This is a genomic window from Rhodococcus sp. 14-2470-1a, assembly GCF_002259425.1.
Classification (GTDB): domain Bacteria; phylum Actinomycetota; class Actinomycetes; order Mycobacteriales; family Mycobacteriaceae; genus Rhodococcoides; species Rhodococcoides fascians_E.
This window is the reverse complement of sequence record NZ_NPFZ01000004.1, coordinates 170,328-227,497: the sequence shown is the minus strand read 5'-3', so window position 1 is coordinate 227,497 and position 57,170 is coordinate 170,328. Positions and strand designations below refer to the sequence as shown.

The window sequence follows — 57,170 nt, the reverse complement described above, 5'->3', positions numbered from 1 at the left end:
ATGTGCAGTTCGAGATCCTTCGACAGCCGTTCGAACACGGCCACTCCGCGCACACTGTTGCCGTGCTCGTTCAGGTTCGGTGACACGACAGCGATGCCGACCTGCCCGGGCAGCACTCCGATGATCGCGCCCGCCACTCCGCTCTTCGCCGGAATCCCGACCGTGGAGATCCAACTTCCGGTGCCGTCGTACATTCCACACGTCGCCATCACCGACAGCACGTGCCGGTTGTGCTGGGTGTCGAGCAGTCGTTCTCCGGTCTCCGGGCTGATACCGCCGTTTGCCATGACCGCCGCGATGGTCGCGAGGTCGCGGCAGTTCACGGAGATCGCGCACTGGCGGGCGTAACCGTCGACGACCTCGGCGGGGTCGGCCCCGAGGACTCCCACTGCCTTCAACAGGTGTGCGATACCGGTGTTGCGGTCGTCGGCCTCCAGCTCGGCTTCGTGGACCGCGGCGTCGATGGACAGCTCGCGGCCGGCAAGCCGACTGTGCAGCAACCGGACTCGTTCGGCGCGATTTTCGGAGGACGCACCCTCGATCATCGAATGAACCGCTAGCGCGCCCGCATTGATCAACGCATTGCGCGGCCTGCCCGTCTCGGGTTCCAGCGAGATCTCGTTGAACGAATCACCGGACGGTTCGGTGTCCACGACCTCGGCCATCGCGTCGCGGCCACGGTCGTCGAGGGCCAACGCGTATGCGAGGGTCTTGGCGATGGACTGAACCGAGAACTCGTACTCGGCGTCGCCCGCGGTGTAGACCGAGCCGCCGACGGTGGCGAGCGCGATACCGAACAAATCTGTGTCCGCCCGTGCCAGTTCCGCATTGCCCTGCGGAATGGATCCGCCGTCGGACCCGCGACACTCGTCGAGCACAGTGCGGAGATAGTTCGAGATCGGAGATTCCACACCTAACCGTAGACGACCCATCACTGTGCCTGTTCTCGGCTATTCACCATGTTCGTCTACGATTCCGAGCGGAATTCGAACACATGACGGAAGGCGTCAGAAGCGTGATCACCGGCAGCGTCGTTGCAATTGTCACCCCGATGAAGACCTCGGGCGAAGTCGACTTCTCCGCGCTCGACGCACTGGTGGAACGGCAGGTGGCGGAAGGCACGTCCGCGATCGTGTCCGTCGGCACCAGCGGCGAGGCATCGACGCTGTCGGTGTCCGAGCACACCGAGGTGATCAGGCGGACCATCGGCGTCGTGGCAGGCCGGGTGCCCGTCATCGCCGGTACCGGCGCGAACTCGACGTCCGAGGCCATCCACCTGACCAAGTCCGCGCTCGCCGCGGGTGCCGACGGTGCCCTGCTGGTGACGCCTTACTACGTCAAGCCGCCGCAGGAGGGCCTGTACCGGCACTTCCGCGCGATCGCCGAGGCCGTGGACATCCCGCAGTACCTCTACAACGTGCCGTCTCGTACGGGGTGCGACATGCTGCCGTCCACCGTCGCGCGACTTGCCGAGATTCCGAACATCGTGGGTTTGAAGGAAGCCGCCGGTGACCTGGACCGGGTCCGCGATCTCGTCGCGCTCGAGTTGGACGATTTCGCGCTGTACTCCGGCGACGACGGCACCGCCCGCGCCAGCATGCTCGCAGGATTCCACGGCAACATCTCCGTGACCGCCAACGTCGCACCGGCGGCGATGGCCCGGATGTGTGCTGCCGCGATCGCAGGTGACGCCGAGTCGGCGTCGGAGATCGACGCGACGCTCGCGGGTCTGCACAGCGCCCTGTTCGCCGAGCCCAACCCGATCCCGGTCAAATGGGCGCTGGCGGAGATGGGTCTGATGGCCGGCGGTATTCGCCTCCCGCTCGTCGAACTCGACGAGTGGCATCACGAGGACGTGCGCGCGGCGCTGCGCACCGCCGAGCTGCTGGACTGAGCGCTCATCCCTCGGGTCGATCGGTGACCGAACCGGTCGACTGCTCGGTGGACTTACGTGCCCGGATCTTCTTCGTCACGAACCATCCGACGAGGAGGACTGCGGCGCCGATTGCGACGTACTGGAAGATCGACGCGTAGGTCTCGACATAGTGCCAGTTCTCACCGAGGAAGAATCCGGCGAGGACGAAGATCGAGTTCCAGAGCAGGCTTCCGAGTGTCGTGTACAGGGTGAACTGGGCCAGCGGCATTCTTGACACGCCAGCCGGTATGGAGATGCCGGATCTGACGACGGGGATCATCCGGCCGAAGAACACCGCCGAGCGGCCGTGCCGAGTGAACCAGTCCTCGGCCTTGGCGAGGTCGCCGGTGTCGACGAACGGGATTCGGTCGACGATCGCGTACATCCGATCCCGGCCCAGTTTCATACCGAGCCAGTACAGGACCAGTGCGCCGACGACGGATCCCGCGGTGGTCCAGAACAAGGCTTCGGCGAGCGACATTCCGCCGCGCGACGCGGTGAAGCCGGCCAGCGGAAGAATGATCTCACTGGGCAACGGTGGAAAGAAGTTCTCGGCGGCGACGGCGATGCCTGCCCCCGGTCCGCCGATGGTCTCCATCAGGCCGACTGCCCACCCGGCGATTCCGCCGAGTTCGGTGCTGGTTGCGGCAAGGTACGCGTCGTTCATTGCATCGACTGTATCGAATCGGACAAAAGGAAGACGGTGACCACGAGGGCAGCGTCCGATTCGAGTGGGCGTCGGGTACTCCGCAATAATGGCCGCATGTCGAAGATCGCATACGTCATCGCAGGCTCGGAAGCGACCGGAGGTGCCGGCTTGCAGGCCGACCTCAAGACGTTCGAGAAACTGGGTGTCTACGGCGTCGGCACCATCACATGCATCGTGTCGTTCGACCCCAAGTCGGGCTGGGGTCACCGATTCGTCCCGATCGCCGGCCAGGTCATCGCCGACCAGATCGAGGCAGCCACGTCCGCGCACGCTCTCGACGTCGTCAAGATCGGGATGCTCGGAACTCCGGAAACCGTGGAGACCGTCGCGACCTCGCTCAGGCAGCAGCCGTGGCGGCACGTCGTCGTCGACCCGGTTCTGATCTGCAAGGGGCAGGAGCCTGGCGCCGCCCTGGACACCGACAATGCGCTGCGCAGCGACATACTTCCACTCGCGACCGTCGTCACCCCCAACCTCTTCGAAGCGCAGACGCTGTCCGGCATGGAGTCGCTCGAGACGGTCGACGACCTCGCGGAGGCAGCCCGGCGCATCGCCGATCTCGGCCCGCGCTACGTCGCGGTCAAGGGCGGCGCCGGTCTGCCCGGTGACGAAGCCGTCGACGTGTTCTTCGACGGAACCGACGTCACGGTGCTACGCGCCCCGAAGATCGGTAACGAGCGGGTGTCCGGCGCGGGATGTGTGTTCGCCGCCGCGATCACCGCGGAACTCGCCAAGGGCACCGACGTCGCCGACGCAGTGTCCGTGGCCAAGGAGTTCGCTCACGCGGGCATCGCAGGCCGAATCACCACCGAGGCGCCGTTCACCGCTGTGGACTGGCACAGCTGAGGGGCGCGCTCTCACGCTTCGGTGCGTAGGTCCTCGATCGCCGCGATGTGCGCATCGAGGTTGATGCGGACTCGGCCCGAGCTCGGTGGGTTTCCGAGGCCGAAGGATCGGACGACGGCCGCGACGGATGCTCCACCGAGCGCGACGTCGCTGCCGAGCTGAGGCCACGTCGACAACGTCTTGCCGATCTCCGGCACCGATGCGAGCATCCGCGGAGTGAGCTTGGCGGGATCGAGAATTCGTGCCGCCAGCGGCGCCTTCTGTGCCGGTGTGATGTCGCGGAGCGCCGAGGCGTCGAGGTCGCCCAGCAGCCCGTGCAGCAGGGGACGATCCGGCTCCACGTCGAACCTCTCGACGTCGAGTATTCCGCCGTCGCTGGTCTCCATGATCACCGGTATGCCCCGGCGGCGTGCGTTCTCGCGAAGCGTCAATTTCGCGTCGAGAGAATCGCATTCGTCGATGACGATGTCGAGACCGTCCAGAAACGAGTCGATCGTCTCGGGCGTCAACCCGTCCTGGAACTCGACCACCGACAGGTACGGGTCGAGCTCTGCAATTCGACGGGATGCGACGACACTCTTGTTGACGTCCAGATCGAAGAGCGACGCCGGGACTCGGTTGAGGTTGGACAGGTCGAGCTCGTCGAAGTCCGCGAGACGTAGTTCACCGCACAGGCCTTCGATGGCCAGGGTGTGCGCGACGGCGTGTCCGACGCTCAGTCCGACCACGCCTACGCGCAGATCGGACAGGGCGTTCTGCTCCGACGCGGTGATCTTGTTTCGGTTCCGATCCAACCGGAGCAACCGAAATGCAGCGGGACCGAGGACCCGAACCAGCGCGTGGCGCCACGGGTAGTGCACCCACCGCAGAGGTTCCTCGAGCACGTCCGCCGCCGGTGCCGGACGAAGCTCGCGGAGCGATTCACGTTGTGTGCCAGTGGTGTCGAAGACACGGATTCCGCTTCGCGCGGCAATCTCGTCGTACAGTTCGCGGTCGTCCGTCTCGGCCACATTCAACACAACGTGCTCTGCCACGTCACCCTCGTTCTTCGCTGCTTCGTCCGATGCGGCCGGAAGTCGTGCCGCTGCCGACAAGGTAGCGGAACACTGCCCCGGACGCTGTGGCGAGCGGCATCGATGGTGGTCGTGACCTGACACAAAGATTCAACCGCAAATCTGGAAAGCGGCCTGCTCGCGTGTGTGCGATCTCATCACCTGCGGGCTTTCTGCAGGTCATCGGAGTGGCTAGCTGGGCAAACGACCCCAACTACCAGGAAGAATGAGTGGACTGCCGTCCGGCAGTGCCCTCGTCCGGTTCCATTCGGGGATCTGGACCGTTCTCAAGGAGTTAAGACGTGGTTGCACACACGACAGGATCTGCACGCACATCGGCCGTCCACCACTCGGCCGTCCACCACTCGGCCGTTCAGTACAAGGGCCGAGACATCCGCGGCATCAGGCCGCGCCTGACAACGGCAAACACCATGCTCGGGTCGTCCTTCGGACCGCGATCGAGCGTGACGAGCGACGGCACGATGGAACTGGTGGTCGCAACTCCTGCGGCCGCGCCCGAACTGTGGGACCGATACGTCGACGGCGCCTGGTCGTCGTACTCGCGGCACGGGGTGACCCGGGCGCTGGACATCGATGAGGTTGCGTCCGGCGCGACGACCACACTCTTCTACGTCGTCCTCGACTCGTCCGGTGAGATGCTCGGCGGAGTGCGCGCGCAAGGACCGTACACCCTCATCGAACAGTCGCACGTGCTCGTCGAATGGGAGAACTCGCCCGGACTCGACGTTGTCGCCGGGCAACTCCGGACTCGGCTGCCCTACGGAATCGTCGAGATGAAAAGCGCCTGGGTGGGCAAGGGCAGTCCGGGGCGAGAGGTCTCTGCCTTGCTCGCGCGCACGGCACTGCCGACCATCGAGTTGACCGGAAGTCGCTACTTGTTCGCCAGCGCGGCCGACCATGTTCTTCGTCAGTGGGAGTCGTCGGGTGGCCGCATCGACGTCGACGTGCCTGCGGCGGCGTACCCGAGCGAGCAGTACCGGACCCGCCTGATGTGGTGGGACCGCGAGACGTTCTCGCGTGAAGCTCAGCCGGCGGTGTGGGAGGACATGGTCCGGGACGCGCACGCTCTGTGCGGCCCGCTCGAGTCGTCGGCTGTGGCCTGAATACTCGCTTCTTGTCACGGCATCGCGCGTCGTGCGACCTCGGCTGCCAGGTCACTTCGTTGCTCGGGAGTGTGCGCTTCCCAGGTGACCAGGACAGCACCTGCATGCGCGGACTGGTCACGCCCGCTGGACTTCGCGTCGTACAGCGCGTTGTCCGCGGCGTGCATGATGGTGTCGACGACGTGCTCGACGTGCGAACTCTCACTCGCGGCACCGAAGTTGAGCCGGGGATCGAGCGCAGCTCGGACGTCCACCGTCACCGAGCCCACGCTGACGGTGACCTCGCACTCCGCGCGAACACTGTCCAGGATTGCGTTCTCGAGTGGAGTGCGTGGCTGGAGTTCGGTGAGGATCAGAAATTCTTCGCCGCCGATGCGCGAGACGATGGCTTCCTGCGATCCGGTTCGAGCGGTTGCGTGGCGCAGCGCTTCGGCGATGGTGACGAGCACTCGGTCTCCGGCCGCATGACCGAGCGTGTCGTTGACGGACTTGAAGTGGTCGATGTCCACGACGTACGCCCACAACCTGCCGCGGCTGATGCACGCCTTGTCCAGGAGGGCCTCGACCTGGGACAACATTCCCCGTCGGTTCAGCAAGCGGGTGAGCGGATCGGTGTTGGCCAGCACGCTCAGCCGTCCGTTCACCGCGAGAAGCGAGCGACGCAACGCGGCGATCAGTACGACGGGCACCAGGACGGTGGTCGCCGCTGCACCGACCGCGACGACGGTGACGGCCAGTCCGGAATCGGACAGTGTGATCGACGACAGCCACGTCGCGAGAATTACGGATCCAGCGGTGACGGCGGCGGTGATCTTCGGCGGCGACCCAGCAGCGGCGATGGCGGGAACGACTGCCAGCATCGACGTGACTGCGCGTGTGCCCGACGGATCGGCGATGAGATAGGCGGAGATCGCGACTCCGACCATGCCGCCACTGCCGAGTATCGCGAATTGCAGGTCGGTCAGGCGGCCGATCTTCAGTGCGAACACCACGGTGAGTGCCGTGAAGCCCACGATCGCGCACAGAAGAGGGAACGCTCCGGGCTTGAGGAACGTGGGCGAGATCATCGCGATGGCGAGCAGAGGCAGCGCGCCGGTAGCGCTGGCGATCACCATCGCCGTGCGCGTGTCGAACCGCGCAGTCGAGCGCTGCGGCTCCACACCGGATCGACGCGTCAACACGCTCATAGGTCAGTGCCTCGGGTCGAGTAGGGACAGGTCCCGGCCAGCATAGCGCCCATGATGGTCGAAGTTGGCGATCCAGAGTCCAACTGGAACCGACCTTCCGGTCGGAAAGTTGGTGGTCGGGGCGTCTTTCGATAGTTCGGGTCCGTTTGCCAGGAGGTTGCTGTGGTCAGGTCAGTCCGATCGACCGTAGGTATCGGAGGCTGTCCATTCGGTCGGTGGGGTCGTGCAGTTCGATGCCGATCAATCCGTCGTATCCGGCTCGGCCGAGGACGTCGAATGTAGCCGCGACATCCAGGGTTCCTCGTCCGAGCGCCAGGTGATCGTCCACGACCCCGTCGTTGTCGGTGAGTTGTACATAGGCGATGCGTGGTCCGAGCACCTCGACGAACTCGGACACTCCACCCGGGAGCAGATGGGCGTGGCCCACATCGAGGCACGCCTCGAGTGCCGGTGAATCGACGGAATCGAGAATTGCCAGAACCTCCGCGGCCGTGCATCCGAGGTAGCGAATCTCGGCTTCGACGGGAAGAACGTTCATGTTCTCGAGAACCATCGTGATACCACGGTCGTGCGCCCGGACCGCGACCTCACCGAGAGTTCGCGCGAGGGCGTCGAGCGGTTCGTCGAGACCGAGTCCGAAGTGGTAGCCCGCATGAACGATCAGAGTGTCGAGGCCGAGGCGATCGGTGAGATCGACGTACTCGAGCAGATGCGCGACGACGGCGGGCCGGACCGTCGGATCGGTCTCCGCGCAGTTGACCGCGGACGCGGAGTGCACCACGCACGTCATTCCGAAGCGCTCGACGAGTCCGCGGACGGTCGCGATACGTGTGTCGTCGAACGAGCCCGGCCTGTTCTCCGGCTCTTGGCACGCGAGTTCCAAAGCCGAGACACCCGCGGCGGCCGCGAACTCGAAACCTGGTTCGAGCCGTCCGCGTCCGGTGGACAGTGCAATCATCGGTCAACCTCCGGGCTATTGTAGACAACGAGAGGTTAACCTAATTACTTGAGCAGAACGGCGTCGCGTCGTGTGGGCGGTACCGTAACGGCTGATATGAGCAAACCACTCCCACGTGCAGGCAGACTCGTCACGGACCCGCCCAGCCTCACCGCTCTGGCTGCGGACGCACTGCGGTCGAAAATTCTCCGCGGCGAGCTGCGTCCGGGCGATCGCGTCGTCGAGAACAGGTTGACGGGCGAGCTCGGAGTCAGTCGGCCACCGCTCAGGGAAGCAATGCGCATCCTCGAGCAAGAGGGGTTGCTGGTCCAGACTCCGCGCGTGGGTGCGGTGGTGACTCCCCTCACGATGCAGGACGTCTACGAAATCGTCACTCTGCGAGAGAATTTGGAGGCGATGGCTGTACGTCTGGGTGTACCGGTGAAGTCGGAGTCCGCACTCGCGGCGTTGCGCGAGACGCTCGAACTCATGACGTCGCACGCGGCCTCGGGTCGAGAAGACGTGGCCGTCGAGGATTCCTACCGGTTCCACGCCGCGCTGGTGGCGCTCGCAGATCATCGTCGACTGGAAGAGTCCTATCGTTCGTTGTCCATCCAGCTGCAGTTGTGCATGAGCATGAACCGCTCGGCCCGGGCAGCCGAGGAGACTCTCGTCGAACGAGCGGAACGGCACCGACGGTTGTTCGATCTCGTTGTCGCCGGCGATCCGGACGCTGTCCTGCGCGCGATGCACGACGAGAACTCGCGCAGCTTCGTGCGAACGATCGAGACCGAACTCGCCGACGGGTCGCCGTCTGCGCAGGCATGGGCGGCGGAGTTTCGGGGTCCCGCGTAGCGGGGTAGCACCCGAATGTGTCGGGTACAGCAATTTTCCGTTCCATAGGGCGGCCGTGGATCGTCGCGGCCACGAAGTCGACGATTGCAGCGATGGCCGCGTGGTGGTTGGCCGATCGCGTCATCGGTAGTCCGCAGAGCTTCCTCGCGCCGTACACCGCGCTGTTCATGATCGGTGTGACCGTGCGTGCGAGTGGCACTGCGGCCCTTCGTCAAGTCGCCGTCGTCACCGTCGGTGTCGCGATTGCAGCCCTAGCGGGCAGCGTAGCGCCGGTGGTGCCGGCTCTGGCTGCGGCGGTTGCCGTCGGGACTGTCGTCGGCAGAATGAAAGTGTTTGCGCCGGATGGTATGTGGGTGGCCATCACCGCGCTCCTGGTGCTGCTGTACGGAACTGCGACCGACGAGGTGATGGTGCTCTACCGCATCGGTGACGTCGCGCTCGGTGCCGTCGTCGGGCTTGCTGTCAACGCCGTCGTGGTGCCCCCCGAATTCCTCTCCGAGGCACGTGACCTCATCGTCGTACGATCCAGAGGCCAGGCCGAGCTGCTGCGTAACCTGGCCCGCGCGGTGCGGGACGGGACTCAGGTGCATCGGGAACGTCGGACCGAGCTGTGGGAGTTGTTCAAAGCCTCCGGTGTCACAGCAGCCCTGGATCGAGGCAGAGACAGCTTGCGGGGCAATGTGCGACGCCGTGCGTGGAGCCGGGTCGGCGGCGATCGTATCTATCGGCCCGCGGCGAGCACACTCGACCGAACGCTGATTTCGCTGGCAGCCGTGGTTGTCGGAGTGGAAGGCCTGTCCAGCAGGTCCGAGGACTCGAGTGACGGACTGCGAGACGATGTCGCGGACCTACTCGACACCGTCGCCGACGCGTTGGACGAACTGGGCCACGACCCGGCGCGTCACCACAGTCCTTACTCGCGCATGCTCGGCAAACACCTGCCGGAAGCCATGCGATTGAGCGAAGTTGTGCACGAGGGACTTTCCGACGCAGGCGCCGACGCGGCCGCGATATCCACCATCGTCGTCGCCGTGGACGCCATCGACGCCACGTTGTATCGACTCGGTGAGCAGTGAGGGGCTCCCGACGCCGATGATCCGGGGCGTTCGATCTGTCCTGGGTGAAGCCTGAAGACGCTACGCTTCTCGGCGGTATCGGCAGCGGTTCCTACGCCGCGGTGTGGTCGACGACGGAGGTGCGCGGTGGCGGGCAACACGAGAAATCCGGGGCAGTCGGTGTCCGCTCGACTCCTCGCGGTTCTCGCAGCCTTCGAAGGAGATCGAACAGCCCTCACGCTCACCGACATCGCCGCCGCGGCAGGGCTGGCGCCTGCGACAGCGCACCGCCTCGTCGGCGAGCTGGTCGACTGGGGTGCGCTGGTGCGTACCGAGACGGGTGAGTACGTCGTCGGGCAGCGCTTGTGGAAGTTGGGCATGCGCGCGCCCGTGCAGGCTGATCTTCGTGAGATCGCGTCGCCGTTCTTGCACGACATCTACGGCGCAACGTTGGCGACGGTCCACCTCGCCGTCCGCGACGGTGATCAGGTGCTGTATCTCGATCGGCTCGCCGGGCACGCGTCGGTGCCGGCAGTGAGTCGGATCGGCGCCCGACTTCCATTGCATGCCACAGGCGTGGGGAAAGTGCTTCTCGCGTACGCACCGAAAGATGTTCACGATCGTGTGCTGAGCGACTTGCCTCGACTCACCCGGTACACCGTCGTTCACCCCGGCAAACTGGAGGCCGAACTTCGTCGCGTACACCGCGAGGGATTCGCGCAGACCGTCGAGGAAATGGCACTCGGCGCGTGTTCGGTCGCGGTTCCGGTGCGCGGTGCCGACGACGACGTGGTCGCGGCGCTGGGAATCGTGGTGCCGAACTTCAATCGGGACCGATCGAAATTGGTTGCGTCCCTTCAGGTGGCAGCCCAGGGTATTAGTCGATCCTTTCACTGAGTGGAAGAACCCGCTAGGAGTGGCGCCGGTCAAGGTGTCTACTGGGTGTCATGCGTACAGAGGTAGCCATCATCGGAGCAGGGCCTGCCGGCTTACTGCTGTCTCACCTGCTCGCCGAACAGGGCGTCGACTCGATTCTGATCGAAACGCGGAGTCAGGAGTACGTGCTCTCGCGCATCCGCGCAGGCATTCTCGAGCACTCGACCGTCCAGCTGCTCGACGACATTGGCCTCGGAACGCGATTGCGCAGTGAGGGTCAGGAACATCGCGGCATCTACCTTCAGTGGCCGGAGGAGCGGCACCATATCGACTTCACTGATCTCGTCGGCCGCAGCGTGTGGGTCTACGGACAGACCGAGGTGACCAAGGACTTAGTTGCCGCACGCGAAGCGGCGGGTCAACAGATCTACTACGAGGTATCCGATACCGCGCTGCACGACGTCGAAACCGATTCTCCCTACGTCACATTCACCGATTCCGACGGGCACGAAGTGCGCGTCGACGCGGCGGTGATCGCCGGATGCGACGGGTCGTTCGGCCCGAGTAGGGCGACGATGCCCGACCGGGTTCGGCAGACCTGGGAACGGACGTACCCCTACTCGTGGCTCGGCGTCCTGGCGGACGTGGCCCCGTCGACCGACGAACTGATCTACGCCTGGCACCAGGACGGCTTCGCGATGCACTCGATGCGCTCCGACACCGTCAGCCGGTTGTACCTGCAGGTTCCCAATGGAACCGATGTGAACACCTGGTCCGACGACAGGATATGGGATTCATTGGCCGCCAGGCTCGGTCACGGCCAGAACGGGTGGGAGCTGACGCCGGGTCCGATCACGGAGAAGAGCGTCCTGCCGATGCGTAGCTACGTTCAGACTCCGATGCGGCACGGCAACCTCTTCCTCGCCGGCGATGCGGCGCACATCGTCCCACCGACCGGTGCCAAGGGGCTCAATCTAGCAGTCGCCGACGTGGCACTTCTTGCTCCTGCGCTCGTCGCGTTGGTGCGCAAGGGCGACGGCGAGCTGGCTGAGTCCTACAGCGACAACGCACTTCGGCGAGTCTGGCGATGCACTCACTTCTCGTGGTGGATGACGACGATGCTGCACACCAGCGCAGATCCGTTCGACGCTCAACTTCAGCTGTCCCAGCTGCGCTGGGTGGCGTCGAGCGAAGCAGGCGCCACCGGCTTGGCAGAGAACTACGCCGGACTGCCCATCGGGTTCTGATTCGCGGCGACAACGAATGCCGATCAGCGAGAACTCTTCATGTCGATTTTGTAGTAGGCAATTTTGCGATACAGAGTTGCCCTGCTCATTCCGAGGCGTTCGGCGGCGTGCTGCATCGTCATCGGGCCGGTGGAGAGAAGGCGCACGATTTCGCCGCGCTCGAAGGCCTCGATGCTGGACAGTCGACGGGTGGGGCCGGCCAGGATTTCGGTGGGTAGTACGTGCGTGTCGACAACATCGGAACGCCCGACCGCTCGAGTGATCGTCGACTTCAGTTCGGCGACGTCGTGCGGCCAGTCGTAGTTGCGTAATGCGCGTTCCGCTGAGCCCGTGAACTGGACGTCGCGGCCGCGCATCTCGCGGGCGAAGTGCCGGGCGAGGGGGAGGACGTCGTCGGGACGGTCCTGAAGGGCCGCGACGGACACGACCGATCGGACGCGCCTGCGGAGAGCCGTCGGCACCGACTCGAGCCGTTCGGCCGTCATCGAAACAGGCATGCGCGGTACGTCGGATGCGAACAGCAGGCCGTCGAGATGCTCGGCGGCGTATGCGGGCAGGGCGTCGACGTCCCGGACGACGATTGCGGTGTCCGGTCGCCCGGCTTCGAACGACCACAGGTCGAGCCAGGTCTGCAGATCGTTCGGTTCCGGCGCAGATGCGACGAGGATGCGGTGCCGAGGAAACGCTGCTCGAGCGGATTGTTCGAGCAGCGTCGAACGTCCGCTGCTCGCCCGGCCGATCGCGGCGACGGCCATGCCGTCGTCCATCGCGGATCGTGCCTCGGCCACTGCCGTCGTCCACTCGGAACCGAGGTCTGCGACGGCGCGGCCCGCGGCGTGCACGATCCTGAAGAGGCCACGCCGCGTCGTCGGACGCGGCGTGTTCCCCGAACCGCGTGCCAGCATCGACGTGCGGATGGTGCTGGCCGCCGACCTGGCGAGCGTCAGCAGCAGATCACTCGACGTTCGCGCCCACGTCGTCAGGTTCACTGCGCCTTCCAGCCTGCCCGTGGCAGGGTCGACGACCGGTGCCGCGGCACAGGTGAAACCGGTCAGACTGTGCGAGTAGTGCTGCTCGGCTCTGACGAGGGTGGGTGCGATGTCCGCGAGCGCCAGACCGAGACCGTTGGTGCCCACCTCCCGCTCGGAGTAACCGAAGCCGGGAGCAAGATGCACCGCGTCGAGTGCACGCAGCAGAGAGTGGTCGCCGCTGACCCTGCTCAGGACAACACCGTCGGCGTCCGTCAGCATCATGCCGACGGGTTCGCTGGACAACGTTCGGTGCAGATCGGCGAGCACCTCGTTGCCGCACTCGTGGAACAGGGACTCCGGCGGTTCGGTGCCCGCGAACACCGGCTCCACGGCGTCGATCGAGATGCCGTACCGCTCACTACGCAACCACGACGCACGTAGACGACCGGGCACCAGGGTGCCTGGTACGTCGTCGCGGCGGTTCAGGGCGGGGTGGTCGTCGATCACCGAAGTCCTCGTGGTCGGGAGTGCGCACCGTCTCCGATGCATGTGATCCAGATTACATAACAGAATGACGATGCGACGTCTCAGATTGAGACAGCCAGGGCCTCGGCAGCCGGGGCGAGCGGACCTACCGTCGAACTACGAACTGTGGCGCCAGTCACACGACGGAAGGGATCGACATGTACAAAAAGGGTGACGACAGCTTCTTCATCGTCGACGCGCACGTGGCGTTGTGGGATGCGCGCAAGGAGAACCAGCGCAACATCCACGGCAAGCAGTTCATCGACTGCTTCTACGACTACCACCGCAACCTGTCACCGGAATCCGAGCTCTGGACGTACGACGAGTACCTCTACCAGGGCGGTGAACGCCTGATCAAAGACCTGTTCATCGACGGTTACGTCGACCACGCGATCTTTCAGCCGGCTCATCTGGGCGAGTTCTACGTGAACGGATTCGGCCAGACCGAGGAAGCGTGGGCGCTGACCCAGAAGCATTCCGACATCTTGACGTACAACCACAATTTCGATCCTCGCAACGGCGAGGCGGGTCTCGATCAGCTACGGGCCGATGCCGAGCGATTCGGCCTGAAAGGCGTGAAGCTCTACACCGCCGAGTGGAACGGTGATTCCCGCGGATACAAGCTCGACGACGACTGGACGCGCCGCTACCTCGAGGTGTGCCGTGAACTCGGAATCACCAACATCCACGTCCACAAAGGTCCGACGATCAGGCCGCTCGACCGCGACGCCTTCGATGTCGCCGATGTCGACCACATCGCGACCGACTTCACCGATCTGAACTTCGTCGTCGAACACTGCGGGCTTCCGCGGCTGGAGGACTTCTGCTGGATCGCGACCCAGGAACCGAACGTGCATGCCGGACTCGCCGTCGCCATGCCCTTCATGCACACCAGGCCGAAGTACTTCGCTCAGATCATCGGAGAACTTCTGTACTGGCTCGGCGAAGATCGCATCCAGTTCTCCTCCGACTACGCCTTGTGGACCCCGAGGTGGCTGATCGAGGCATTCGTCGAATTCCAGATCCCCGACGAGTTGAGCGAGTATCCGCAGATCACCCTGGACCAGAAGAAGAAGATCCTCGGCCTGAACGCCGCGAAGATGTACGACATTCCGGTCCCGGAGGATCTCCGTCTAGCCGACGCCGATGAGACGGAGACCGGACCCCGCGGCGCAGAACAAGCCGCCGACGAGCATCTGGTGGGTGCGTAGTCGTGCCGGACATCAGAGAAGCTGCGGCGCTGGAGGCACTCGGGGCGGTCGTCGATCCCGAGCTCGACCAGCCCATCACCGATCTCGATTTCGTACAGTCCGTCACCGTGTCGGGCGAGGGTGACGTAGTGGTGCACTTGCGGCTTCCGACGTCGTTCTGCGCGCCCAACTTCGCGTATCTGATGGCCTCGGATGCGAAAGACGTTCTGACGACGCTCGAGTGGACCGCGCAGGTCACCGTCGAACTCGACGATCACCATGATTCGGCGATCATCAACGCCGGTCTCGCCGCCGATGCGGGCTATCGCGGTACGTTCGCCCACGAAGCCGAGGACGATCTGGAAGAGCTCCGGACGACCTTTCAGCGGAAGGCCCACGTCGCGGCGATGGAGCGGTGCCTGACGGCGCTTCTGCGGAGGGATCCGTCACGCGACATGCGTGAGATGGGCACTGTTCTGCTGGGTGAGCTGCCCGAAGACGAGACGACACATGCATTGCTGCGGCGACGAAGCACCATCGGATTGCCGACGACTCCGGACAGCCTGGTGATGGTCGATCACGAGGGAAACGACTATGCCCAGATCGACGTACCGCTTGCCTTGCGACGTGCACGGTCGACGCGCATCTCGATCGACGGCAATGCGCACTTCTGCCGAGGGTTGCTTCGGACCCGCTACGACGACCCCGATCGCACCACTGTCAACGCTTGAAACCCCGTTAAGGACGAGAACATGAGCACGATGAGAGCTGTACAGGTTGTGGGATACCACGACAAACTGCAGATGACGGAGCTCCCGATTCCAACGCCCACAGGACCTTTCGACGTCATCGTGAAGATCGGCGGCGCCGGGGTGTGCCGAACCGACCTGCACATCCTCGAAGGGCAGTGGGCAGAGAAATCGAACGTACAGCTGCCGTACACGATCGGTCACGAGAACGCGGGATGGGTGCACGCGGTCGGGTCCGCCGTCACCAACGTCGCCGAAGGCGACAAGGTGATCGTCCACCCGCTGATCACGTGCGGACTGTGCCGCGCCTGCCGATCCGGGGACGACGTGCACTGCGAATTCAATCAGTTCCCCGGAATCGACACCAACGGTGGATACGCCGAGTACCTGAAGACGTCCGCGCGAAGCGTCGTCAAGATCGACGACTCTCTCGAACCCGCCGACGTCGCGGCCCTCGCCGACGCAGGCCTGACGGCATATCACGCGGCAGCCAAGGCGTCGAAGCACCTGACGCCACGTGACAAGGTGGTCGTCATCGGTGCAGGAGGCCTGGGGCACATCGGTATTCAGGTACTGAAATCGCTGACGGCCGCGGAGATCGTCGTCGTCGACCGCAACCAGGCGGCAGTCGAACTGGCCACATCTATCGGGGCCGATCACGGCATCGTCGCCGACGGCACCCACATCGAGCAGGTGCTGGACCTGACGAACGGCAACGGCGGCGAAGCCGTCATCGACTTCGTCGGCGAAGGCGGCGCGACGAAGGAAGGCGTGGCGATGCTGCGCGGCGCCGGCAACTACTACGTCGTCGGATACGGCGAGAACATCGACGTCCCCACCATCGACATCGTGTCCTCCGAGATCAACATCATCGGTAACCTGGTGGGGTCCTACAACGACCTGTGCGACCTGATGGCCTTGGCTGCTCGGGGATCGGTGGTGTTGCACACCGCGAAGTACACGCTCGACGACTTCCAAAGTGCCATCGACGATCTCGATGCCGGTGCCATCCGCGGCCGTGCGATCCTCACCCCCTGATCTCGTCAACGCATAGGAGCTTTCATGATCTTCATCGTCGTCAAGTTCGAGACCAAGCCCGATTGGACCGAGCGCTGGCCGGAGCACGTGGCCGAGTTCACCGCAGCAACACGCGCCGAGGAAGGCAATCTGTGGTTCGAATGGTCACGCAGCCTGGAAGAGCCGAACGTCTACGTCCTCGTCGAGGCATTCCGCGACGGTGACGCAGGTGGAGCGCACGTGAACAGCGATCACTTCAAGAAGGCCGTCGAAGAACTGCCGAAGGGACTCGCCTCCACTCCGAAGATCATCAGCGAAACTATCGGCGCCACCGGCTGGGGCGAGATGGGTGAAATGAAGGTCGGCTGACCGAGACCCTCGGTGGTGCACACGGTCGTGCATCACCGAGGGGTGGTCGTACCGGATCAGCGCAGCGCGTGAAACGCGGAGCGGTAGAACACCAACGGCGAGCGATCACCGACCGCTGCGTCGAGCTGGTGAACCTCTCCGACCACCAGATCATGATCGCCCAGCCGCTGCACCGATGTGATCGTGCAGTCGATCCATCCGTGCACCCCGTCGAGAACGGGACTTCCACTCGGCGACGGTTCCCATGCGACTCCGTCGAACTTGTCGCCTCCGGAACGGGAGAACGCCCGGCACACATCGACTTGATCGTGGGACAGGATGTTCGCGCAGAATCGTCCTGTAGCAGCGATTCTCGGGAATGTCGTGGAGGTGTGCGCGACGAAGAACGCCACCAGTGGTGGGTCCAGCGACACCGAAGCGAACGATCCGACGGCCAGCCCGATGGGAGTGTTCTCGGACTCGAGCGAGGTCACGACCACCACCCCGGTGCTGAATTCGCCGAGCACCGTGCGGAAGTGGGTGGGGTCGACAGCGGTGTCGTTCATGAGAGTCCCTGGCTGGTAGAGGAATATGCGACGACGGTGAGGCCCGCCGGCGTGGTCAACGGAAGGCGCGCCTCGTGCCCGCCGACCGTGGGTTCGCCGACCGCCCACCCCAGACGTGCCGCCTCCCGTGCGACGGCGTCGAGATCGCCGGTCTTGGCGAGCAGGGACCACGAAGGCCCCTGCTCGTCGGACAGACTGAGTCCGGGAAACACCGCCCACGCAGCGCCGTCGGAGAACGAGGCCGGGCCGAAGATGTCGGTCAGGTCGCGGTGAGCAGCCGCCCAGTGATCGGCCGAGTGCATCACCGTGACCTTCTCGAACAAATTCGTCAACGATTTGCTCACGGTGCGGCCACGCGAGCGACTTCGTCGAGTGCGCCCTGGTAGATCTCGCCGATTCCGGTCTCGAGCTGCGATTCGACGGCAGCCGGATCGTCACCGGCAGCGGTGAACTCGGCGTCCCACGAGACGACGGATCCGTTCGCGGTGGCGTCGACGCGGATGGTGGAGGTGTACTTCGCGAGCGGAAGTGGCCCGTCGATGTATTCGTAAGTGTACGTACGGGAGTCGTCGTCGTCGTGGGACACGATCCGCTCCCGGGCGGGATTACCGTCGGTGAAGACGACGTGTCGTACCTCGCCGTCGAGCCTCGACGTGTCCAGTGACGGAATCCAGTTCGCGGCGCCGGCCGGGTCACCGACCACGGCCCACACCGATTCCGCGGACTGCGAGTACTCCTGGCGCACAGACACCGATGCCATGTCCGATCACCGCCCGAGTTCTGCGTTGTACTTCTTGGTCATGTGGTCGACGGCCTTGCGGTGCTCGTCGGCCTGCCCTTCTCGGACGGCCTGCGCACGCTCGGCGGCGTCGAGCATCGGCTGCGCCTGGCCCTGGAAATACGGCATGACGTCCTGGGCGAACAGTTCGTAGGAACGCTTGGTGGCCTGTGGATTCGCCCAGTCGTGGCCCTGGACCAGCAGAGTCCCGAAACCGCCCGACTGATCGACAAGGCGCTGTACCTGAGCGCGGGCCTGCTCGGCGGTACCGATGACGCCGATGCCGGAGGTGTTGATGAAGTCGATCATTTCCTTCTTGTTGGTACCGCGAACATCCATCTGCGGGAACGCAGCAACATGCTGAAGGTAGTTGAACCAGTATTCGATTCCGTGTTCGACGTCCTCGTAGGCCTGCTCGACGGTCTCGGCGATGTGGAACGGTCCGACGAGACGCCACGTCGAACGATCCACCTCGTCGGCGCGGCCTGCCTGCTCGGCGAATTCTTCGAGCATCCCCCAGTGATGCTGCAGCGCGCTGAACCCGTCGGGCGTGAGAGTCGCTGCGATGGAGAGTAATCCGATGCCGTGCTTCCCGGCCAGACGAGCGCCGGTGGGCGACGCGATGGCCGCCACGACGACGTCGAACAGTGGGTCGGAGTACGGCGCCATCTGGATCTTGGCGTCGAACAGTTCATGGGTGCGAGTCTTGGCGGTGACGGTCTCTCCGCGCAGCAGACGCATGATGATGTCGGCGTTCTCGGCGAGCAGTTCCCTCGTGTCGATCTGGGACAGGCCGAGCATCGCGGCGTCGGTGGGAAGCGAGCCCGGTCCGAGCCCGAACAGGACGCGGCCGTGCGTGAGGTGATCGAGCATCACCATCCGCTCGGCCGCCCACAGTGGGTTGTGGTAGCTCACGGACGTGACGCCGGTGCCCAGCTTGATGCGGCTCGTACGCTCACCCGCCGCTGCGATCATGATCTCGGGAGAGGCATAGATCTCGGCGCCCGCCGAGTGGTGCTCGCCGAACCATGCCTCGTCGTACCCCAGTTTCTCCAAGTACTCCACGAGTTCGAGATCGCGCTGCAGAAGCAGCGTCGGATTCTGGCCGGGGGTGTGGATCGGGGCGAGGAACGTTCCGAACTTCAGGCGCGTCTTCATGTGACCTCCAGGTGTGACGGGCAACATTGTCACGATCACCGTATGACCCACGCCACAGCGTGAAACAGTCCTCGAAAGAGGACAGTTACAGGCTGACCCGCCGAGACACCGACGCCGCGAGAGCAGCGCGATTGCGGAAACCGGTCGTGTCGAAGATGCGGCTGACGTACTTCTTGACCGTCATCTCCGTCAGGTTCAGCTCGACCGCGATCTCTGCATTGGTCAGACCGTCGCCGATCAGCTCCGCGACATCCCACTGCCGCGGACTGAGCCCGACGAACGGATCCGCCTCGGGGGGCGCTTCTCCGATGGCGACGGACCTCGCACTCGCACGCAGATGACCGGCCAGGAACTTCATCGCGGTGATGTCGCTCCGATCCCAGTACCGTTCACGGTCGAACATGCCCACCAACGCCTCACCGTCGGCGAACCGCAGATGAATCGCCGACGCCGTGCCCATCCCGTGCGGCGCGAGATAATCCTCGACGTAGGAACGTTGAGGCACGGGTAGTCTCGCCAGATCGTCGAGCGTCGCGAAGCCGTCGTCGGTGAGTACGCGTCGTGCCCGGGGGAGCGCGAACACGTCCTTGTCCCGCCACCTTTCCTGATATTCACGCAGCAACGGCTCGGCGGCACCGGTGAGCAGAGGAGCGGGATCGGCGAACACCGTCGGATAGGTCGTTCCGAAGAAGAACGTCACGTCGCGGACGTCGAACACTGTCGCGATGGCATCCACCAAGGCTTCCTTGTATCGAGTCCCACCTGCCGACGACCGCGCCACTTCCAGGACTTCGAGAATTCGACGCATGTGCTCGGCGGACAACACGTCCTGCCACGACCGCGTGTGCTCCACCTGCGACTGCATGACCGAAATGCTATCGATATTCCCCCTGGTCCCGGTCGGGTTCTCGCAAGCACGTAGTGGATCACGTAGTTCTGCGCGTCCGTCCGGGGGCTGCGCCGAGCATTGTGATGTGAGTCATACCGAAGCCGTGCTCGAACGAAAGGTCGTACAGCACATGACCAGCACCATCGACGCTCCCGTCACCACCAGCTTGTCGCCTGATTACGCCGAACGGGCACGAACGGTTGCCCGTGTCGTCGAACGCGAAGCGAACACCATCGAATCCGACGCCACCATCACGTCGGCCGTCTACGAAGCTCTCGTCGAGCAGGAGCTCTTCTGGCTGCTCGTCCCTGCCGAATTCGGCGGCGGCGGAAAGGGAATCGTCGAAGCTTTGAAGGTGATCGAGGAGATCTCACGCGCCGACGGGTCGACCGGCTGGGCGCTGATGGCCAATGCGTTCTCCACCGGAGTCGCAGTCGGGTTCATGAACGATGTCGGAGCCCGCGAAATGTTCGACGGCCCGGCCCGCGGCATCACCGCAGGCATGATCATGCCCACCGGTAAGGCAGTGCGCGTCGACGGCGGATATCGGGTCACCGGCAAGTTTCAGTTCGGCAGCGGATCGGCGCACGCATCGTGGATCGGTGCAGGATTCGTCGTACACGACGACGCGGGCAACCCCGTGCTCGACGCCAACGGCGGCCCGGACTGCCGAATCGGCTTCCTGCCCCGTACCGACGTGGAGTTTCTCGGAAACTGGGACGTGATGGGCATGGTCGGAACCGGAAGCTACGACTATCTCGTCGACGACGTCTTCGTCCCGGACAGGTTCACGATGGAAACCTTCTCCACGGTGCCCGTCCGACCTGAACCCGTCTACAAATTAGGTCTTCTCGGCATCGGCGTAGGGGGTCACGCCCCGGTCGCCCTCGGAATCGCCACGCGCGCACTCGAAGAGGTAGTGCAGATCGCGTCGAAGAAGAACCGACCAGGTTACGACGGTCCCGTCGGGGAATCGCAGCTCTTCCTTCGCGACTTCGCGAAGAACGAGGCTCTGCTTCAGGCCGCTCGCGCGTACGTCTACCAGGCGCACGGCGACGCCGAGGACACCGCGCGCCGCGGTGAGGACATCACCGACGAGCAGCGCGCGCGATTGCGTCAGGTTACCACCTGGGTGCAGGAAGTGGCCGGTGAGATCGTGCAGTTCGCGCACCGATGGGCAGGAAGCCAGGCGATCCGCAACCCCAGTGCGCTCGGTCGTTGCAGCCGCGATATCGCGGTTGCCACACAGCACATGCTGGTCGATCAGATCAGTCTGGTCGAGGCCGCCAAGGCGATCGTGCCCGGCTACGACCACCAGTCCTGAAACCCGTCGACAGAGAAGGAAGAACGCAGTGGGACAGCTCGAAGGAAAAGTAGCCCTCGTCACCGGAGCCGCGCGCGGACAGGGACGTTCGCACGCAGTTCGGCTCGCGGAAGAAGGTGCCGACGTCATCGTCGTCGATCTCTGCAGCAAGCCGGAGACGACCAAGTACAAGGGATCCTCCCGTGAGGATCTGGACCAGACGGTTCGCGAGATCGAGAAGTTCGACCGTCGTGCACACGCCGTCGTCGCCGACGTGCGCGAGCTCGGACAGCTCGAAGCGGCTGTGTCCGAGGGTATTGTGGAGCTCGGGCGTCTGGACACCGTCGTCGCCAACGCCGGCATCTTTTCCTCCGCCCCACTGCACGAGCTGAGCGAAGAGCAGTGGGACGAGATGATCGACATCAATCTCTCGGGCGTCTGGAAGACGATGCGCGCCACGGTGCCGCACCTGATCTCCCAGGGTGAGGGCGGCTCGATCATTCTGATCTCGTCCACCGGCGGGATTCAAGGATTCCCGAACTTCGCGCACTACGTCGCTGCGAAACACGGTGTCACCGGGCTCGCACGTACTGCGTCGAACGAGCTGGGTCAGTACAGCATTCGTTGCAACTCGATTCATCCGACGTCGGTGCTGACCGACATGATCGACAACGAGCCGATGTACAAGCTGTTCCGTCCCGATCTGGAACATCCGACCCAGGACGACTTCCGTGAAGCATGTCAGGGCGCGATGAACACGTTGCCAGTTCCGTGGGTCGACGCGGTGGACATCAGCAACGGCGTCGTATGGCTCGCCTCGGACGCAGCACGCTATGTCACGGGCATCGCATTGCCGATCGATGCCGGCGCCCTGAGCAAGGTCTAGTTCTCACGGCGCGGCCCGGGTCGTCGGGTCGCGCCGCTAGACCGTCTGGAAGTACCCCGCGACTTCCTGTCTGCGGCTCATCCCCAATTTCTGCAGAACGCGTTCGACGTGGCCTTCGATAGTGCGTGGTGACAGCACCAGTGTGGCGGCAATGTCTTTGTTGGACATGCCCTGCGCGAGCATCTCGGCGACCTCACGCTCGCGGGGCGAGAGCGCGACGACGGGTACGGCCGCAGTGGACGTATTCTTGGACGGACTCGTCAGAGCAGTCTCGCCGAGTGCGTATCGGGTGAGTTCGGAGACCGACATGGTCGAACCCGACGCGCGGTGTTCCTCGAACTCTGTCGCACCCAAAGCAGTGCGCGCTCGTTGCTCGAACGTCTCTCGTTTGTCGATCCAGTGCTCGGAACCGTAGAGCTGTTCGCCGAACGAACCCCACATCGCCGACGCCGCACCGAGCAGTACCGCTGCGCGGTCGGCAGATCCGGATTCTGCCTCGGCCCACGCGAGCAGGTCGGTCATCAGCGTAGTTCCTACGACGTCGTCGAACGCCCGGTGCAGATCGAGCGCGGTCACCGCGAAGTCGGCTGCGTCGGAAAATCGTTCGGCCACCAGCGCGACCAGCCCTAGGCCGTAGACGGCGTACGAACGAAGCCAGGTCTCACCGCTGTCCTCCGCGAGAACCCTGACCCATTCGAACGCGGCGTGGGCCTCGTCGAGCTTGCCGGTGAAGCTGTACACCATTCCCAGATGAATCTTCATGGTGCACAGCAGGTCCACACGCTCGGGGATATGGCGGTAGAGCTCGCGTGAGGTGGTCAAGAAGTCGACAGCCGAGTCGAATCGGCCGTCGAAGAACTCGTTGAGACCCAGCACATGCGTCGAGAACGCGCGCACGAGCGGATCGTCGCCACCCGATTCGATCGCACGTCGCAACACCTCGTCGGCGGCGACACGGTCTCCCTGGAGCGTCATCACCAGACCGGCCGTGGCCGAAGCCCTGTCTCGGATGTCGGCGAACTCGGGTTGCCCGATCACCCGGTCCAGCCAGAGCCGATGCTCGGGGACGGAGATCCCACACGCCCAGAGGAACCAGACGTCGGCGATCAGGTTCGCACCGCGACGCGCCTGCTCGGAATCGGGGGAGCGCAGTGCACGCTCTAGCGCGTACCTGATGTCCGCGCGGTTGTCGTGCACACACGAGCTGGTGGTTAGCTGGTCCGGGCCGAACCAACTGTCTGCGGCGCGGTGCAACACATCGGCGCACCATGCGAAATGACGGTTGCGCAGCGCCTCGGCCTCCTCCGACGTCAACTGTGCGAATCCGTATTCGCGCAGGGTCTCGAGCATTCGGAAGCGGACCTGACCGTTCTCCTCGATCCGCTGCAGAATCGACTTGGCCACCAACGCGAACACGCCGTCGAGAATGCCGTGACTGGAGATGCCGCTACCTGCACACACCTGCTCGGCCATGTCCAGGTCGAATCCGCCGACGAATACCGATGTTCGTGCCCAGAGCAATTGCTGCTCCCTGGTGCACAGCTCGTAACTCCAGTCCACGGTGGCCTGAAGGCTTCGGTGCCTGGTCGGCCCGGTTCGATTGCCTTCGGTGAGGAGGTCGAGGCGATGATCGAGCCGAGCGGCGAGCTGATCGATCGACAGAACACTCAATCTCGAGCACGCAAGTTCGATCGCCAGTGGCATTCCGTCGAGGCGAGCGCAGACCCGCTCGACCGCGTCTCGGTTGGACGGAGTGATCGAGAACGTCGGAAGGATCGCCGACGCCCTGGATTCGAAGAGTTCCACTGCACCGGGTGCGGCACGCTGCATGCCTGAAGTGGTGTGCATGGGCTGCAACGCCAACCGATGCTCCTCCGGGATGCCGAGAACCTCACGAGAAGTCGCGATGATGTGCACCTGGGTCGTGCCGCGCAGAAGAGCGGAGATCAGTCCCGCGCTGGCATCGAGGAGATGCTCACAGTTGTCCATTACCAACAACATTCGACGGCTACCGAGGTAGTCGATCAACGTGTTCTGGGTCGCCGTGCTCTGCAGACCGCGATTCGACATGCCGAGCGCGTCGGCAACGGCCTGCGGCAGCAGCTCAGGCATGTGCAGGGACGCCAGTTCGACGACACGGACGCCGTCGGCGAATGCTCGACGGAAACGACTGGCGGCGTGGACGGCCAACCGCGTCTTGCCCATGCCGCCGGGACCGTTGATCGTGATGAGGCGCTCGGTGCCGATGAGCAATTGCAGTGTGCGCAGTTCGGAATCCCTACCGACGAACGGTGTCGCGTAATTCGGCAGCGACGGTGTGTATTCGCACTCGGGCGGCGCCTCGGCGAGCTCGGACAACTGCCTGCGTGCCGTGTCGACTCGGCGCACCAGCGTCGTCCGCGCCCCGTCCCACCCGACACGCCGTCCGATCTCGCCGACTCCGAGCTCCGGTGCGCCGGCGATGACGTCACGAATCGAGGCATCGACGTGGTCGTCGGCGGATCGACGAACGCTGCGGTGGTCGTCCGGGGGCGCGTCCAAGGACAGTGCGCGTCGAACGGTGTTGCGAGACATCGACAATCTCTGCGCGATGCCTTTGATGGGAACTCCCGACGAACGAAGCGTATGGATCTCGCGCCACTCGTCGGCATTCATTCGGCCTCCTCGGCACGTCATCGGAACGAGATGTGGATCACTCTCGTTCACCGGGTGCTGCGTTGTCAATGTGCGGGGGTCAACTTCGGTCACGCATGGTGATCGGACGTAAGTTTCAGGCCGTGGACCAGCGTGAACCTCCGCCAGTAACGGACCACGTAGTAGGACGGTTCTCGGAGTGGGGCGGCGCGGGCAGAGTGATTCAGGACACAGGACCCGTCAGGGGTCTCATCATCACGACACGGAGGTTCGACACCCATGAGTCAGCAGAATGCAGAAGCATTGAAGGCAGCATTCGCGGCGGCGGACGCGGGCGACCCCGGCCCCCTCGTCGCGCTGTACTCCGACGACCTGACGTGGGCGGGATTCACCCTCGAAGGCACCCTGCGGCTCTACACCAAGGGCGAGTTCCTCGAGGCGTTCGGTGTGCTCGCCAAGCTGGATGCGTCCGCCAACGAGGTCATCAGCGTCGAGGTCGTCGGCGACGAACTGGTGACCGCCAACATTCGTGCGTATCGCAAGCTCGGCGGCGACGAACTCGACATCACGATGGTCATGACGCACCGCTTCGTCGACGGCAAGGTCGTGCGCGGCACCGACATGGTGCCGTCCAGCTTCGAGGCGTTCTGGTCGCGTGTCGGGATCACGGTCTGAGATGACCACCGCAACGCGGCATTACGTACCCGCCCGTTCCTGGTCCGCACGCCGACGTGCCCGAATTGCGCTGTCGCAGGGTGCACCTGTTGTGGTGGTCGACGATCTTCGTGGAACCGGATGTGATCTGGTTGTCGCAGCGCAGGGCGTCGACGTTTCCGTGATGGCGCATCTGATTCGCTTCGGATCGGGATTCGTCTGCATCACCGTCGACGACGAGACGTGTGAGCGACTCGATCTCCCACCGGTCGCCTGGTCCCAGCGCAACTCGTTCTACCTGGGCTCACCCAGGGTGTCGGTGGATGTAGTCGACGGCACCACTACAGGTATTTCAGGAGCCGACCGTGCCGCGACTGCTCGCGCGCTCGCGCACTGCGATGCACTGGCGTGCGAGTTCACCCGACCAGGGCACCTCGTTCCCGTGCTTGCGTCGGGTGAGCGTCCCACCAGACCAGACCTGATCGCGGAACTGGTCGAAGGATCGGCGGTCTTCACCGCGTTGGAAACGTCCATCCGTGACGACACGACAGCGTTGCGGCAGGGCAGCCGGGTAGTGCCGGTCATCCGAATGTCGAAGTACGCCTACTTCTGACCGCTGGACCCCCGGCGCAGTTCGGACTTCGCGATGGTGCGCACGTGGACTTCGTCCGGGCCGTCGAAGATGCGCATGGCCCGATGCCAGCCGTACATCGCGGCGAGTGGCACGTCGTCGCTGACGCCTGCGCCGCCGTGAACCTGGATGGCGCGGTCGATGACGTCGAGCGCCACCCGGGGGACCGACACCTTGGCGGCCGAGACGTACGGTGCCGCGGCTTTGTTGCCGTGCACGTCGGTGATCTTCGATGCGTACTGACACAGCAGGCGTGCTTGATCGATCGCGATGCGCGACTCGGCGATCTGGGCCTGCACCACACCCTGTTCCGCGAGCGGCTTGCCGAACGCGACGCGGGACTGCGCCCGCGACACCATCAACGACAGTGCTCGCTCGGAAGCACCGAGTGCGCGCATGCAGTGGTGGATACGGCCGGGGCCCAGGCGTGCCTGCGCGATCGCGAAGCCGGCGCCCTCCTCGCCGAGGATGTTGGTGACGGGTACTCGGACGTCGTCGTAGACCACCTCGCAGTGCCCGTGTTGATCCAGCCGGCCGAACACCGGAACATCGCGTACGACGGTCACACCCGGAGTATCGATCGGTACGAGCACCATCGACTGTTGACGATGCGTCGGAGCGTCGGGGTCGGTCTTGCCCATGACGATGAGCAACCGGCACCGCGGGTCGGCTGCACCGCTGGTCCACCACTTCCGGCCGTTGATCACGTAGTGGTCGCCGTCGCGGACGATTCGGGTCTGGATATTGGTGGCGTCGGAGCTTGCAACCTCGACCTCGGTCATGGAGAACGCGGACCGAATCTCACCTTCCTTCAACGGCTCCAGCCACGTCCGCTGCTGCTCCTCCGTGCCGAACAGATGAAGCAATTCCATGTTGCCGGTGTCCGGCGCCTGGCCGTTGGTGGCCTCGGGCGCCAGATGCAAACTCCACCCGGTGATTTCGGCGAGTCCTGCGTAGTCGAGCTGGCTGATCCCGGAATAGGCGGGGAGGAACAAGTTCCAGAGACCGCGTGCGCGCGCTTCCTTCTTCAACGTCTCGACGACGGGAGGAAGCGAGCTGTCCTCGGGGCCCACCGAGGCGCGGTAGCGCTCGTACTCGGCCTCGGCGGGAAAGACGTGCGTGTGCATGAACTCGACCAAGCTCTCGCGCAAACGCAGCGCGGTCTCGGACGGACGAAGATCCAGAGATGCGACGTCGACGGCAGCGGGCATGGCGGAAGTGTTCACGGCGTGCGTCATGGCGATGTCCTTTGACTGTTCAGCCGGCAAGGCCGGTGACTGAGGAAGCAGATGCGCGATCGAGCGCGCGGCCGAGCAGCGGCCCGACCATGTCGCCGACGCGTGAGAAATCCTCACCGTCGGTGTGACCCTGGGCGTGACGCGCGTGGATGCCTTCGAGAATGACCGCAATCTTGAAGTCGGCGAACACGAGGTACCAGTCGATGTCGGGCACGTCGATACCGCGTGTCGTGAGGTACCGCTGCACCATCTCGTCGCGGGTGGGAAAACCGGGCAGTGCGGTGGCACCTGCGGTGATCGGATTGTGGAACTCACCGGCATGGTCCCAGAACGAGCACAGTATTCCGAGGTCCGTGAGGGTGTCTCCGAGCGTGGACATCTCCCAGTCGAGCACACCCAGAATCTTCGTCGGATCGGAACGGTCGACCATCATGTTGTCGATCTTGAAGTCGCCGTGCACGATTCCCGGATAGCTCCGCGGCGGAAGGCCTGAGCGTAGTCGGCGGTGCAGTTCGGCGACCTCGGGCCGTTCCGAGGTCGCGGATGCGTCCCACTGCCGAAGCCAGCGGGCGAGTTGCCGCTCGAGGAACCCGTCGGGCTTGCCCCAGTTCGCCAGGCCCACCGCGGCGGGGTCGATGGAGTGCAGATCAGCGAGCACGGTGGACATCGACTCCGCGAGCGTGCGGCGCTGCGACTCGCTGAGTGTCGCAGTGTCCTCCTGGGTGCGGAGAGTGACGCCGTCGAGCTTGTCCATCACGTAGAAGGTCGTACCGATCACCGTCGTGTCCTCGCAGAGTCCGACGGTTCTCGGCACGGGTACTGCGCTGTCTCTCAGCGCCGTCAGAGCTCGATACTCTCGGCCCATGTCGTGGGCGGTCGGAAGGACGTGTCCCCGAGGAGGGCGACGCAGAATCCAGTTTCTGCTGCCATCACCCAGTTCGTAGGTGGGATTGGAACGCCCCCCGGCGATGAGGCGAGCGGTCAGCTCGTTCACGGGCGAGGACTCCACGCGGGCCAACCACTCGCGCACTGCAACCACGTCCAGCTCGTCCACCGTCGTGGTGTCCATTACCAGTCCCTTTCGAAGGTTTCGAGCAGCGCCGTCAGGAGTGCCGAAGTTCGCGGCGAAGCAACTTTCCGCTCGTGGTCTTCGGAAGTTCCTCCAGCACAACCAGTTCCCTGGGGTACTTGTAGGCTGCCATTCGGGTCTTGCAGAATTCGATGAGCTCCTCGGGTGTCACCGACGCCCCCGCCGTCAGCGAGACGAACGCCTTCACGGTCTCGCCGCGATAGTCGTCGGGGACTCCGACGACGGAAGCTTCGCGCACCGCCGGATGCTGGTACAGCACGTCTTCGACGTCGCGGGGAAACACCTTGTAGCCGCCTGCGTTGATCATGTCCTTCAGCCGGTCCACGACGAAGAGCCAGCCGTCCTCGGTGACCTTGCCGACGTCGCCGGTGTGCAGCCACCCGTCGCGAATCGCGTGAGCGGATTCCTCCGGCATCTGCCAGTAACCTGGCACCACCATGGGGCCCGACACGACGATTTCCCCGACCTCGCCGGGCCCGAGGTCATGTCCGTCGCTCAGGTCGACGATACGAACGTTCGCCTCCGGCACCGGGATTCCCACGGACAGCGCGCCGCTGTCGGGATCGACCGGCGGATCGGTCTCGGGCGGCCCGAGGTGTGTCGGCGACGTCGTCTCGGTCATTCCGTACGCGCCGCGCAACACCCACCCCGTCGCCTCACGGACGCGATCCACGAGCGCGGGCGACACGGGTGCCCCTCCGGACGGGGTCTTGGTGAGCGAACCGAGGGCCAGTTCGTCCTTCGCCGGATGATTGCTGAGGGCGATGAACAAGGTGCTCGCCCCGATCATGAACGTGCCGCGCCACTCATCGATCGCCCGGAGGGTCTCCTCGGCGTCGAAGCGGTGCAGAAGAACCAGGGGCGCACCGCTGACGATGTGAATCCCGAGGCACGCGACGATGCCGGTGATATGGAATACGGGGGCGACACCGATGATCACGTCACGATCTGCGCGCAGGTCCCACCACTGGGTGTAGACCGTGGAATTGTGCACGAGCGAACCGTGCAGGTTCATCGCTCCCTTGGAACGGCCCGTCGTGCCCGACGTGTAGGTGAGAATGCCGATGTCGTCGGCACCAGCCGGGTGGGTGGACGGCGCACCGCGTCCGGTGACCGCTGTTGTCCATGCGATGGTGTCCGAGAACGACTGTGGCGCAGGGATGTGTGCACGCAACGACGCAGGCACCGACGCGTCGGGGGTCATGTCCAGCGGATGCGTGGTGACGACGATGTCGAGTGCCGTCTTCTCCCGAATCGGGGCGACGGACTCGGTGTACAGGCTGTCGAGGCAGATCAGCGCGGTAGCGCCGCTGTCGACGAGGTGATGTTCCAGCTCACCTGCCCGCAGCATCGGGTTGACGGCCACTGGAATCGCACCGATCTTCCAGGCGGCGAGGACTGCGACGAGCCAGTGCGGATCGTTCTGCAGGTACACCGCGATGCGATCCTTCGGTGCTACGCCTGCATCGTGCACCGTCTGCGCGAGCGCGTCGGCAGCGGCGTCGATCTCCCCGAACGTGAGGGTGGCACCGAAGTAGTGCACCGAAGGACCGTCGGGCGTCGCCGACACGTGTGCGTTCCACGCATCCAGCAGGGTCGGGAAAGCCGACGCCGCGTCAGGCGTGACCGTGCTCGGATACAGGTCGGTCCACGGGCGATCGTCGGTTCGGAGGGTGTCGTCGAGCTGCTTCACTGTTCCGCCTCGTCCTAGGTCCTGCGATCGTTGTGCAGTGATCGATTTCTCACCATCGTTGGGGCCGAGCGATCGCTTGTCAAGTTTCTCGACCTGAGTCGACAGAACGCTATCTGTGCACTTGAACGCGGAATTATAGTGTTCAGTAGTTGACAATCGATCGTTCGGTGCCCATCATTCCGAATGACGCAGGTCACACTCATGACGAGAAAGTCGATACACATGACCGCACAGAATCTCAGCACGACGACCGCCGACTCGTGGACGCCGGCCAAGCGGAGAACCGCCCGCCGCGCCGCGCTGGCCGGTGGCGTGGGCACGCTGATCGAGTACTACGACTTCAGCCTGTACGGCTACCTGGCGGTGGTGATCGCGCCGATCTACTTCCCGAGCGACGAGCCTGTCGTGTCGCTGCTGTCCGCCTTGGCGGTCTTCGGGACCGCGTACCTGGTCCGGCCGCTGGGCGGCATCGTGTTCGGCCATGTCGGTGACCGGTTGGGACGTAAGAAAGCATTGATGGCGACTCTCGTGTGCATGGGAGTCGGCAGCACAGCGATGGGCCTTCTGCCCACGCCCGCGCAGATCGGCGTCTGGGCGACGGTTCTGCTCGTCCTCGTACGCTTGCTGCAGGGATTCTCGGCAGGTGGTGAGGTCGGAGGATCGGCCACCTTCATCTCGGAATCGGCGCCCTCGCATCTGAAGGCCACGTACGGCGCGTTCACCCCGATGGGATCGACCGGCGGGTTCGCACTGGCAGCTGCCGTCGCGGGCGCCGTGTCGGCGCTGACGACGGACGCATCGATGGACAGCTGGGGGTGGAGAGTCCCGTTCCTGCTTGCCCTTCCATTGACGGTCTTCTGCCTGTGGATCCGCACCCGCGTCGAGGAGACGCACGATGCAGACGGAGGGCTGGGCAAGTCGGCGTCCGGAGCCTCCGACGCCCACGAGTCGAGCGCCCCGCTCAGCGCAGTGTTCCTGAAACAGCCTCGCGCACTTGCTCAGGCAACGGCCTTGAGTGCTGCAGTGAACGGAACCGCGTACATCGGACTGACCTACATGGCCATCCACCTCACCAAGCAACTCGGTTACGACTCCACCTCGGTGTTCTGGGTTGCAACACTCGCGATCGGAATCGCCGCTCTGGCAATGCCTCTCGCTGGTGTACTGGGAGACCGGATCGGCACCGTCAGGCTGATGACCATCGGTTTCGTCGGATTCGTGGCGCTGACCTATCCGATGATGGGTCTGATGCACCACGGCATCGTCGTCGCGACACTCGCGTTCGTCGTCATCATGCTCAACAGCACGGCCACGCAGGTGGGTGTCTACACGATCATTCCGCAGTTCTTCGACAAGCGCTCGCGTTACACCGGAGTCGCGATGGGATGGAACTTGGGAGTCATCATCGCCGGTGGCACAGCCCCGTTCGTCGCGGTGTGGTTGGTCGAAAGGACCGGAAACATCCTGTCACCTGCGTTCTTCGTGATGGTGCTCGCGGTGGCCGGGCTCGTTGCGCTGGCGACGGTCAGGGCTCGTCACCACACGAGCACGGGTTTGACCACGGAGCCCGCACGCTGATCGGCGATCGCGCGTTCCAGGTCCGAGAAGGGGTACTCGGTCGTGAGGCGATCCACCGGGAAGTCGCCACGGGCGTACAGGTCGGTCAGCTGTGGGATGAACTCCCTCGCGACCGAGTCGCCTTCGATGCACCCTCTGATGCTCTTGCCGCTCAGCATCAGATCCTGAACGTCGATGGTCAGCTCGCGGTCACCGAGTCCGAGAACGACAAGGTCCCCGCGAGCTCGCAGGGTCGACAGAGCGGTGAGTACGACGGCGGGAATGCCGGTGGTGTCGAGCCCGTGCGTCGCGCCGCCTCCGGTGACGTCGCGCACCTGTTCCACGACGTTTCCGGCAGCGGAATCGACTGCCTCGAAACCGAACGACCGCGCAAGATCACGACGGGTGTCGTTTGGATCCACCGCGACGATCGCCTGGACACCGGCCGATTTCGCCGCGAGCATCGCCGAGAATCCGACGCTGCCTGCACCGAACACCACTACCGACGAATCCGATTCGGGTCGAAGGACATTGAGAATCGCACCGGCGCCGGTTTGAAATCCACACCCCAGCGGAGCGATCGCATTCAAGTCCAGAGTGCGGTCCACCACCACCACGTTGTCTGCATGCGCGATCGCGTACTCGGCGAAACTCGACTGACCGAAGAACCGGGTGTTCACTCCAGCTCCGTCCGACGTCACCACATGGGTGCCGTCCGGCCTCGGCCCGAGACGGTTCAGGGTGTACGAACGCAGGCAGTAAGCGGGGTTGCCTCGTAGACACTGGTCGCACCGAGCGCAATGCCGGTAGGTCAGTACGACGTGATCGCCCGGTGCAACACCCTCGATCTCGCGCCCTACCTCCACGACCACTCCCGCGCCCTCGTGGCCGAGGATCGCGGGCCCGGACTTCGCGGGCGTCGCTGCTCTGGTGAACAGGTCCGTGTGGCACAGTCCGGTTGCGGCGACACGTACCAGTATCTCGTCCGGGCGCGGATCGTCGATGTTCACCTGCTCGAGCGTGAACGGAGTGTTCGGTCCCCGCGACACGGCAGCGGACATGCGCATGGTCACTCGCGTTCGAGGGCGAAGTAGTAGTGGTGGCCGCCGTCGAGAACGAGCGCGGGCTTCCCGTTCATGATGCCCATCAACGTGTTCGAGTCGACGCGCTTGAAATGGTCGAAGATGGGTGCGCCGTCGTAGACCATGGTGGCCGTCACTTCCCCGCGGAACTCGATGTTCCACAGGCTCGCTTCGCCGCCTCCGGTCTCGATGTCCGAATACAGCTCACCGTTGTCGTTTCTGCAGATCAGAGGTTGTGCCCGCTCGAGTGATTCGAAATTCTTCCCATGCCAGTTGCCGGCGGTGAGCTTGCGGCACAGGCGATGTCCGGTGAAGAACTGCGATCCTTTCCACGCACCGAGCACGTCTTCCGCGCGGACCGGCTCGAGTGCGGACCACACGACATCGAGGTCGGCGGGAAGCACACCGTCGGTCTTGTTCGCGAGCTCGGTGAACCTCGAGCGTGCGTCGGCGATATCCACGGGATCTCCTTCTAGTTGCCGAACCATTTGGTTCGGAACTTACGCCGAACCGATTGGTTCGGCAAGGCTCCCGACTCGACGATGTTGCCGCAGGAATTAGGATCAGGGCGTGAGGTCAGCAGGCGAAGCCACTCGCGAACGCATTCTCGATGCGGCACAGGCGGAGTTCGCCCGTCACGGCATCGCCGGGGCGCGGATCAATCGCATCGCTTCCGAGGCGAAAGCCAGCAAGGAGCGGTTGTACGCGTACTTCGCCGGCAAGGAAGAACTCTTCGCCGCGGTGTCGGAGAGGTGGGTCGCGTCGACGACGGCTCACACCGCCCTCCGAGGCGACGACCTGCCGGGGTACGCAGGGCGACTGTTCGACGAGTTCGTGGCGTTCCCTGATCATGTGCGTCTCCAGAGGTGGGCCGACCTCGAGGAGTCGCACCGGCCGACGGACGATTCCCGGGCGGCGGCGATCTCCGCGAAGATCGGTCACATCCGTTCCGGCCAGCGAGACGGACACATCGACGACTCCTGGGACAGTGTCGAACTGCTCATGGTGGTGACGGACGTGGTCATGTCGTTCGCCGTCGGGCACTACGGCGCGGGGGACCGTCGCAGACCGAACGAAGCGCGCCGCGCGGCTGCGGTGGAGGCGGTGCGCAGAATCGCAGCCCCGCGCGGTTGATCCGGCGGCGGCTACCGACGGCGGTCGACGTGCGGCGCCCGGGATCGGCCCGGATGACGAGTGTCACCGAAATCGGTTGCACCGGCGGGGGCTTCGCGATACATGGACATCAGGCGTAGGACGAGGGTCGCCCGCGCGGACCAAGTGTGGAGTGACGCGAGTTCGCGGCGAGAGGCCACAGCCTCCGGGTCAGCGGTGGCGCGTGCGAGTGCCGAGACCGCAGCAGCGAACTCGTCCGGAGTGTGGGCAATAGTGACGTGCTCGGAGTCCAGCCACCGCGTCGACGGTAGTTCGGTGGTGACGACCGGTAGGCCGGCAGCCAAATAGTCGAGGGTGTGCGTCGGGAACCGCGCCCGAGTGCCCGCGTCGAGGGTGTGCGGAGCGAGCCCGACTGCGGCTGCCGCCATGTACGTCGCCGCCTCGTGCTTCGCAGCCGGATGCCCGTCCGTCGATGCGCCGGTGCGGGAGCCGAGCAACTGGACGTTCGGCCTGGACAACAACGCGTCGACACGCGCGGATCCCGCCGAGGACAGCCGAGGCGAGCGGTCACCGATCACTGCGATGTTCAGCGATGTGGCGGCTACCGCGTCGAGCATGTCGTAATCGATGCTGTCGTCGAGGTCGCCGACGAACACTGCCGGGCAGGTGTGACGCGGCGATCCGGAACCACTGCTCGGTGCGTCCGTGCCCGTCTCGAAGTCCGTCTCCGGGAGCGTGCACCCTGCGTGCACGACGCGCACCGCGTCGAAGGTCTTGGAGTACAGGTGCAGCCGTAGCGCCAGCGTCTGAGAGACCGCAGCGACGGTGTCGGCGCGACTGCAGTTGACCTCGATGGACCGAAGGACAGCGCGCCGTGACAGGCCGCGGCTCGGCGCCGAGCTCACCCAGTCGTCGGTGACGTACAGCAAACGGTGTCCGCCCACGTCGACGGGAAATCTGCCGACGGGATCGGTCAGAACGACGGCATCCGACGTGGTTCCGAGCTCGGTCAGCGCCGACGCGATCGCGCGATCCGTGGCGCGCCGTGCCAGCGCGCGCGTCAGAGCGGACCGGGGACGGGTGCCCACGAACGTCCTGATCCGGGAGAAGCGTGGTGACATACGGACGAGTTCCGACCTCGTGGTCCTGCGTCGACGACGCGGGCCGCGCTCGGACCCCGCGGCGGATCCCGGCGTGTCCCACGAGGTCGGCTCGACCCAGACGACGTGCGCGAACTCGGCAAGAGCCTCCGCGAGTGCCGCGTCGTCGGTCGCCGACTCCATCGGTGCACCGGCCATGAAGATCAGAGTGGGTGCGGTGGAGTTCGTGCGAGAGAGCGTGGGCAGGGACTTCATCGTTGGCAGCGATCTGTGAGAGTGAAACCGACTCGAAGAACAATTGTAGCTCAGAAAAAGTCGAAAGGTTTGTTATGGATGGTAGAACCGCGCTTTGGGACAGAGAAGAGAAAGGCTCACCGATGCCTCGGCGCTGACGAACGGTAGCGTCCCGGCCATGTACCGAGCGTCGATGCCGTTGACTCACAGGCCTGCGCGGGACGGGGCGAGCGTCGATGCCGCGCATGTGCCCGCATACCTTGCCCTGGAACTGGCGAGTCAGGCGTGGGCCGACGCGTTGAGCCACGTCAGCGACGGTCGGCTGACGGCCCTGGACGTCATGGTCGTGAACGTGACCGCGGATTTCTCGCGGGAACTGTTCACCGGCGTCGCCGAGGTCGACGTCGTCGCGACGAAGGTCGGCCGTACGTCCATCACCGTACGAGTCGCCATCGAACAGGGTGGTGAGCGTGCGGCCGTGTCCACGTTCGTACTGGTGCACGTCGTCGACGGACGGGCCGAGCGACTGTCGGACGAGCAGCGCGCGTTCCTCACGCCCTCGGACTCGCACCCGACGCGGGGTGCATGAATACTCGGCATCCAGCCGCCGGAGAACGATGTGTGAACGCTGACGTTTGAACTCGCCTTCGGTCTGGGAACATGGGCACATGACCTCGACGTCGCACCCCGAGTCCTCGACTTCGCACGAGGTGACCACCGAGTACGTGGTTCTGGTCGACGAGGACGGGCGGGCCATCGGCATCCACCCCAAATCGACCGTGCACACGACGACCACACCGTTGCATCTCGCGTTCTCGTCCTACGTCTTCAATTCGCGGGGCGAGGTGCTGATCACGCAGCGCGCGCTGCACAAGAAGACGTGGCCGGGTGTGACCACCAACAGCTGCTGCGGCCATCCCGCGCCGGGCGAGGATCTCGGCGGCGCGGTCGTTCGGCGCCTGCGGCAGGAGTTGGGCATCGAGGTCGGAAGCCCCTTCCTGTTGCTACCTCGTTTCCGCTACCGGGCGGTCATGGACGACGGAATCGTCGAGTACGAGATCTGCCCCGTGTTCGGCGTCGAATACGACGGTCCGGACCCGGTGGTCGATCCCGACGAGGTCGCCGACGCCACGTGGGTGCCGTGGGTGCAGTTCGTCGACGACGTGGCCCGGGGGCGTGCGGTGTCGCCGTGGTGCGTGGAGCAGATCGACCAGCTGCGGGAGCTGGGCGACGAGCCCTCGGCCTGGCCGGTGGGGGAGGCCTCGGAGCTTCCCGAAGCGGCTGTCTACGACGTCGGTGCACGCCAAGGAATGGCTGGGTCATTCGAACAACCGACCCCGACCCGATATAGTTGACCAGTGCACTACACGTCGGCTGCCTCGCGTACACGCGAGCGAGTTTCAGGATCGGTTGGTGCTCGTGCAGCAAAGAGCTGAGAACACACGTCAAGCAGTGCTGCTCGGTGCAGCGGTGAGCTTCGAGAAGCACGGGTACGGAACCGCCAGTCTGTCGACCATCCTGGCGCACGCCGGAGTCACCAAAGGCGCGATGTACTTCCACTTCTCCTCGAAGGAGGAGCTCGCCCATGCGGTCATCGACGCCCAACATCAGCTTGCGATGGATGGTGTACGTGCGATCACTGCAGAGGTTCCGCGCGCGCTGGACAGCATGATCTGCGTCAGCCAGGAGATGGCACGCCAACTCCTGGAAGAGCCGATGGCCCGCGGCGGGATGCGGTTGACGCTCGAGATCGGCAGCATGCAAGGACCGGTTCAGCGCCCGTACCGCGACTGGATCGACTCGATCCAACTGCTCGCGGACAGGGCAGCCGAGGAGGGCGACCTCGCCGACGGAGTCGACACCGAGGCGCTGGCCAAGTTCGTGGTCGGTGCGTTCACCGGTGTTCAGACCCTGTCGGAGGTGCTCAGTGGGAGGGCGGATCTCTACGCCCGATTGTCGGACATGTGGCAGCTGCTGCTCCCCTCGATCACGGATCCCGCGGCGTTGGAACGGACGCGTGCACTCGCGCTCAGCGAGCCGCGGGACTGGTCCGTCTCGACGTCGGACGTCGGCGTAAGCGCCTGATCGGCGTTCGCCGGCGGGCTAGCCTGTAGGTATTTCCCTGCGCGAACGGAATCTCTCATGACCGACGTACTGTCCCGCCGTGATCTCGACTTTCTCCTCTACGAGTGGCTCGACGTCGAGTCTCTGACGACCCGAAAGCGATTCGCCGAACACTCCAAGGACACGTTCGACGCCGTCCTCGACCTGTGTGCGGACATCGCGCGCAAGCACTTCGAGCCGCACAACAAGCTGTCCGACGCCACCGAGCCGCGGATGCGCACCGACGGTACCGTCGAGATGATCCCCGACGTCAAGGCTGCGTTGGACATCTACGCGGCGTCCGGTCTGATTGCCGGACAGTTCGACGAATCGCTCGGCGGGATGCAGCTTCCCACCACCGTCGCGCGGGCTGCGATGGCCTGGTTCCAGGCGGCGAACGCGTCCACCTCGTCGTATCCGTTCCTGACCATGGCGAACGCCAACCTGATCGCCACGTACGGCACGTCGGAACAGATCGATCAGTACGTCCGTCCGATGCTCGAGGGCAAGTCCTTCGGGACGATGTGCTTGTCCGAACCGCAGGCCGGGTCGTCGCTCGCCGACATCACCACGCGTGCGGTCGAGCAGGACGACGGTAGTTACCGCCTCACCGGCACCAAGATGTGGATCTCCGCAGGAGATCACGAGCTCACCGAGAACATCGTGCACCTCGTCCTGGCGAAAGCCGCGGGCGGCGGCGCCGGAGTGAAGGGCATCTCACTGTTCGTCGTGCCCAAGGTGCTGCCGGACGGTACACGCAACGACGTCACACTCGTCGGTCTCAATCACAAGATGGGCAACCGGGGTACGACGAACACGCTGCTGAATTTCGGCGACGGAACGCATGCCGTGCACGGTGGCCCCGGCGCGGTCGGTCACCTCGTCGGCGAGGAGCATCGTGGTTTGAGCTACATGTTCCACATGATGAACGAGGCCAGAATCGGTGTCGGCTTCCTGGCGATCTCGCTGGGGTACGTCGGCTACCTCAAGTCCGTCGAGTACGCGAAGGTCCGAACACAGGGTCGTGCTCTCGGCGTGAAGGATCCGTCCTCGCCGCCCGTTGCGCTGATCGAGCACGCGGATGTCCGGCGGATGCTGTTGGCGCAAAAGTCCTACGTGGAGGGCGCTTTGGCCCTCGGTCTCTACTGCTCCAAGCTCGTGGACGAGCAGGACACCACCGAGGACGAGTCGGTGCGCAGCGAGACGACGCTGCTCCTGGACCTGCTGACACCGATAGCCAAGAGTTGGCCGTCGCAGTGGTGCCTCGAAGCGAACAGTCTGGCCATCCAGGTGCACGGCGGATACGGCTACACCCGTGACTACGACGTGGAACAGTACTACCGAGACAACAGGCTCAATCCCATTCACGAAGGAACACACGGCATTCAGGGGCTTGACCTGCTCGGCCGCAAGGTGACGATGCAGGGTGGGGCAGCCCTGCCGTTGCTCGGAACAAGAATCGACGGAACCATCCGTCGTGCCCGTGAACTCGGCACCGACGAGTACGCGTCGGCGCTCGAGTTTGCATGGGGGAGCGTCCTCGAGGTCACGGCAACTCTGTGGGGCACCGGCGATCCCGAGGTGGCACTCGCGAATTCGTCGGTGTACCTCGAGGCCGTCGGCCACGTCGTCATTGCGTGGATGTGGCTGGAACAGCACAACGCGGCCGACGGCAAGACCGGCGACTTCTACGACGGCAAACGTCAGGCCGCCCGATACTTCTTCCGCCACGAACTGCCCAGGACCGGACCCCAGTTCGCACTGTTGTCCAGCCTGGACCTCACCACCCTCGAGACGGACCCGGCCTGGTTCTGACCCCTCGCTGTGCGCGGAAATGTAGTGCGATCTGGTCGCTTCGCGGGCTCCGCTCCTGCCCCAGGGCCTATATTTCCGCGCACGTCAGCGGGCGAGCAGCGTGAACGAATGATCCGCGATCAGGATCGATGGTCCCGACTCCTCGTACGCCTGCTGCGGGTCGCTCGACAGGACCTGGCGCCAACTGCCGGACGGTAGGCCGAACTCCACCGTCTCGCTCGACGCATTCACCGCCCACCCGAACACTTCGTCGTCTTCGGCCGACGCGAGAACCACCAGCATCGACAGCGCCGACCCGTCGGACCAGTCCTCGTCCGTGAGCTTCTCGCCGTCGGCGCGGTAGAAATCGACGTAGGTGTCCGCATCGGACTCGCTGTCGTGGCGGAACCACCTCGGACGCAACGCTGCGTGCGACTTTCTCAGCTCGATCAGCTGACGAGTGAAGGCCTGCAGATCGGTGTCCGCAGAGTCCCAGTCGAACCACGACAGTTCGTTGTCCTGGCAGTACGCGTTGTTGTTGCCCTGCTGGGTTCGCCCGATCTCGTCGCCGCCGAGAATCATCGGTACACCGGCGGACAGAAGCAGTGTCGCCAGATGGTTGCGTTGCTGCCGGGCACGGAGAGCCAACACGCCCTCGTCGTCGGTCGGGCCTTCGGCGCCGCAGCCCCACGACCGGTTGTCCGATTCACCGTCCTGGTTGTCCTCGCCGTTGGCGTCGTTGTGCTTGTCGTCGTAAGCATTCAGGTCGGCGAGAGTGAACCCGTCGTGCGCGGTGACGAAGTTGACGCTGGCGAGCGTCGGGCGCCGCGTGCTCTCGTACACGTCGGGGCTGCCGGTGATGCGCTGCGCGAACGCCCCGAGAGTGCCTGGCTCCGAACGCCAGAAGTCACGAACGTCGTCGCGGAACTTCCCGTTCCACTCCGACCATCGCGCCGGAAAGCCGCCGACCTGGTAGCCCTGCGTGTCCCAGGGTTCGGCGATCAGCTTGACCGACGCCAGCGTCGGGTCCTGATGAACCAGATCGAGGAAGGCGCTGTGCTTGTCCAGATCGGAATCCTGGCGAGTCAACGTACTTGCGAGGTCGAAGCGGAATCCGTCGACATGCATCTCGGTCACCCAGTAGCGCAACGAGTCCATGATCAGGGCCAGCGCGGCAGGATGGCCGACGTTCAGACTGTTGCCCGTGCCGGTCGTGTCGAAGTACGAGCCGCGATCTTCCTCGACCAGACGATAGTAGGAACGGTTGTCGATCCCCTTGAGCGACAACGTAGGACCGAGGTGATTGCCCTCGGCGGTGTGGTTGTACACGACGTCGAGAATCACTTCGATTCCCGCGGCGTGCAGCGCCTTGACCATGGACTTGAACTCGCTGACCTGGCCGCCGGTGTCACCCGCATGGCTGTACTCGTTGTGCGGAGCGAGGAAGCCGATCGAGTTGTACCCCCAATAGTTGCGCCGCCCTTCTTCCAGGAGGTGCGAGTCCTGGACGAATTGATGAATCGGGAGCAATTCGACGGCGGTGACCCCGAGATCGACGAGTGCTTGGACCGCGGCCGGGTGGGCAAGACCTGCATAGGTACCGCGAATGTCCTCGTCGACGCCCGGATGGCGCGCGGTGAAACCCTTGACGTGCACTTCGTAGACGACACTTTCGGACAGAGGGATCCGCGGAGGTGCATCGTCACCCCAATCGAAGTCGTCGCCTACGACGACCGAATGAATCATCGACGACGCCGAGTCCTCGTCGTTTCGCGTCTCGGGCTCGTCGTGCAGGTGCGAGAACACCGACTCGTTCCAGTCCACACTGCCCGCAATGGCTCGGGCATACGGGTCTACCAGCAGCTTGTGCACGTTGTGACGGAGACCGTCCGCGGGACTCCACGGTCCGTCCACCCGCAATCCGTACCGCGACCCGACCGTCAGGCCGTCGACGACACCGTGGAACACGTGCCCGGTCCGCGTGTCGAGAGTGGTCGAGGAAAGTTCGGCGCCGGATGCGTCGACCACGACGACAGCGATGGAATCCGCGGTCTCCGAGTAGACCGCGACATCGGCCGTGCCGTCGGGTAGCAGGGTCACGCCGAGGGGATGAGGGGAGCTGACTTCGGTCATTGCAGCCCAGTACCCCGGCAAGGATCGAGCAAACCGAGTTTTGAATCGACGGCCCGAGGGGTACGACACACTCATGGCTGATTACAGAGTGCTCGATCCGACAGGCGACGTCGTCGCGACCAAGAACATCGAGAGCGCCGATGACGCGTACAACTGGTTCATCGAAGAGAAGGCGGACAACAGCGAACTCGGGTGGCGTCTCGAAGTCGACCATGACGGCGACTGGGCCTTCGTGGACGATTCCGAAGGCACCTCGCCCGGTAACTGACGACGCTCAGAGGGGTTCGCCGAGGCGCTGAATGCGTCCGGACGCGGTGCGGGCAACGAGCCCGCGCCGCTCGAACTCCGCCAACCATCCTTCCATCGGCCACCTGTTCCACCGATCGTGGAACAGGCGAGCGTTGCGCACGATGTCGTCGACGTGCTCGACCGGGGGCGAGGACACCGCATGATGCTGGTGATAGGCGTGGGCACCGCCCACCCACCGTAGACCGATTCCCGACGCTCGGGCCGTGGCTGCGAGGTCGGTGTCCTCACCGCCGTAACCCGTGTAGCCCTCGAAGAATCCGCCCAGCTGTCCCCATGTCGGAGCGGTGACCGCGAACGACAGTGACCAGAACAAGTCGTAGTTCGATCCCGAGTCGACGGCTCCGACGGCCGGGTTCGGCCGCGCACCATGGGGATTCGTGTGCGCGATCAACTCTTCCTCCGACCACCGCCCCCGGTGTGGGGGCAGATAGGTGACCGGTCCGCAGAGCAGGGACCTCGCGTTCGCGGAATCCGAGCAGGCGCGCTCGTAGGTCGCCGCCATCTCCGGGCCCGGTATGCAGTCGACATCCAGGAACAGCAGTATGTCCGCGCCCTGTGTAACTGCCACCTGTGCTCCGAGATTGCGCGCGTGAGCCAGAGGTAGGCGCCCGTCGACCGTATCGATGTACCGCACTGTCGCGGTGCCGGTGTCGGTGTCGGCATCGGCCACAACGTCGACGATCCGGTGATCGCCCATCGCGATCACGACGTGATGGTCCGGAGGCCGCGTCGACCGTGCCAACCCGCGGATCTGCTCGCGGAGGTGTTCGTGACGGCCCGAGACGACCGTCACCACAGTCAGATTCATCGGACGACCGCTCCGGCGTCGAGCACACGGGCGGCACGGCCGGCCGCCCCGCGCTGCTCCACGCGACCCCACCCCGACGCGCCGAGCTCGGTCGCGCGGTTCAGCAGCGCTGTCCAGCCATCCGGATCAGGCCATGCATCGGTCACGACCGCCACGGATGCCGAACCGAGGGCACGCGCGCTGGCGATCTGCTCGTCGAACGGCCGATCCTGTGGAATGACGATTGCCGGCGACCCCGCGGCCGCGACGTCGGCCAACGCGTTCTGCCCGGCGTGGGTCACCACGACCGTGGCCGAACACAGCAGTGGCCAGACGTCCGCTCTCCACGACGAGGCATCGATTCCTGCTGCGATCCAGCGAAATTCGGGGTTGGCCGCACCGGCGAGCTCGATATCGGACGCGACGAGCGTCGTACCACCCGCACCGCCGAGAACGACCACGGAGGCGTCGTCGCCGACCGTCTCCCGGGCGCGGCCGTCGAACCTGCTGATCGCACCGACGTACGTGGTCTTGTCCGCATACGGCCGAAGCCACTGCGGGTCGTAGACCGATCGCGACCACGGCGCGACGATCGCCGACGCTGCTCGGTACGCGAGGGTGTGGGGAGTGTCCGTCCGCTCGCCTGGCATGGCCATGACGACGACGTCCACCCCGAGCAAGCGGACCAGCAGTGCCACTTCCACCGACACGTCGACGACGACGAGCCGTGGGCGCACGCGGGCCACCCACTCGGCGATCAGCGCCATGCGATCGGTCAGGCCGCGCACGCCCGTCGGGGCCCAGTGGAGGATTCCTCCGGCAGTCTCGTCGGCCGGGTACTCGGGGCCGCCGGTGTCGCTGGGTTGTGGGGTGTCGAGGGGGAGCTGCAACCATTCGATGTCGCTGTGCGGGAACGGTTGTCGCGAGGACAGCACTGTGACGGGCTCGTCGGTCGCCGCAGCGATGGAGGTCGCACGTGTCATGTGGCCGGTGCCGTGATGATGCGCGTAGTAGCCGATCACAGCGCGGCGCCGGACATCATGGTGTCGTACAGGCTCAGGTACTGATCTACCATGCGGCGCTCGGAGCATGCCGACTCGGCGCGAGCCCGAGCGTCGTGCCGCGACAGGGTGCGGGCTTCGATCATCGCCCGTGCGAGATCCTCGACCGAGTCCGGACGAGCCAATCGTCCAGACGTCGGATCCAAAATCTCGGGGATACCACCGCGATCGAACGCAGCGACGGGAGTTCCGCAGGCAAGCGCTTCGGCCACGACCAGACCGTAGGGCTCCTCCCAGACCGGCGTCGCCAACGCGACAGCGGAGGATCCGACGAGGGTCGCGAGTTCACGTTGACGCAGGTGGCCCGCGTACGTGACGTCTCCACCGAGTCTGGGCGCCACTTCCGCCTCGAAGTACGCCGTGTTCGACGCCGGGCCCGCGAGGGTGAGCGAGAATCCGGCTGCGCGTGCGGCGTCGATGGCCAGATGAGGCCCCTTCTCGGGCACCAATCGGCCCGACCACACTGCGCCGTCGCCCCCCGGACCTTCCGGCCATCGCTCCAGCGAGATCCCGTTCGCCACGACGTTGACGGGGCCGGTGACAGGGAACCATTGGCGCGCAGCGTGTTCGCTGACGGCTGCGAATTCGACGCCGGTGCTTCCGGACAGTGCCACCGCAGATTCGAGCCACGCGAACGGGGGAGTGTGCAGGGTGGTGAGCATAGGAGTGCGCACCGTGCGCGACATCGCGATGGGCAGGTAATGCAGGCTGTGATTGTGGATCACGTCGAACGCGTCGGACAGCTCGCCGGCCAGTTGCATCATCACCGACAGGTACGCGTGGTGCTCGCTGACGGCACGTGCGGGAGTGGTGATGTCGGCCTTGGAGATGTCGGACAGCTCCAACCGCGCAACGCTCAGAAGGTCGTCCGCGACATCGAGGGTCGAGCCTTCCGCCGCGAACAGGGTCACCGAGTGTCCGCGCTCGGTCAATGCACGAGACAGCTGACCGATGTGCGCTTCCATTCCACCCGCGTACGGCTCGGCGATCGGAAAGTTCGACGAGCCGAGCAGTGCTACGCGCAGGCTGTCGGTCATCGTCGTGTCCCGGTGGTCACAGGGCGCTCGGACAGTGCACGGCGATAGATGCGTGCATGCGTGCGTGCGGCCTCCTCCCGGTCGACTTCCCGGCTCGTACGCAGGAATTCGCCGGTGTCGGACTGTGAGGTTCGCCGCGCCGCGACGTCGTCGTACGTGGAGTGCAGCGCGTCGGCCAGCCCGATGTCGTCGAAACGGTCGAGGCCGAAACCGAAGACGCGGCAGGGGGTTTGCTCCGCGAAGTAGCCACAATCGGGAACCACGACCGCAGTCCCCATGTCGACACACGCCTCCAACCATCCCGAATGCGTGCCGAATCGGTACGGCAGAACCGACACGTCGATCTCGGTCAGGTACGTCCACAGTTCTTCGTCGTCGAACCGAGGGTGAACTCGAACGTCGACGCCCTCGTGTGTCCCGAAGGCGGCGATCGCGGCAGCGTCCTCCGGGTGCGAGTCGAATGCCTGGTCGTCGATGTCGATTCGGACTGTTGCACCCGGCAATTGGGCAGCTGTGTCGACGATAGTCCCCAGTACGGCCAACGGATCGAGGTTGGTGCGCAGGCTCTTCGCGTGCACTCCGATCACGAACGACTCGGTGTGCGGTCGACGTCGACCGATCAGCTCCATCGGGGCGACGTGCGGATGCGGCACGACGGTTGCGCGACGTCCCCAACGGGATCCGATTTCCCGCGCAGCGCCCGGCGTGAGGGTGATCACCTCGTCGGCCGCTTCGATCAGCATGTCGAGGTGAGCCTCGTGGAGAGAGTTGTCCACGAAATGTGGGTTGTGGAGGTCGTGCACCGTGTAGACCAGAGGCTTGCCCGCCGATCGCACCGTGCGTATCACCTCGCCGAGGTGCTCGGGTGGCAACGAATCGAAACCGAAATGCACGTGCAGCACGTCGAACGACGACAGATGACGCTTCGTCCACTCCGGTTCGAGCCAACGCGGCGGCCACCAACGACCGGTTCCCTCGGCGCCCGGCGGGACCGGGTCGGGAAGTCGACGGACTCCGTCGGAACCCAGGTGCGCGACATAGGTGTGGCCGGTGGGTACGGAAGCCACGGTGATCGACGCTGGATCGATCGGGGTGGGGTTGATCAAATGAGGGTTCCTTCGCGACAGAACGGTTATACGGGACGTGTGATGAGCCCGGACCCGACTGCTCGAGAGGGAGTGTCTCCTGCGACAACCGAATACTACAGGGAGCCCGTGACGTCGAACGATCCCGACGAGGGGCGTCGCATTCACTACGGAGATTTCTACGGAGTCTCCGACACGACGGGCGACGAACGGCCGCTATTGGTCGTGTGGGGGAACTGCCAGGCCGAGGCCCTGCGGATCGTGGTCTCGAGCGCGGCGGACCTTCCTTACCGTACGGTGCGGGTTCCTCCGGTCCACGAGCTCACCGAGAGCGACCTACCGCACGTTCGTGACCTGATGGCGCGCTGTGCGGTGCTGCTGTCCCAACCCGTGCGTTCCGGCTACCGCGGGTTGCCGATCGGGACGGACGACGTGGACGCACTCCGATCGACTCGAGCGGAGAAGATCGTGTGGCCGGTCCTGCGATACAGCGGGTTGTATCCGTTCCAGGTTATCGTGCGGCACCCCAGCGCCCCGTCCGCGACGCCCGCAGGCGTTCCCTACCACGACCTCAGGACGGTGATCGCCGCCCGCGACGGTGACTCGGCCGGGTGGGACGTCCCGCTGAGTGCTCGTCAGGTGACAGACGTCGCAGCGTGGAGCATCGCGGAACTCGCCCGGCGCGAACGCGCCCAGTGCGACGTCGGTGTGTCCGATCTTCTGCTTCCAGCGGGCGCCGGCGCCGCGAACACCGTCAACCACCCGGGAAACTCGGTGTTGACGGCGCTCGGATCCCGCATTCTGGGCGCGCTGGGTTGTGGCCCGCCCGCCGAGCCCGATCGAGAATTGTTGGGCAACATCGTCTCTCCGCTCGACGAGCGCGTCGTACGAGCTCTCGACCTGCAGGCTCGGCCCAGGCCGTCATGGCTCGTCGACGGATCGTCCGTGTCCCAGGACGAGATCCGACGGGTTCAGTTGCAGTGGTATCGAGACAATCCGCCGTTCGTCGACGCGGCAATTCAGCGCTACGCCGATCTCCTCGACATTCTGGACATGGCTGCATGATGCCCCAGATCGGCCATGTCCTGGTAGGGCCACCGGCACACGGCGTCGTCGAGTACGGCGCGTCCGTTGCACGAGAGTTGGGGGAACCGACGCACCGGGCAGTGCGCCTGGACGGACCGGAGTCCGAACTCCCTGCCTGGATCGGGGAGTGCTCACTCGTACACCTGCATGTCACCGACCGACTCTTCGGCGACCGTGTATCAGCAGCGCCCAACTACGCGGCACTGTGCGCCAGGCTGCCCGCGCGGCACTCGGTGACCGTGCACGACGTGCCACAACCGTCCGACGGATCGGGGTTCGAGACGCGAGTTCGGTTCTACCGGACAGTGATCGACCAGGCGGCCGGGGTGATCGTGTCGAGCGACCACGAGGCATCGCTGCTCCGAGAGTTCACCGACGCGTCCGTCGATCCACAGGTGATTCCGCTGATGATGCCGAGGCCGAGAGCGGAGCCTGCAGGGCCTGAAGGGATGGAGGGCGGATCGTCGGGTGCGCGTGTTGCCGTGCTTGGTTTCCTGTATCCGGGGAAGGGGCACATCGAGACGCTCCGGGCGATGGCCGACTTACCGCGGTCCGTGGGTTTCGTCGCGTTGGGGACTGCGTCGCCAGGGCACGAGGATCTGATCGATCAGTTGCGGTGCACGGCAGCCGAAGCCGGAAGGCCCTGCGAGATCACCGGATTCCTCCCGGAACTCGATATGTATCGACGCTTGGCGGCTGCGACCGTTCCTGTCGCCTTCCATCGGCACCTGTCGGCGTCGGGGTCGATCAACACGTGGATTGCAGCGAGACGCCGCCCACTCGTCCCTCGCAACGCGTACACCGAGGAACTGGACAAGCGATCGCCCGGTGTGGTTCGTGTGCACGGAGACGACGAGGATTCGTTGCGGGACGCGATCGCCGAGGCGGTGCGCCATCCGTCGTCGACCTGGATCGAACCGCACGTGGTGCCGCGGCCCACTCCGAACGATGTGGCCCGGGAGTACGACTCGATTCTGACGGGCTGGCGCGGATGACGCGGGCTCTCGAGATCCAGGGTCGGTACGTCGTGCCGGACAATCGCTGGGATCTGACGCCGGACATGGTGGAGTTGCCGAGCGTCACCGTCGTGGTCCCGTATTACGATCAGCCGCACCAATTGTCGCTCGTACTCGAAGCCCTGGCTCAGCAGCGCTACCCGTCCGACAGGATGCAGGTGGTCATCGCCGACGACGGTTCACCGACGCCGCCTGTCGTCGACGACTGGCGCGACAGGCTGGCGGTGACGGTGGTGCGCCAGGAGGACAAGGGGTTTCGGGCCGCCGCGGCCCGCAACCTCGGTGCGCGTGCGGGGACGGGCGAGGTTCTGTGTTTTCTCGACGCCGACACCGTCCCGACGCCCGGGTACCTCGAGACCGCTGTGGCTCTGCCTGCAGTGGCTCCGGACACGGTCGTCGTCGGGCGGCGAGGACACGCCGATCTGAGCGATGTGAACGTATCGGAACTGTCGGACTGGCTTCGTACTCCACGGGAACTCGGCGAACCAGATTGGTTGTCCAGCGCTTACGGCCGGACGGGCAACCTTCTCCGACCGGGTTGGGACGGATACAAATTCGTCATCAGTGCAGTGTTGACCTGCAGCCGTGAACTGTTCGAGGAGATCGGCGGCTTCGACGAGACCTTCGTCCGGTACGGCGGCGAGGACTGGGAATTCGCCAATCGTGCGTTCATGGCAGGAGCAGTGTTCGCCCACGATCCCCAGGCAGTTGCGTGGCACGACGGGCCGGACTGGGCGGGGCGAGACGTCACGGACCGGACCGACGAGAAGAACACCGAGGCCGTGGCTCTCGCACCGTTGATCACCGATCCCAGCGCCCGACGACATGGGCTGGCCTATCGGATCCCGGACGCTGCGGTGATCCTCGACGTGGCGGAGGCATCACCGGCATCGGTGATGGTCACTGTCGCCGGCATCGTGCGTGGCGTCGACTGCGCGGTGTGGCTGACGGGAGAAGGTGCTCCCGCAGTGTACGACGCGTTGGCACTGGATGATTCACGTGTGCGCGTCGGGACCCCCGAGCGATCCGTGCGGCTTCGCTGCCGATTCGTCGTGCACGTTCGAGGCCCTGTGCAGTTCTCGTCGGCGACGTGGGGTGCCCTGACCGGATGCATCGGACCCGGACTGGCAGGCAGGGTGACCGTCGACTGCGACGGTGCCTCGGTCTCGGCGACGGCGTCCAGGGCACTGAACCGTGCACGGCGCTGGGCCGCGCGGACCGGCGAGTCCGAATCGGAGCTGCTGAACGCGTTGTTCACGACCGAGCGTCGGAGTGCCGAGGAGGTCGGCATCTTGCTGATCGATGGCGAACCGTGGCTGGCCTGGTGACCACGAACGCTGGACACCACCGAGGTGATGTCCAGCGCCGGCGTTGTAATGCGGTGAGAAAGCTACAGGTTCGCTGTGGCCTTGTCGAGGGTGTCGACGGCGATCTGTAGCCCTTCGAGGGGGCCGTAGGCGGTGTCCTCGTGTTCGATGTTCACGGCGATGTCGGGGTCCACGGAGTGCAGGGCGCGCAGGAACCGGGTCCAGAAGTCGACGTCGTGTCCGTTGCCGACGGCGACGAAGTCCCACGCGGAGTCCTGCGGCCAGACATTGACGAAGTGCTTGCCGCCGAGGCTGGTGCGGGGTCCGTCCTGCGGTGCGCGGGTGAATCGGTCGTCGAGGACTCCGTAGATCTCGCAGTCGGGGTTGATTCGGGTGTCCTTGGCTGCGGCGTGGAAGACCAGGGGGCCGAGCCATTCGATGGCTTTGACCGGGTCGATGCCCTGCCAGAACAGGTGCGAGGGGTCCATTTCGGCGCCGACGTTGCTCAGGCCGCCTTTGTCGACGAGGCGCTTGAGCGTCGGTGGGTTGAACACCAGGTTCTGCGGGTGCATCTCGATGGCGACCTTGACTCCGTGCTCACGGGCGAGAGCGTCGATCTCTTTCCAGAACGGCACCGCGACCTGATCCCACTGGTAATCGGAGGAGTCGAGGTATCCCGAATCCCAGGTGTTGACATGCCATGCCGGCCACGTCCCACCCTCGTGGGCTGCGGGCAGACCGGACATCGTCACCACCCGGTCGATGCCGAGCAGACCGGCGACACGGATGGACTTGCGCAGGTCCTCGGCGTCCTCGGGGCCGACCTCCGGGTCGGGGTGCAGTGGGTTGCCGTTGCAGTTCAGGCCGGCGATCGAGACGCCCGTGCCCTCGAACACCGCGAGGTAGTCGGCTGGGCTGATGGTGCCGGCGAGCAGGTCGTCGACCGGAATGTACACCGGTGGCAGGAATCCACCGGAGTTGATCTCGATGCCTTCGAGACCGAGTGAGGCCACCGTCGCGATGGCGTCGGGCAGGGACTTGTCGTGCAGGATCGCGTTGTAGACGCCGAGTTTCATCGTGAGCTTCCTTGCGAGTAGAGGGTGGGTCAGATCTTGACTGCGGTGCCGTTCGCGGCAGCGGATTCGGCGATGGCGGCGACGATCTGCATGCCGCGCAGTCCGTGCGCGAAGTCCGGGAGCGGGGGCAGGCCGGTCAGTCCGGCGACCTGGTCGAGGAATGCCCGTGCCTGGTAGGCGAAGAATTCGGCTTTGCCGTGCCCGACGCCGCCGGCGTCCATCGGCAGCCCGCCCTGGATGTAGGGGTGCTGGGGTCCGATGATGACCTGACGGCGGCCATTGACCGTCTCGTCGATGTCGGTGGTGGAGATGTGGAACTCCGCGGCTCGCTCGAGCGCCCACGACGCCGACCCGCGCGTGCCGAACACATCGAAGGACAGACCGTCGGGATTGGCGTGCGAGACCCGCGAGGCGGAGAAGGTTCCGACGAATCCGCCGGCGAACTGCGCGGTGAAGGTGGCGATGTCCTCGTTCTCCACCGGCGCCGTCTCCCCGGTGGTTTCGGCTTTGGTGTGACCGTAGGTGACTCCGACCGGGACGGGGCGTTCGGTGACGACGGTGGAGAACTGCGCCCCGCGGACCTCGACGATCGGTCCGGCGACGTACTCGGCGAGATCGATCAGATGACTGCCGACATCGGCGAGTGCACCGGTTCCCTGCCCACCGCGGTACCGCCAGGTGATCGGCCCGCTCGGATCGAGGGAGTAATCGGCGCGGTAGCGGCCGTCGAAGTGCACTATCTCACCGAGGCGACCGGCGGCGAGCTCGTCGGCGATGGCCTGCACGGCCGGGGACCGGCGGTAGGTGTAGCCCACCGAGGCGATACCGCTCGATGCCGCGGCCGCGGCGACCATCGACTCCGCATCGGCCAGCGACCCTGCCAGCGGCTTCTCGCACAGCACGTTCTTGCCTGCAGCGAGCAGGCCTTCGACGATCTCACGGTGCAGGTGATTGGCGACGACGACGGACACGACATCGATGTCCTGTGCCTCGGCGATCGCCTGCCAGCTGTACTCGGCGCGCTCGTAGCCGTACCGCTTGGCGGTATCGTCCGCGACACCCTTGTTGGTGTCCGCGATGGCCACCAAACGTACATCCGGGCGGTCGGTGCCGAACAGCGTCGACGCCATCCGGTACCCGGCGGCATGGGCGCGTCCGGCCATACCGCCACCGATGACGGCTACGCCGAGCGAGTTCTCTGTCATGAACGTGCTGCTTTCTTTCGGAGTGTCGCGGGATTAGTTCGGTCTATTTGACCGGTCTAGTAGGGATACTATGGGTCACCGATCGCGCGGATGTCAAGGACGGCGTTGCCGCAGTTCGACACGCTCTCACGGGCGGGAACGGAGACGAGAAGACATGAACGCCGGAAGATCGGTGACCATGCAGGACATCGCCGACAAGGTAGGGGTGTCCAAGGCCCTGGTGTCCATGATCTTTCGTGGAGTTCCGGGTCCCAGCGCAGAGACGAAGGCCCGGGTCCTCGCCGTTGCGGAGGAGATGGACTACCGACCGAATCGAACCGCAGCTCTGCTGTCCCTCCGGCGCACACACCTCATCGGCGTCATGACCGACATCAGGAATGCGTTCCACGCGGAGATGGTCGAGCACATGGTGGCCGAGGCGGACAAGGTCGGGTACGAGGTGGTGCTCGGTGCCGTCACGCCGACGCATGCCGAAGCCGCTGTCATGGAGACACTACTCGACTTCCGCTGTGAGGCAGTGGTTCTGCTCGGGCCCGCCGCGTCGGATGTCGACCTCAGAGCGTGGGCAGGGCGGGTGCCGATCGTCGCGGTGGGTCGACGAATCGGCGGAGTCGACGCCGTGCGGGCGGGGGACTCGCGGGGAATGAGCGACGTCGTCGATCACCTGGTGTCGCTGGGGCACAGCAGAATTGCGCATTTCAGTGGGTACGGGTCGATCGGCAAGGACCGCCAGGCCGGCTACCGCCGCGCGATGCACCGTCACGGGCTGGACGAACATATGGCCGTTGTCGAGGGCGACTTCACCGAGAACTACGCGCCCGCCGCCGTCGACGCGTTCCTCGACGGAGACATCGAGCCTCACACCGCGATCGTCGCTGCCAACGACCGCAGTGCAGTCGGCCTGCTCGACGCGCTGCAGAGACGAGGAGTCTCCGTTCCCGGCGACATCTCGGTGACCGGGTACGACGACAGCACGCTGGCGAGAATGGCCCACATCGACCTGACCACCGTCAGTCAGGAACCCAAGGAGCAGGCGCGCCGCGCGATCAGCGCAGCAACCTCACGCCTCGACGACGACCGCACCGAGGTGTCGTCGAGCGTTCTCCGGCCGCGCCTGGTGGTCCGAGGGACGACCGGTCCCGCCGAACGGGGGTGACGGCGTGCTCTTCCGGCAACTCGAATACCTCGTGGCGCTGTCGCGTGAACGTCACTTCACACGCGCGGCTCAGGCATGCCACGTCTCGCAACCGGCGCTGTCCGAAGCGATCCGGAAGCTCGAAGTCGAGCTCGACCTTCCGCTGATCGTCCGGGGCCACAAGTTCGAGGGACTCACCCCCGAGGGTGAACAGATCGTCCGGTGGGCGCGCCGTATCGTCGCCGACCAGAAGTCCCTTCAGGAGGAAGCGGCAACTCTGCGGTCCGGCGTCACCGGCGCGGTACGTCTGGGCGTGGTGCCCACGGCGTCGGCGACAGTGGCCGACCTGACCGGACCACTGTGTCTGCACCATCCGTTGGTGACCGTCTCACTGTCGGAGGATCTCCCGTCCGACGAGATCACCGGCCGCATCGACCGTTTCGAGCTCGACGGGGGTATCACCTACCTGGACGACGATGTCCACGAACGGTACCGGACCTTTCCCCTCTACCGCGAGTACTACGACCTGTTGACCGCGGCCGACTTCGGTCCGTTTCGGGAGGACGGTGTCACCTGGCGCGACGCCGCACAGTTTCCGATGTGCACGCTGCCGTCGATGATGCGTGGACGCAGAATCCTCGACGAGTTCTTCGCCTACGACGGTGCCGCCAGTACGCCGCAGATCGAGACCGACTCCATCGCCTCGCTGTACGCGCACGTGAAGACCGGGCAGTGGGCGTCCGTCGTTCCGCGCGTGTGGCGTCAGGTGTTCGGAGAACCACCGGGGCTTCGGTGTACCCCGTTGACGAGCGCGCTGGACGCGCCGGTCATCGGACTGGTGACGGCCAGGGACAGTCAGGGATCCAGCTTGATACGGGCGTTGGAGAACACCGCTCGCGAGCTCGACCGGGCTTCATCGGCGTCGCCTATCGCTCGGTAGGAGCCACGTCTTGGACGTGTGCGGTCGCGATGGTGCACCGTCGTAGAGTGTCAGCCCACGAGTACGAGTACGACGAGAAGTCCATCGTCGTCACCGAAGCCAAGTCCTACGCAGCGGGCGTTCCGGCCGTGCTCGTGTCCCTGCAGCGAGGCGTCGAGCAGATGGGCCCCGGCCGCACCGCGTATTCGCTGGCAAAACTCAATCAGCGCAAGGGTTTCGATTGCCCGGGGTGCGCATGGCCGGAGACTCCCGGACACCGCAAGCACGCCGAGTTCTGCGAGAACGGCGCGAAAGCGGTCGCCGAAGAAGCGACCAGGAGAACGGTCGGACCGGACTTCTTCGCGACGCACTCGATCGACGACCTGCTCGGGCGGACCGAGTACTGGCTCGGCCAGCAAGGTCGCATCACGCACCCGATGGTGCTGCGGCCGGGAGCGACCCACTACGAGGAGATCGACTGGGACAGCGCCGAGCGCATGATCGCCGACGAGCTCAGGCAACTCGCCACCCCGGAACAGGCGATCTTCTACACCTCCGGACGCACGTCGAACGAGGCTGCCTTCCTGTACCAGCTACTGATCAGGTCCTTCGGTACCAACAACATGCCGGACTGCTCCAACATGTGCCACGAATCCTCGGGGAGTGCGCTCAGCGCGTCGATCGGAATCGGCAAAGGCTCGGTGTCGGTTCCGGACATCGAGAACGCCGACCTCATCCTCATCGCAGGCCAGAATCCCGGCACGAACCATCCCCGCATGCTGTCCACCCTGGAGAAGGCAAAAAGCAACGGAGCGAGGGTCATCGCGATCAATCCGTTGGTCGAGGCCGGGCTGAGGCGGTTCAAGGATCCGCAGAAGGTCGGCGGTGTCGTCGGGGACGGCGTCGCCATCGCCGACGAGTACCTGCAGATCCGGCTGGGCGGGGACATGGCGCTGTTCCAGGGCCTGGGAAAGATGTTCGTCGACGCAGACGACGAGGCGCCGGGCACCGTGATCGACCGGGCCTTCGTCGAGACCTACACGGCGGGATTCGACGACTGGATCGACCATATCCGCGGTGTGGACATGGACGTCGTGCTGGAGGCCACCGGGCTGTCGATGCGCGAGATCCGCGACACCGCGGAGGCTCTCGTCCACTCGGAGAAGACGATCGTCTGCTGGGCGATGGGGCTGACGCAGCAGACCCACGGCGTCGCGACCATCGAGGAAGCAGTGAACCTGCTGTTGCTGCGGGGGATGATCGGAAAGCCAGGGGCCGGTGTCTGCCCCGTGCGTGGACATTCGAACGTCCAGGGTGATCGCACCATGGGCATCTGGGAAAAGATGCCCGAGTCGTTTCTCGCGGCACTCGACGACGAGTTCGGCATCCACTCTCCCCGCGACCATGGACTCGACGCCGTCGACTCGATCCGAGCGATGCGCGACGGCCGCGGCACCTTCTTCATGGGCATGGGCGGCAACTTCGTCTCGGCGACACCGGACACCGCCGTCACCGAAGCGGCGCTCCGCAACTGCTCCCTGACCGTTCAGGTCTCGACCAAGCTGAACCGCAGCCATCTGGTCCACGGACGAAGCGCTCTGATCCTGCCGTCGCTGGGACGGACCGACCGCGACGTGCAGGCGTCGGGCAAGCAGTTCGTGACCGTCGAGGACTCGATGTCGATGGTGCATGCCTCGCGCGGTGGCCTTCGGCCGTCGAGCGCATTCATGCGATCTGAGGTGTCCATTGTGTGCGGAATCGCCGAAAAGCTCTTCGGGCCGGGGCATTCGGTGCCGTGGGGGAGCTTCCGTGACGACTACGACAGGATTCGGGACTCCATTTCCCGGGTCGTCCCCGGGTTCGAGGACTTCAATCGCAAGGTCCGGCAGAAGGAAGGGTTCGGGCTTCCGCATCCTCCCCGCGACAGTCGTACCTTCCACACCTCCACCGGCAAGGCCAACTTCGCGGTCAACGAGTTGACGTGGTTGCCGGTCCCCGAGGGGCGGCTGATGCTGCAGACCATGCGGAGCCACGACCAGTACAACACCACCATCTACGGCCTCGACGATCGCTATCGCGGCGTCAAAGGTGGCAGAAGGGTGGTGTTCGTCCATCCCGACGACATCGCGTCGATGGGATTCGTCGACGGGGAGGTGGTGGACCTCGTCTCCGAGTGGCAACTTCCCGACGGCACCGTCGCCGAGCGTCGTGCCGACCGGTTCAGAATCGTCGCCTACTCCACGCCTCGCGGAAACGCGGCAGCGTACTACCCGGAGACCAACCCGTTGATTCCTCTCGACCACGTCGCGCGCAAATCCAACACTCCGGTGTCCAAGGCCGTCGTCGTCCGGTTGGAACGCCGCCGTCACGGCTAAACTCGTCCGGTGAGCACCGCGGACGGCGACAATCGAACCTATGGCGGCATCGCCGTCGAGGATCGTCGTTCCCGGAGACGGTCGCAGTTTCTCGCCGCCGCGCTCGACGTGTTCTCCGAGAAGGGATACACAGCCAGTTCCGTTGCGGACCTGTGTCGTTCGGCCGGGTTGGCGCGCAGGCAGTTCTACGACGAGTTCGCGAGCCGAGAGGACGCGCTCATCGCGCTGTACGACTCGATCCAGGCGGACGCCAAGGCAGCAACGACGCAGGCGGTCGCGCGGTGTACGACCTCCGACACGCACGAGCTGGCTACGGCGGCGATGGGGGCGTACGTCGAGTCGATCGGCAAAGATCCACGCAGGGCCCGTATCTCGTTCGTGGACAGTGTCGGCGTCAGTCGTCGCATGGACGAGCATCGGTTGGCCGAGCGTGCGGTGTGGCGCGAGTTCTTCGCGCTGACCGTCCGGTCGGCGGTGGGTGAGGATTACGTGCCGCCGGGCGGTTACGAGATGGCGTCGACGGCGTTCATCGGGGCCCTCATCGCGCTCGTGCAGCAATGGAGCACGGCGGATCCGCGACCCGATGTCGAGGACCTCACGAACATCATGGTCGGGTTCCTCGACTCGTTGCTCCTGCACTGAGGGCAAGAGCCGAGCCCGCGAGCGGCCACGGGATCAGGTGGTTGTAATCCACATCACTTCTGATCTACTCTCCACGGAGTCCAAGTTAGACAAATACATCTAACTTGTTTTTCGGGGAGGCTGAATGTCCGTTCGAAGAGTGGTTCTCGGTGTGGTTGCGGCTGCAAGCGTCGCCGTCGCGGTGACCGCCACCGCGCCGCCAGTGGTAGCGCAGCCGGCGTTCCCGGCGATTCCGGAATTCGATACGGGGTTCTACTCGCCGGAGCAGTCGATCGTCTCCGCTGCCGATCCCGGCCAGATCATTGCGTCTCGGCCGGTGAACGTGGCAAACCTCGGTGTCCTCCCGGTCAACGTCGACGCCTGGCAACTGTCGTACCGGTCCAACGACAGTCGCGACGAAGCGATCCCGGCGGTGGCCACCGTGCTCAAGCCCCGTGGATACGTTCCGGGCAGGCCACTGCTGTCCTTCCAGATCGCCGAGGACTCACTGGGTGCCTACTGTGCGTCGTCGTACGTGCTGCAGCAAGGCTCCATTCCCTGGCCGCTGACCGGAGCGATCACCGGAGGAGCACAGTTCCTCGAGATCCAGGCCGCCCTGGCCCAGGGCTGGGCCGTCGTGGTGCCCGACCACCAAGGGCCGAACTCGGCCTTCGCGGCCGGCCCACTCGCCGGGCGGATCACCCTCGACGGAATCCGTGCCGCCGAGAACTTTGACCCGCTCGGGCTGGACGGACGCGCGACGAAGGTCGGAATGATGGGGTACTCCGGCGGATCCATCGCGACAGGTCATGCCGCCGAGCTGCACGAAAGCTACGCCCCCGACCTGAACATCGTCGGGGCCGCCGAAGGCGGAATCGTGGCCGATGTGGGTGCGCTCGTCGACAACTCGAA

55 protein-coding genes (2 of these 55 cut by a window edge) are annotated in these 57,170 nt (G+C 65.0%); 30 read left to right on the top strand and 25 right to left on the bottom strand.

The genetic code is table 11. The features are described from left to right. A protein-coding gene (gene glsA, locus CH292_RS02435) for a glutaminase A (RefSeq protein WP_037144383.1) crosses the window boundary here: on the bottom strand, positions 1 to 911 show its 5' portion. It extends 283 nt beyond the left edge of the window; 911 of the gene's 1,194 nt are visible here — the first part of the coding sequence; its start codon is at positions 909 to 911; the stop codon falls past the left edge of the window. 104 nt (positions 912 to 1,015) lie between these two features. Between glsA and dapA the strand changes: the two genes are divergently transcribed. Further along, a complete protein-coding gene (dapA, locus tag CH292_RS02430) occupies positions 1,016 to 1,894 on the top strand; it encodes a 4-hydroxy-tetrahydrodipicolinate synthase (protein ID WP_026347488.1) in 879 nt (292 codons plus the stop codon). A gap of 4 nt (positions 1,895 to 1,898) precedes the next feature. Here dapA and CH292_RS02425 read toward each other — a convergent pair whose 3' ends face one another. Beyond that, positions 1,899 to 2,582, bottom strand: coding sequence for a DedA family protein (locus tag CH292_RS02425; RefSeq protein WP_033189841.1), 684 nt, complete (start codon positions 2,580 to 2,582; stop codon positions 1,899 to 1,901). 96 nt (positions 2,583 to 2,678) lie between these two features. Between CH292_RS02425 and thiD the strand changes: the two genes are divergently transcribed. Further along, the gene (gene thiD / locus CH292_RS02420) at positions 2,679 to 3,470 is read left to right on the top strand and encodes a bifunctional hydroxymethylpyrimidine kinase/phosphomethylpyrimidine kinase (RefSeq protein ID WP_019663419.1); all 792 of its coding nucleotides are present in this window, start codon (positions 2,679 to 2,681) and stop codon (positions 3,468 to 3,470) included. Between the two features lie 11 nt (positions 3,471 to 3,481). Here thiD and CH292_RS02415 read toward each other — a convergent pair whose 3' ends face one another. Continuing rightward, entirely contained in the window at positions 3,482 to 4,564 is a 1,083-nt protein-coding gene (locus tag CH292_RS02415) for an Rv1355c family protein (RefSeq protein ID WP_094653911.1), read from the bottom strand. A 260-nt stretch (positions 4,565 to 4,824) separates the two neighbouring features. Here CH292_RS02415 and CH292_RS02410 point away from each other — a divergent pair, with 260 nt between their 5' ends. After that, positions 4,825 to 5,646 carry a hypothetical protein gene (locus CH292_RS02410; RefSeq protein ID WP_037113685.1) on the top strand — a complete coding sequence of 274 codons (822 nt, stop codon included), beginning with the start codon at positions 4,825 to 4,827 and terminating at the stop codon, positions 5,644 to 5,646. 14 nt (positions 5,647 to 5,660) lie between these two features. Here the strand turns inward: CH292_RS02410 and CH292_RS02405 are convergent, their stop codons facing one another. Both CH292_RS02405 and CH292_RS02400 read right to left on the bottom strand, forming a co-directional pair. Beyond that, the gene (locus CH292_RS02405; protein WP_020111245.1) at positions 5,661 to 6,833 is read right to left on the bottom strand and encodes a GGDEF domain-containing protein; all 1,173 of its coding nucleotides are present in this window, start codon (positions 6,831 to 6,833) and stop codon (positions 5,661 to 5,663) included. Positions 6,834 to 6,999: 166 nt separating this feature from the next. Then, entirely contained in the window at positions 7,000 to 7,791 is a 792-nt protein-coding gene (locus CH292_RS02400) for a sugar phosphate isomerase/epimerase (protein ID WP_033189842.1), read from the bottom strand. A 96-nt stretch (positions 7,792 to 7,887) separates the two neighbouring features. On the opposite strand from CH292_RS02400, the gene CH292_RS02395 reads away from it, so the two are divergent. The 4 genes from CH292_RS02395 to CH292_RS02380 all read left to right on the top strand — a co-directional run bounded on the left by CH292_RS02395 (position 7,888) and on the right by CH292_RS02380 (position 11,803). Next, on the top strand, positions 7,888 to 8,625 hold the full coding sequence (locus CH292_RS02395) for a GntR family transcriptional regulator (RefSeq protein ID WP_037144395.1): 738 nt from the start codon (positions 7,888 to 7,890) through the stop codon (positions 8,623 to 8,625). Between the two features lie 17 nt (positions 8,626 to 8,642). Continuing rightward, positions 8,643 to 9,701, top strand: a complete 1,059-nt coding sequence (locus tag CH292_RS02390) for an aromatic acid exporter family protein (protein WP_256977861.1) — start codon at positions 8,643 to 8,645, stop codon at positions 9,699 to 9,701. Between the two features lie 126 nt (positions 9,702 to 9,827). Beyond that, positions 9,828 to 10,577 (top strand): IclR family transcriptional regulator, encoded by a 750-nt coding sequence (locus CH292_RS02385; RefSeq protein ID WP_094653909.1) that lies wholly within the window; start codon positions 9,828 to 9,830, stop codon positions 10,575 to 10,577. Positions 10,578 to 10,627: 50 nt separating this feature from the next. Further along, positions 10,628 to 11,803: a 4-hydroxybenzoate 3-monooxygenase gene (locus tag CH292_RS02380; protein ID WP_094653908.1), complete on the top strand. Its 1,176-nt coding sequence runs from the start codon at positions 10,628 to 10,630 to the stop codon at positions 11,801 to 11,803. A 23-nt stretch (positions 11,804 to 11,826) separates the two neighbouring features. Here CH292_RS02380 and CH292_RS02375 read toward each other — a convergent pair whose 3' ends face one another. Then, positions 11,827 to 13,281: a GAF domain-containing protein gene (locus CH292_RS02375; protein ID WP_094653907.1), complete on the bottom strand. Its 1,455-nt coding sequence runs from the start codon at positions 13,279 to 13,281 to the stop codon at positions 11,827 to 11,829. A gap of 176 nt (positions 13,282 to 13,457) precedes the next feature. Between CH292_RS02375 and CH292_RS02370 the strand changes: the two genes are divergently transcribed. From CH292_RS02370 to CH292_RS02355, 4 genes are read left to right on the top strand one after another with little or no spacing between them, the layout of a single operon-like run. Continuing rightward, a complete protein-coding gene (locus CH292_RS02370) occupies positions 13,458 to 14,510 on the top strand; it encodes an amidohydrolase family protein (RefSeq protein WP_020111240.1) in 1,053 nt (350 codons plus the stop codon). Positions 14,511 to 14,512: 2 nt separating this feature from the next. Next, the gene (locus CH292_RS02365; protein ID WP_019663429.1) at positions 14,513 to 15,220 is read left to right on the top strand and encodes an iron-sulfur cluster assembly protein; all 708 of its coding nucleotides are present in this window, start codon (positions 14,513 to 14,515) and stop codon (positions 15,218 to 15,220) included. A gap of 30 nt (positions 15,221 to 15,250) precedes the next feature. After that, positions 15,251 to 16,276 (top strand): NAD(P)-dependent alcohol dehydrogenase, encoded by a 1,026-nt coding sequence (locus tag CH292_RS02360; RefSeq protein WP_037144832.1) that lies wholly within the window; start codon positions 15,251 to 15,253, stop codon positions 16,274 to 16,276. A gap of 24 nt (positions 16,277 to 16,300) precedes the next feature. Continuing rightward, positions 16,301 to 16,624: a putative quinol monooxygenase gene (locus CH292_RS02355; RefSeq protein WP_019663431.1), complete on the top strand. Its 324-nt coding sequence runs from the start codon at positions 16,301 to 16,303 to the stop codon at positions 16,622 to 16,624. A 56-nt stretch (positions 16,625 to 16,680) separates the two neighbouring features. Here the strand turns inward: CH292_RS02355 and CH292_RS02350 are convergent, their stop codons facing one another. The 5 genes from CH292_RS02350 to CH292_RS02330 all read right to left on the bottom strand — a co-directional run bounded on the left by CH292_RS02350 (position 16,681) and on the right by CH292_RS02330 (position 19,970). Then, entirely contained in the window at positions 16,681 to 17,169 is a 489-nt protein-coding gene (locus CH292_RS02350) for a flavin reductase family protein (protein WP_019663432.1), read from the bottom strand. Continuing rightward, the gene (locus tag CH292_RS02345) at positions 17,166 to 17,513 is read right to left on the bottom strand and encodes a hypothetical protein (protein WP_037181836.1); all 348 of its coding nucleotides are present in this window, start codon (positions 17,511 to 17,513) and stop codon (positions 17,166 to 17,168) included. The genes CH292_RS02350 and CH292_RS02345 overlap by 4 nt, the downstream gene beginning before the upstream one ends. Continuing rightward, positions 17,510 to 17,929, bottom strand: coding sequence for an SRPBCC family protein (locus CH292_RS02340; protein ID WP_094653906.1), 420 nt, complete (start codon positions 17,927 to 17,929; stop codon positions 17,510 to 17,512). Before CH292_RS02340 ends, CH292_RS02345 begins: the two co-directional genes overlap by 4 nt. 6 nt (positions 17,930 to 17,935) lie before the next feature. Continuing rightward, the gene (locus tag CH292_RS02335; protein ID WP_179277892.1) at positions 17,936 to 19,105 is read right to left on the bottom strand and encodes an LLM class flavin-dependent oxidoreductase; all 1,170 of its coding nucleotides are present in this window, start codon (positions 19,103 to 19,105) and stop codon (positions 17,936 to 17,938) included. Positions 19,106 to 19,190: 85 nt separating this feature from the next. After that, on the bottom strand, positions 19,191 to 19,970 hold the full coding sequence (locus CH292_RS02330; protein ID WP_019663436.1) for a helix-turn-helix transcriptional regulator: 780 nt from the start codon (positions 19,968 to 19,970) through the stop codon (positions 19,191 to 19,193). 154 nt (positions 19,971 to 20,124) lie between these two features. Here CH292_RS02330 and CH292_RS02325 point away from each other — a divergent pair, with 154 nt between their 5' ends. Then, complete coding sequence (locus CH292_RS02325) at positions 20,125 to 21,318, top strand: acyl-CoA dehydrogenase family protein (protein WP_094627617.1); 1,194 nt, start codon at positions 20,125 to 20,127, stop codon at positions 21,316 to 21,318. A 28-nt stretch (positions 21,319 to 21,346) separates the two neighbouring features. Next, complete coding sequence (locus CH292_RS02320; RefSeq protein WP_094653904.1) at positions 21,347 to 22,183, top strand: mycofactocin-coupled SDR family oxidoreductase; 837 nt, start codon at positions 21,347 to 21,349, stop codon at positions 22,181 to 22,183. Positions 22,184 to 22,219: 36 nt separating this feature from the next. Here CH292_RS02320 and CH292_RS02315 read toward each other — a convergent pair whose 3' ends face one another. Further along, on the bottom strand, positions 22,220 to 24,838 hold the full coding sequence (locus CH292_RS02315; protein ID WP_094627618.1) for a LuxR C-terminal-related transcriptional regulator: 2,619 nt from the start codon (positions 24,836 to 24,838) through the stop codon (positions 22,220 to 22,222). Between the two features lie 258 nt (positions 24,839 to 25,096). On the opposite strand from CH292_RS02315, the gene CH292_RS02310 reads away from it, so the two are divergent. Together CH292_RS02310 and CH292_RS02305 are read left to right on the top strand one after the other, a co-directional pair. Then, positions 25,097 to 25,492 carry a nuclear transport factor 2 family protein gene (locus tag CH292_RS02310; RefSeq protein WP_094627548.1) on the top strand — a complete coding sequence of 132 codons (396 nt, stop codon included), beginning with the start codon at positions 25,097 to 25,099 and terminating at the stop codon, positions 25,490 to 25,492. 1 nt (position 25,493) lies between these two features. Further along, complete coding sequence (locus tag CH292_RS02305; RefSeq protein ID WP_094627549.1) at positions 25,494 to 26,084, top strand: 3,4-dihydroxy-2-butanone-4-phosphate synthase; 591 nt, start codon at positions 25,494 to 25,496, stop codon at positions 26,082 to 26,084. Here the strand turns inward: CH292_RS02305 and CH292_RS02300 are convergent. Genes CH292_RS02300 through CH292_RS02290 form a run of 3 tightly spaced genes read right to left on the bottom strand, consistent with a single transcriptional unit; the run spans position 26,075 to position 30,123 of the window. Beyond that, complete coding sequence (locus CH292_RS02300) at positions 26,075 to 27,340, bottom strand: acyl-CoA dehydrogenase family protein (RefSeq protein ID WP_179277891.1); 1,266 nt, start codon at positions 27,338 to 27,340, stop codon at positions 26,075 to 26,077. The genes CH292_RS02305 and CH292_RS02300 overlap by 10 nt on opposite strands. Before the next feature lie 19 nt (positions 27,341 to 27,359). Then, entirely contained in the window at positions 27,360 to 28,409 is a 1,050-nt protein-coding gene (locus CH292_RS02295; RefSeq protein ID WP_019663438.1) for a phosphotransferase family protein, read from the bottom strand. A gap of 34 nt (positions 28,410 to 28,443) precedes the next feature. Next, positions 28,444 to 30,123 (bottom strand): AMP-binding protein, encoded by a 1,680-nt coding sequence (locus CH292_RS02290; RefSeq protein ID WP_094653902.1) that lies wholly within the window; start codon positions 30,121 to 30,123, stop codon positions 28,444 to 28,446. A 222-nt stretch (positions 30,124 to 30,345) separates the two neighbouring features. Between CH292_RS02290 and CH292_RS02285 the strand changes: the two genes are divergently transcribed. Further along, positions 30,346 to 31,701 carry an MFS transporter gene (locus CH292_RS02285; RefSeq protein ID WP_256976916.1) on the top strand — a complete coding sequence of 452 codons (1,356 nt, stop codon included), beginning with the start codon at positions 30,346 to 30,348 and terminating at the stop codon, positions 31,699 to 31,701. On the opposite strand, the gene CH292_RS02280 is transcribed toward CH292_RS02285, so the two are convergent. Together CH292_RS02280 and CH292_RS02275 are read right to left on the bottom strand one after the other, a co-directional pair. Beyond that, complete coding sequence (locus tag CH292_RS02280; RefSeq protein ID WP_179275268.1) at positions 31,659 to 32,747, bottom strand: NAD(P)-dependent alcohol dehydrogenase; 1,089 nt, start codon at positions 32,745 to 32,747, stop codon at positions 31,659 to 31,661. The genes CH292_RS02285 and CH292_RS02280 overlap by 43 nt on opposite strands. 2 nt (positions 32,748 to 32,749) lie before the next feature. Next, positions 32,750 to 33,223 carry a DUF4334 domain-containing protein gene (locus CH292_RS02275; RefSeq protein ID WP_094653901.1) on the bottom strand — a complete coding sequence of 158 codons (474 nt, stop codon included), beginning with the start codon at positions 33,221 to 33,223 and terminating at the stop codon, positions 32,750 to 32,752. A 109-nt stretch (positions 33,224 to 33,332) separates the two neighbouring features. Here CH292_RS02275 and CH292_RS02270 point away from each other — a divergent pair, with 109 nt between their 5' ends. Further along, a complete protein-coding gene (locus tag CH292_RS02270) occupies positions 33,333 to 33,896 on the top strand; it encodes a TetR family transcriptional regulator (protein WP_020111230.1) in 564 nt (187 codons plus the stop codon). A gap of 11 nt (positions 33,897 to 33,907) precedes the next feature. Here the strand turns inward: CH292_RS02270 and CH292_RS02265 are convergent, their stop codons facing one another. Beyond that, the gene (locus tag CH292_RS02265; RefSeq protein ID WP_094653900.1) at positions 33,908 to 35,230 is read right to left on the bottom strand and encodes a glycosyltransferase; all 1,323 of its coding nucleotides are present in this window, start codon (positions 35,228 to 35,230) and stop codon (positions 33,908 to 33,910) included. Positions 35,231 to 35,402: 172 nt separating this feature from the next. Here CH292_RS02265 and CH292_RS02260 point away from each other — a divergent pair, with 172 nt between their 5' ends. From CH292_RS02260 to CH292_RS02245, 4 genes are all read left to right on the top strand, one after another. Beyond that, positions 35,403 to 35,798 (top strand): thioesterase family protein, encoded by a 396-nt coding sequence (locus CH292_RS02260; protein WP_256977857.1) that lies wholly within the window; start codon positions 35,403 to 35,405, stop codon positions 35,796 to 35,798. Positions 35,799 to 35,877: 79 nt separating this feature from the next. Continuing rightward, positions 35,878 to 36,564 carry an isopentenyl-diphosphate Delta-isomerase gene (idi, locus tag CH292_RS02255; protein ID WP_094627554.1) on the top strand — a complete coding sequence of 229 codons (687 nt, stop codon included), beginning with the start codon at positions 35,878 to 35,880 and terminating at the stop codon, positions 36,562 to 36,564. A gap of 64 nt (positions 36,565 to 36,628) precedes the next feature. Then, positions 36,629 to 37,294 carry a ScbR family autoregulator-binding transcription factor gene (locus CH292_RS02250; RefSeq protein WP_080734070.1) on the top strand — a complete coding sequence of 222 codons (666 nt, stop codon included), beginning with the start codon at positions 36,629 to 36,631 and terminating at the stop codon, positions 37,292 to 37,294. Between the two features lie 57 nt (positions 37,295 to 37,351). Further along, positions 37,352 to 39,127, top strand: a complete 1,776-nt coding sequence (locus CH292_RS02245) for an acyl-CoA dehydrogenase (protein ID WP_094653899.1) — start codon at positions 37,352 to 37,354, stop codon at positions 39,125 to 39,127. An 84-nt stretch (positions 39,128 to 39,211) separates the two neighbouring features. Here the strand turns inward: CH292_RS02245 and glgX are convergent, their stop codons facing one another. Then, a complete protein-coding gene (glgX, locus tag CH292_RS02240) occupies positions 39,212 to 41,239 on the bottom strand; it encodes a glycogen debranching protein GlgX (protein WP_094627556.1) in 2,028 nt (675 codons plus the stop codon). 73 nt (positions 41,240 to 41,312) lie between these two features. Here glgX and CH292_RS02235 point away from each other — a divergent pair, with 73 nt between their 5' ends. After that, positions 41,313 to 41,507 (top strand): hypothetical protein, encoded by a 195-nt coding sequence (locus tag CH292_RS02235; protein WP_019663450.1) that lies wholly within the window; start codon positions 41,313 to 41,315, stop codon positions 41,505 to 41,507. Positions 41,508 to 41,513: 6 nt separating this feature from the next. On the opposite strand, the gene CH292_RS02230 is transcribed toward CH292_RS02235, so the two are convergent. From CH292_RS02230 to CH292_RS02215, 4 genes are read right to left on the bottom strand one after another with little or no spacing between them, the layout of a single operon-like run. Next, positions 41,514 to 42,356, bottom strand: a complete 843-nt coding sequence (locus CH292_RS02230) for a glycosyltransferase family 2 protein (RefSeq protein WP_094653898.1) — start codon at positions 42,354 to 42,356, stop codon at positions 41,514 to 41,516. Beyond that, entirely contained in the window at positions 42,353 to 43,357 is a 1,005-nt protein-coding gene (locus CH292_RS02225; protein ID WP_094653897.1) for a glycosyltransferase, read from the bottom strand. Before CH292_RS02225 ends, CH292_RS02230 begins: the two co-directional genes overlap by 4 nt. Then, complete coding sequence (locus CH292_RS02220; RefSeq protein WP_037158039.1) at positions 43,354 to 44,433, bottom strand: glycosyltransferase; 1,080 nt, start codon at positions 44,431 to 44,433, stop codon at positions 43,354 to 43,356. Before CH292_RS02220 ends, CH292_RS02225 begins: the two co-directional genes overlap by 4 nt. After that, positions 44,430 to 45,539: a glycosyltransferase gene (locus CH292_RS02215; protein WP_094653896.1), complete on the bottom strand. Its 1,110-nt coding sequence runs from the start codon at positions 45,537 to 45,539 to the stop codon at positions 44,430 to 44,432. Before CH292_RS02215 ends, CH292_RS02220 begins: the two co-directional genes overlap by 4 nt. Before the next feature lie 108 nt (positions 45,540 to 45,647). Between CH292_RS02215 and CH292_RS02210 the strand changes: the two genes are divergently transcribed. Genes CH292_RS02210 through CH292_RS02200 form a run of 3 tightly spaced genes read left to right on the top strand, consistent with a single transcriptional unit; the run spans position 45,648 to position 48,948 of the window. Beyond that, positions 45,648 to 46,583, top strand: coding sequence for a WcbI family polysaccharide biosynthesis putative acetyltransferase (locus CH292_RS02210; RefSeq protein ID WP_094653895.1), 936 nt, complete (start codon positions 45,648 to 45,650; stop codon positions 46,581 to 46,583). Continuing rightward, positions 46,580 to 47,599, top strand: a complete 1,020-nt coding sequence (locus CH292_RS02205; RefSeq protein WP_027498707.1) for a hypothetical protein — start codon at positions 46,580 to 46,582, stop codon at positions 47,597 to 47,599. The genes CH292_RS02210 and CH292_RS02205 overlap by 4 nt, the downstream gene beginning before the upstream one ends. Continuing rightward, positions 47,596 to 48,948 carry a glycosyltransferase family 2 protein gene (locus CH292_RS02200; protein ID WP_037181873.1) on the top strand — a complete coding sequence of 451 codons (1,353 nt, stop codon included), beginning with the start codon at positions 47,596 to 47,598 and terminating at the stop codon, positions 48,946 to 48,948. The genes CH292_RS02205 and CH292_RS02200 overlap by 4 nt, the downstream gene beginning before the upstream one ends. Positions 48,949 to 49,010: 62 nt before the next feature. On the opposite strand, the gene CH292_RS02195 is transcribed toward CH292_RS02200, so the two are convergent. Together CH292_RS02195 and CH292_RS02190 are read right to left on the bottom strand one after the other, a co-directional pair. Beyond that, the gene (locus CH292_RS02195; protein WP_094653894.1) at positions 49,011 to 50,003 is read right to left on the bottom strand and encodes a sugar phosphate isomerase/epimerase; all 993 of its coding nucleotides are present in this window, start codon (positions 50,001 to 50,003) and stop codon (positions 49,011 to 49,013) included. Positions 50,004 to 50,032: 29 nt separating this feature from the next. Next, complete coding sequence (locus tag CH292_RS02190; protein ID WP_019663459.1) at positions 50,033 to 51,208, bottom strand: Gfo/Idh/MocA family protein; 1,176 nt, start codon at positions 51,206 to 51,208, stop codon at positions 50,033 to 50,035. Positions 51,209 to 51,362: 154 nt separating this feature from the next. Here CH292_RS02190 and CH292_RS02185 point away from each other — a divergent pair, with 154 nt between their 5' ends. The 5 genes from CH292_RS02185 to CH292_RS02165 all read left to right on the top strand — a co-directional run. Further along, on the top strand, positions 51,363 to 52,364 hold the full coding sequence (locus tag CH292_RS02185; RefSeq protein ID WP_094653893.1) for a LacI family DNA-binding transcriptional regulator: 1,002 nt from the start codon (positions 51,363 to 51,365) through the stop codon (positions 52,362 to 52,364). A gap of 4 nt (positions 52,365 to 52,368) precedes the next feature. Next, complete coding sequence (locus tag CH292_RS02180; protein ID WP_094627561.1) at positions 52,369 to 53,283, top strand: LysR family transcriptional regulator; 915 nt, start codon at positions 52,369 to 52,371, stop codon at positions 53,281 to 53,283. A 29-nt stretch (positions 53,284 to 53,312) separates the two neighbouring features. Further along, positions 53,313 to 55,637, top strand: a complete 2,325-nt coding sequence (locus CH292_RS02175; RefSeq protein ID WP_094653892.1) for an FdhF/YdeP family oxidoreductase — start codon at positions 53,313 to 53,315, stop codon at positions 55,635 to 55,637. Positions 55,638 to 55,646: 9 nt separating this feature from the next. Then, positions 55,647 to 56,279, top strand: coding sequence for a TetR/AcrR family transcriptional regulator (locus CH292_RS02170; protein ID WP_020111212.1), 633 nt, complete (start codon positions 55,647 to 55,649; stop codon positions 56,277 to 56,279). A gap of 124 nt (positions 56,280 to 56,403) precedes the next feature. Further along, positions 56,404 to 57,170 carry the 5' portion of a lipase family protein gene (locus CH292_RS02165; RefSeq protein ID WP_179277890.1) on the top strand. 595 nt of this gene lie beyond the right edge of the window, so the window shows 767 of its 1,362 coding nt (coding positions 1-767); its start codon is at positions 56,404 to 56,406; the stop codon falls past the right edge of the window.

Coding starts and splice junctions, on each gene's coding strand:
- CH292_RS02425 (WP_033189841.1), bottom strand. CDS start 2,582: ATGAACGACGCGTACCTTGCCGCAACCAGCACCGAACTCGGCGGAATC.
- thiD (WP_019663419.1), top strand. CDS start 2,679: ATGTCGAAGATCGCATACGTCATCGCAGGCTCGGAAGCGACCGGAGGT.
- CH292_RS02405 (WP_020111245.1), bottom strand. CDS start 6,833: ATGAGCGTGTTGACGCGTCGATCCGGTGTGGAGCCGCAGCGCTCGACT.
- CH292_RS02400 (WP_033189842.1), bottom strand. CDS start 7,791: ATGATTGCACTGTCCACCGGACGCGGACGGCTCGAACCAGGTTTCGAG.
- CH292_RS02395 (WP_037144395.1), top strand. CDS start 7,888: ATGAGCAAACCACTCCCACGTGCAGGCAGACTCGTCACGGACCCGCCC.
- CH292_RS02380 (WP_094653908.1), top strand. CDS start 10,628: ATGCGTACAGAGGTAGCCATCATCGGAGCAGGGCCTGCCGGCTTACTG.
- CH292_RS02370 (WP_020111240.1), top strand. CDS start 13,458: ATGTACAAAAAGGGTGACGACAGCTTCTTCATCGTCGACGCGCACGTG.
- CH292_RS02360 (WP_037144832.1), top strand. CDS start 15,251: ATGAGAGCTGTACAGGTTGTGGGATACCACGACAAACTGCAGATGACG.
- CH292_RS02355 (WP_019663431.1), top strand. CDS start 16,301: ATGATCTTCATCGTCGTCAAGTTCGAGACCAAGCCCGATTGGACCGAG.
- CH292_RS02350 (WP_019663432.1), bottom strand. CDS start 17,169: ATGAACGACACCGCTGTCGACCCCACCCACTTCCGCACGGTGCTCGGC.
- CH292_RS02340 (WP_094653906.1), bottom strand. CDS start 17,929: ATGGCATCGGTGTCTGTGCGCCAGGAGTACTCGCAGTCCGCGGAATCG.
- CH292_RS02335 (WP_179277892.1), bottom strand. CDS start 19,105: ATGAAGACGCGCCTGAAGTTCGGAACGTTCCTCGCCCCGATCCACACC.
- CH292_RS02330 (WP_019663436.1), bottom strand. CDS start 19,970: ATGCAGTCGCAGGTGGAGCACACGCGGTCGTGGCAGGACGTGTTGTCC.
- CH292_RS02325 (WP_094627617.1), top strand. CDS start 20,125: ATGACCAGCACCATCGACGCTCCCGTCACCACCAGCTTGTCGCCTGAT.
- CH292_RS02315 (WP_094627618.1), bottom strand. CDS start 24,838: ATGAATGCCGACGAGTGGCGCGAGATCCATACGCTTCGTTCGTCGGGA.
- CH292_RS02310 (WP_094627548.1), top strand. CDS start 25,097: ATGAGTCAGCAGAATGCAGAAGCATTGAAGGCAGCATTCGCGGCGGCG.
- CH292_RS02305 (WP_094627549.1), top strand. CDS start 25,494: ATGACCACCGCAACGCGGCATTACGTACCCGCCCGTTCCTGGTCCGCA.
- CH292_RS02300 (WP_179277891.1), bottom strand. CDS start 27,340: ATGACGCACGCCGTGAACACTTCCGCCATGCCCGCTGCCGTCGACGTC.
- CH292_RS02295 (WP_019663438.1), bottom strand. CDS start 28,409: ATGGACACCACGACGGTGGACGAGCTGGACGTGGTTGCAGTGCGCGAG.
- CH292_RS02285 (WP_256976916.1), top strand. CDS start 30,346: ATGACCGCACAGAATCTCAGCACGACGACCGCCGACTCGTGGACGCCG.
- CH292_RS02280 (WP_179275268.1), bottom strand. CDS start 32,747: ATGCGCATGTCCGCTGCCGTGTCGCGGGGACCGAACACTCCGTTCACG.
- CH292_RS02265 (WP_094653900.1), bottom strand. CDS start 35,230: ATGAAGTCCCTGCCCACGCTCTCTCGCACGAACTCCACCGCACCCACT.
- CH292_RS02260 (WP_256977857.1), top strand. CDS start 35,403: ATGCCGTTGACTCACAGGCCTGCGCGGGACGGGGCGAGCGTCGATGCC.
- idi (WP_094627554.1), top strand. CDS start 35,878: ATGACCTCGACGTCGCACCCCGAGTCCTCGACTTCGCACGAGGTGACC.
- CH292_RS02245 (WP_094653899.1), top strand. CDS start 37,352: ATGACCGACGTACTGTCCCGCCGTGATCTCGACTTTCTCCTCTACGAG.
- glgX (WP_094627556.1), bottom strand. CDS start 41,239: ATGACCGAAGTCAGCTCCCCTCATCCCCTCGGCGTGACCCTGCTACCC.
- CH292_RS02235 (WP_019663450.1), top strand. CDS start 41,313: ATGGCTGATTACAGAGTGCTCGATCCGACAGGCGACGTCGTCGCGACC.
- CH292_RS02230 (WP_094653898.1), bottom strand. CDS start 42,356: ATGAATCTGACTGTGGTGACGGTCGTCTCGGGCCGTCACGAACACCTC.
- CH292_RS02220 (WP_037158039.1), bottom strand. CDS start 44,433: ATGACCGACAGCCTGCGCGTAGCACTGCTCGGCTCGTCGAACTTTCCG.
- CH292_RS02205 (WP_027498707.1), top strand. CDS start 46,580: ATGATGCCCCAGATCGGCCATGTCCTGGTAGGGCCACCGGCACACGGC.
- CH292_RS02200 (WP_037181873.1), top strand. CDS start 47,596: ATGACGCGGGCTCTCGAGATCCAGGGTCGGTACGTCGTGCCGGACAAT.
- CH292_RS02195 (WP_094653894.1), bottom strand. CDS start 50,003: ATGAAACTCGGCGTCTACAACGCGATCCTGCACGACAAGTCCCTGCCC.
- CH292_RS02190 (WP_019663459.1), bottom strand. CDS start 51,208: ATGACAGAGAACTCGCTCGGCGTAGCCGTCATCGGTGGCGGTATGGCC.
- CH292_RS02185 (WP_094653893.1), top strand. CDS start 51,363: ATGAACGCCGGAAGATCGGTGACCATGCAGGACATCGCCGACAAGGTA.
- CH292_RS02175 (WP_094653892.1), top strand. CDS start 53,313: ATGGTGCACCGTCGTAGAGTGTCAGCCCACGAGTACGAGTACGACGAG.